General features: G+C 29.4%; 59 protein-coding genes and 11 tRNA genes (1 of these 70 running past the window's edge). 64 read left to right on the forward strand and 6 right to left on the reverse strand.

The annotated features are described in order from the left end of the window. From K8M07_RS08465 to K8M07_RS08505, 9 genes are all read left to right on the forward strand, one after another. Positions 1-76 (forward strand) — tRNA-Lys (locus tag K8M07_RS08465). A 12-nt stretch (positions 77-88) separates the two neighbouring features. Continuing rightward, positions 89-178: transfer RNA gene (locus tag K8M07_RS08470), tRNA-Ser, on the forward strand. Between the two features lie 12 nt (positions 179-190). Beyond that, a tRNA-Ser gene (locus K8M07_RS08475) sits at positions 191-281 on the forward strand. A gap of 6 nt (positions 282-287) precedes the next feature. Beyond that, positions 288-364 (forward strand) — tRNA-Ile (locus tag K8M07_RS08480). A gap of 3 nt (positions 365-367) precedes the next feature. Beyond that, a tRNA-Phe gene (locus K8M07_RS08485) sits at positions 368-443 on the forward strand. Between the two features lie 30 nt (positions 444-473). Further along, positions 474-549 (forward strand) — tRNA-Trp (locus tag K8M07_RS08490). Between the two features lie 23 nt (positions 550-572). Beyond that, a tRNA-Val gene (locus tag K8M07_RS08495) sits at positions 573-648 on the forward strand. 41 nt (positions 649-689) lie between these two features. Continuing rightward, positions 690-766, forward strand: a tRNA-Ile gene (locus K8M07_RS08500). A 49-nt stretch (positions 767-815) separates the two neighbouring features. After that, a tRNA-Ile gene (locus K8M07_RS08505) sits at positions 816-892 on the forward strand. 40 nt (positions 893-932) lie between these two features. On the opposite strand, the gene K8M07_RS08510 is transcribed toward K8M07_RS08505, so the two are convergent. After that, positions 933-1,916 carry a ribonuclease H-like domain-containing protein gene (locus K8M07_RS08510; RefSeq protein WP_223377754.1) on the reverse strand — a complete coding sequence of 328 codons (984 nt, stop codon included), beginning with the start codon at positions 1,914-1,916 and terminating at the stop codon, positions 933-935. Positions 1,917-2,024: 108 nt separating this feature from the next. Here K8M07_RS08510 and K8M07_RS08515 point away from each other — a divergent pair, with 108 nt between their 5' ends. The 4 genes from K8M07_RS08515 to K8M07_RS08530 all read left to right on the forward strand — a co-directional run bounded on the left by K8M07_RS08515 (position 2,025) and on the right by K8M07_RS08530 (position 6,605). After that, positions 2,025-3,488: a hypothetical protein gene (locus tag K8M07_RS08515; RefSeq protein WP_223377757.1), complete on the forward strand. Its 1,464-nt coding sequence runs from the start codon at positions 2,025-2,027 to the stop codon at positions 3,486-3,488. Between the two features lie 79 nt (positions 3,489-3,567). Further along, entirely contained in the window at positions 3,568-4,569 is a 1,002-nt protein-coding gene (locus tag K8M07_RS08520) for an acyl-CoA dehydratase activase-related protein (RefSeq protein ID WP_223377766.1), read from the forward strand. Further along, positions 4,541-5,632, forward strand: a complete 1,092-nt coding sequence (locus K8M07_RS08525) for an acyl-CoA dehydratase activase-related protein (protein WP_223377768.1) — start codon at positions 4,541-4,543, stop codon at positions 5,630-5,632. Before K8M07_RS08520 ends, K8M07_RS08525 begins: the two co-directional genes overlap by 29 nt. Next, a complete protein-coding gene (locus K8M07_RS08530; protein WP_223377770.1) occupies positions 5,625-6,605 on the forward strand; it encodes an acyl-CoA dehydratase activase in 981 nt (326 codons plus the stop codon). The genes K8M07_RS08525 and K8M07_RS08530 overlap by 8 nt, the downstream gene beginning before the upstream one ends. A 76-nt stretch (positions 6,606-6,681) precedes the next feature. Here the strand turns inward: K8M07_RS08530 and K8M07_RS08535 are convergent, their stop codons facing one another. Then, the gene (locus tag K8M07_RS08535; protein ID WP_223377772.1) at positions 6,682-7,749 is read right to left on the reverse strand and encodes a hypothetical protein; all 1,068 of its coding nucleotides are present in this window, start codon (positions 7,747-7,749) and stop codon (positions 6,682-6,684) included. 147 nt (positions 7,750-7,896) lie between these two features. Between K8M07_RS08535 and K8M07_RS08540 the strand changes: the two genes are divergently transcribed. Continuing rightward, on the forward strand, positions 7,897-8,973 hold the full coding sequence (locus tag K8M07_RS08540) for a hypothetical protein (RefSeq protein ID WP_223377774.1): 1,077 nt from the start codon (positions 7,897-7,899) through the stop codon (positions 8,971-8,973). A 2-nt stretch (positions 8,974-8,975) separates the two neighbouring features. After that, positions 8,976-9,164 (forward strand): hypothetical protein, encoded by a 189-nt coding sequence (locus tag K8M07_RS08545; RefSeq protein ID WP_223377776.1) that lies wholly within the window; start codon positions 8,976-8,978, stop codon positions 9,162-9,164. A gap of 26 nt (positions 9,165-9,190) precedes the next feature. Here the strand turns inward: K8M07_RS08545 and K8M07_RS08550 are convergent, their stop codons facing one another. Continuing rightward, complete coding sequence (locus K8M07_RS08550) at positions 9,191-10,171, reverse strand: asparaginase (protein ID WP_223377777.1); 981 nt, start codon at positions 10,169-10,171, stop codon at positions 9,191-9,193. Between the two features lie 325 nt (positions 10,172-10,496). Between K8M07_RS08550 and K8M07_RS08555 the strand changes: the two genes are divergently transcribed. From K8M07_RS08555 to K8M07_RS08630, 16 genes are all read left to right on the forward strand, one after another. Next, positions 10,497-11,102: a lactate utilization protein gene (locus K8M07_RS08555; protein ID WP_223377779.1), complete on the forward strand. Its 606-nt coding sequence runs from the start codon at positions 10,497-10,499 to the stop codon at positions 11,100-11,102. Positions 11,103-11,121: 19 nt separating this feature from the next. After that, positions 11,122-12,279, forward strand: coding sequence for a cysteine desulfurase family protein (locus K8M07_RS08560; protein ID WP_223377781.1), 1,158 nt, complete (start codon positions 11,122-11,124; stop codon positions 12,277-12,279). Between the two features lie 5 nt (positions 12,280-12,284). Further along, positions 12,285-13,451: a tRNA uracil 4-sulfurtransferase ThiI gene (gene thiI / locus K8M07_RS08565; protein WP_223377783.1), complete on the forward strand. Its 1,167-nt coding sequence runs from the start codon at positions 12,285-12,287 to the stop codon at positions 13,449-13,451. A 191-nt stretch (positions 13,452-13,642) separates the two neighbouring features. Then, a complete protein-coding gene (locus tag K8M07_RS12855; protein WP_411741964.1) occupies positions 13,643-13,891 on the forward strand; it encodes a TetR/AcrR family transcriptional regulator in 249 nt (82 codons plus the stop codon). Next, entirely contained in the window at positions 13,872-14,123 is a 252-nt protein-coding gene (locus tag K8M07_RS08575) for a hypothetical protein (RefSeq protein ID WP_223377785.1), read from the forward strand. The genes K8M07_RS12855 and K8M07_RS08575 overlap by 20 nt, the downstream gene beginning before the upstream one ends. 16 nt (positions 14,124-14,139) lie before the next feature. Next, positions 14,140-15,534 carry a radical SAM protein gene (locus K8M07_RS08580; protein WP_223377787.1) on the forward strand — a complete coding sequence of 465 codons (1,395 nt, stop codon included), beginning with the start codon at positions 14,140-14,142 and terminating at the stop codon, positions 15,532-15,534. A gap of 128 nt (positions 15,535-15,662) precedes the next feature. Next, a complete protein-coding gene (locus K8M07_RS08585) occupies positions 15,663-16,217 on the forward strand; it encodes a LemA family protein (RefSeq protein WP_223377789.1) in 555 nt (184 codons plus the stop codon). A 9-nt stretch (positions 16,218-16,226) separates the two neighbouring features. Then, positions 16,227-16,988 (forward strand): TPM domain-containing protein, encoded by a 762-nt coding sequence (locus K8M07_RS08590; protein ID WP_223377791.1) that lies wholly within the window; start codon positions 16,227-16,229, stop codon positions 16,986-16,988. Positions 16,989-17,003: 15 nt separating this feature from the next. Continuing rightward, a complete protein-coding gene (locus K8M07_RS08595) occupies positions 17,004-17,894 on the forward strand; it encodes a metal ABC transporter solute-binding protein, Zn/Mn family (RefSeq protein WP_223377793.1) in 891 nt (296 codons plus the stop codon). A 1-nt stretch (position 17,895) separates the two neighbouring features. Then, positions 17,896-18,645: a metal ABC transporter ATP-binding protein gene (locus K8M07_RS08600; protein ID WP_223377795.1), complete on the forward strand. Its 750-nt coding sequence runs from the start codon at positions 17,896-17,898 to the stop codon at positions 18,643-18,645. A 10-nt stretch (positions 18,646-18,655) separates the two neighbouring features. After that, the gene (locus K8M07_RS08605; protein WP_223377797.1) at positions 18,656-19,444 is read left to right on the forward strand and encodes a metal ABC transporter permease; all 789 of its coding nucleotides are present in this window, start codon (positions 18,656-18,658) and stop codon (positions 19,442-19,444) included. A gap of 245 nt (positions 19,445-19,689) precedes the next feature. After that, the gene (locus tag K8M07_RS08610; RefSeq protein ID WP_223377799.1) at positions 19,690-20,229 is read left to right on the forward strand and encodes a helix-turn-helix domain-containing protein; all 540 of its coding nucleotides are present in this window, start codon (positions 19,690-19,692) and stop codon (positions 20,227-20,229) included. A 21-nt stretch (positions 20,230-20,250) separates the two neighbouring features. Beyond that, complete coding sequence (gene potA, locus K8M07_RS08615) at positions 20,251-21,300, forward strand: spermidine/putrescine ABC transporter ATP-binding protein (protein WP_223377801.1); 1,050 nt, start codon at positions 20,251-20,253, stop codon at positions 21,298-21,300. Between the two features lie 2 nt (positions 21,301-21,302). Further along, complete coding sequence (locus tag K8M07_RS08620) at positions 21,303-22,130, forward strand: ABC transporter permease (RefSeq protein WP_411741965.1); 828 nt, start codon at positions 21,303-21,305, stop codon at positions 22,128-22,130. Further along, positions 22,124-22,921: an ABC transporter permease gene (locus tag K8M07_RS08625; RefSeq protein WP_223377804.1), complete on the forward strand. Its 798-nt coding sequence runs from the start codon at positions 22,124-22,126 to the stop codon at positions 22,919-22,921. The genes K8M07_RS08620 and K8M07_RS08625 overlap by 7 nt, the downstream gene beginning before the upstream one ends. Next, entirely contained in the window at positions 22,911-23,954 is a 1,044-nt protein-coding gene (locus K8M07_RS08630) for a PotD/PotF family extracellular solute-binding protein (RefSeq protein WP_223377806.1), read from the forward strand. The genes K8M07_RS08625 and K8M07_RS08630 overlap by 11 nt, the downstream gene beginning before the upstream one ends. Before the next feature lie 99 nt (positions 23,955-24,053). Here the strand turns inward: K8M07_RS08630 and K8M07_RS08635 are convergent, their stop codons facing one another. Both K8M07_RS08635 and K8M07_RS08640 read right to left on the reverse strand, forming a co-directional pair. Continuing rightward, complete coding sequence (locus K8M07_RS08635; RefSeq protein ID WP_223377808.1) at positions 24,054-24,194, reverse strand: hypothetical protein; 141 nt, start codon at positions 24,192-24,194, stop codon at positions 24,054-24,056. Beyond that, positions 24,184-25,506 carry a hypothetical protein gene (locus tag K8M07_RS08640; RefSeq protein WP_223377810.1) on the reverse strand — a complete coding sequence of 441 codons (1,323 nt, stop codon included), beginning with the start codon at positions 25,504-25,506 and terminating at the stop codon, positions 24,184-24,186. The genes K8M07_RS08635 and K8M07_RS08640 overlap by 11 nt, the downstream gene beginning before the upstream one ends. A gap of 249 nt (positions 25,507-25,755) precedes the next feature. Here K8M07_RS08640 and K8M07_RS08645 point away from each other — a divergent pair, with 249 nt between their 5' ends. The 6 genes from K8M07_RS08645 to K8M07_RS08670 all read left to right on the forward strand — a co-directional run bounded on the left by K8M07_RS08645 (position 25,756) and on the right by K8M07_RS08670 (position 30,525). Continuing rightward, positions 25,756-27,012, forward strand: coding sequence for a DUF1576 domain-containing protein (locus K8M07_RS08645; RefSeq protein ID WP_223377812.1), 1,257 nt, complete (start codon positions 25,756-25,758; stop codon positions 27,010-27,012). 1 nt (position 27,013) lies between these two features. After that, positions 27,014-27,355, forward strand: a complete 342-nt coding sequence (locus tag K8M07_RS08650) for a hypothetical protein (protein WP_223377814.1) — start codon at positions 27,014-27,016, stop codon at positions 27,353-27,355. A gap of 74 nt (positions 27,356-27,429) precedes the next feature. Then, positions 27,430-28,011, forward strand: coding sequence for a hydrolase (locus K8M07_RS08655; RefSeq protein WP_223377816.1), 582 nt, complete (start codon positions 27,430-27,432; stop codon positions 28,009-28,011). A 191-nt stretch (positions 28,012-28,202) separates the two neighbouring features. Further along, positions 28,203-29,213 carry an ATP-grasp domain-containing protein gene (locus K8M07_RS08660; RefSeq protein WP_223377818.1) on the forward strand — a complete coding sequence of 337 codons (1,011 nt, stop codon included), beginning with the start codon at positions 28,203-28,205 and terminating at the stop codon, positions 29,211-29,213. A gap of 85 nt (positions 29,214-29,298) precedes the next feature. After that, positions 29,299-29,718 (forward strand): putative ABC transporter permease, encoded by a 420-nt coding sequence (locus tag K8M07_RS08665; RefSeq protein WP_223377820.1) that lies wholly within the window; start codon positions 29,299-29,301, stop codon positions 29,716-29,718. Positions 29,719-30,360: 642 nt separating this feature from the next. Continuing rightward, on the forward strand, positions 30,361-30,525 hold the full coding sequence (locus K8M07_RS08670) for a hypothetical protein (RefSeq protein WP_223377822.1): 165 nt from the start codon (positions 30,361-30,363) through the stop codon (positions 30,523-30,525). A gap of 258 nt (positions 30,526-30,783) precedes the next feature. On the opposite strand, the gene K8M07_RS08675 is transcribed toward K8M07_RS08670, so the two are convergent. Continuing rightward, a tRNA-Leu gene (locus K8M07_RS08675) sits at positions 30,784-30,870 on the reverse strand. Positions 30,871-31,034: 164 nt separating this feature from the next. Here K8M07_RS08675 and polA point away from each other — a divergent pair. The 27 genes from polA to K8M07_RS08810 form a co-directional block, all read left to right on the forward strand. After that, complete coding sequence (gene polA / locus K8M07_RS08680; RefSeq protein ID WP_223377824.1) at positions 31,035-33,719, forward strand: DNA polymerase I; 2,685 nt, start codon at positions 31,035-31,037, stop codon at positions 33,717-33,719. Further along, complete coding sequence (gene coaE, locus K8M07_RS08685) at positions 33,694-34,305, forward strand: dephospho-CoA kinase (RefSeq protein ID WP_223377960.1); 612 nt, start codon at positions 33,694-33,696, stop codon at positions 34,303-34,305. The genes polA and coaE overlap by 26 nt, the downstream gene beginning before the upstream one ends. A 21-nt stretch (positions 34,306-34,326) precedes the next feature. Further along, positions 34,327-34,980 carry a lytic transglycosylase domain-containing protein gene (locus K8M07_RS08690; protein WP_223377962.1) on the forward strand — a complete coding sequence of 218 codons (654 nt, stop codon included), beginning with the start codon at positions 34,327-34,329 and terminating at the stop codon, positions 34,978-34,980. 15 nt (positions 34,981-34,995) lie between these two features. Next, positions 34,996-36,726 carry a peptide ABC transporter substrate-binding protein gene (locus K8M07_RS08695; protein ID WP_223377826.1) on the forward strand — a complete coding sequence of 577 codons (1,731 nt, stop codon included), beginning with the start codon at positions 34,996-34,998 and terminating at the stop codon, positions 36,724-36,726. 60 nt (positions 36,727-36,786) lie between these two features. Then, a tRNA-Leu gene (locus K8M07_RS08700) sits at positions 36,787-36,871 on the forward strand. A gap of 50 nt (positions 36,872-36,921) precedes the next feature. Then, complete coding sequence (locus K8M07_RS08705) at positions 36,922-37,968, forward strand: DNA polymerase IV (RefSeq protein WP_223377828.1); 1,047 nt, start codon at positions 36,922-36,924, stop codon at positions 37,966-37,968. Positions 37,969-38,237: 269 nt separating this feature from the next. After that, positions 38,238-39,572: an electron transport complex subunit RsxC gene (gene rsxC, locus K8M07_RS08710; protein ID WP_223377830.1), complete on the forward strand. Its 1,335-nt coding sequence runs from the start codon at positions 38,238-38,240 to the stop codon at positions 39,570-39,572. Positions 39,573-39,587: 15 nt separating this feature from the next. Further along, positions 39,588-40,625: an RnfABCDGE type electron transport complex subunit D gene (locus K8M07_RS08715; protein WP_223377832.1), complete on the forward strand. Its 1,038-nt coding sequence runs from the start codon at positions 39,588-39,590 to the stop codon at positions 40,623-40,625. Further along, positions 40,626-41,207: an RnfABCDGE type electron transport complex subunit G gene (locus K8M07_RS08720; RefSeq protein ID WP_223377834.1), complete on the forward strand. Its 582-nt coding sequence runs from the start codon at positions 40,626-40,628 to the stop codon at positions 41,205-41,207. A 19-nt stretch (positions 41,208-41,226) separates the two neighbouring features. Next, a complete protein-coding gene (gene rsxE / locus K8M07_RS08725) occupies positions 41,227-41,877 on the forward strand; it encodes an electron transport complex subunit RsxE (protein ID WP_223377836.1) in 651 nt (216 codons plus the stop codon). Next, the gene (gene rsxA, locus K8M07_RS08730) at positions 41,852-42,424 is read left to right on the forward strand and encodes an electron transport complex subunit RsxA (RefSeq protein ID WP_223377838.1); all 573 of its coding nucleotides are present in this window, start codon (positions 41,852-41,854) and stop codon (positions 42,422-42,424) included. The genes rsxE and rsxA overlap by 26 nt, the downstream gene beginning before the upstream one ends. Positions 42,425-42,435: 11 nt before the next feature. Beyond that, a complete protein-coding gene (locus K8M07_RS08735; RefSeq protein ID WP_223377840.1) occupies positions 42,436-43,251 on the forward strand; it encodes an RnfABCDGE type electron transport complex subunit B in 816 nt (271 codons plus the stop codon). Positions 43,252-43,407: 156 nt separating this feature from the next. Then, complete coding sequence (locus tag K8M07_RS08740) at positions 43,408-43,794, forward strand: NusG domain II-containing protein (RefSeq protein WP_223377841.1); 387 nt, start codon at positions 43,408-43,410, stop codon at positions 43,792-43,794. 12 nt (positions 43,795-43,806) lie between these two features. Further along, on the forward strand, positions 43,807-44,331 hold the full coding sequence (locus K8M07_RS08745) for a Gx transporter family protein (RefSeq protein ID WP_223377843.1): 525 nt from the start codon (positions 43,807-43,809) through the stop codon (positions 44,329-44,331). Positions 44,332-44,340: 9 nt separating this feature from the next. Continuing rightward, positions 44,341-44,922, forward strand: coding sequence for a Maf family protein (locus K8M07_RS08750; RefSeq protein WP_223377845.1), 582 nt, complete (start codon positions 44,341-44,343; stop codon positions 44,920-44,922). 18 nt (positions 44,923-44,940) lie between these two features. Next, positions 44,941-45,648 carry a RadC family protein gene (gene radC / locus K8M07_RS08755; protein ID WP_223377847.1) on the forward strand — a complete coding sequence of 236 codons (708 nt, stop codon included), beginning with the start codon at positions 44,941-44,943 and terminating at the stop codon, positions 45,646-45,648. Between the two features lie 39 nt (positions 45,649-45,687). After that, entirely contained in the window at positions 45,688-46,719 is a 1,032-nt protein-coding gene (locus tag K8M07_RS08760; RefSeq protein ID WP_223377858.1) for a rod shape-determining protein, read from the forward strand. 11 nt (positions 46,720-46,730) lie between these two features. Continuing rightward, a complete protein-coding gene (gene mreC / locus K8M07_RS08765) occupies positions 46,731-47,567 on the forward strand; it encodes a rod shape-determining protein MreC (RefSeq protein ID WP_223377860.1) in 837 nt (278 codons plus the stop codon). A 16-nt stretch (positions 47,568-47,583) separates the two neighbouring features. Continuing rightward, entirely contained in the window at positions 47,584-48,084 is a 501-nt protein-coding gene (gene mreD / locus K8M07_RS08770) for a rod shape-determining protein MreD (protein WP_223377862.1), read from the forward strand. Between the two features lie 12 nt (positions 48,085-48,096). After that, positions 48,097-51,432: a penicillin-binding transpeptidase domain-containing protein gene (locus tag K8M07_RS08775; RefSeq protein ID WP_223377863.1), complete on the forward strand. Its 3,336-nt coding sequence runs from the start codon at positions 48,097-48,099 to the stop codon at positions 51,430-51,432. 88 nt (positions 51,433-51,520) lie between these two features. Next, on the forward strand, positions 51,521-52,147 hold the full coding sequence (locus K8M07_RS08780; protein ID WP_223377865.1) for a septum site-determining protein MinC: 627 nt from the start codon (positions 51,521-51,523) through the stop codon (positions 52,145-52,147). Between the two features lie 25 nt (positions 52,148-52,172). Continuing rightward, positions 52,173-52,967: a septum site-determining protein MinD gene (gene minD, locus K8M07_RS08785; RefSeq protein ID WP_317845490.1), complete on the forward strand. Its 795-nt coding sequence runs from the start codon at positions 52,173-52,175 to the stop codon at positions 52,965-52,967. Positions 52,968-52,980: 13 nt separating this feature from the next. Next, the gene (gene minE / locus K8M07_RS08790) at positions 52,981-53,268 is read left to right on the forward strand and encodes a cell division topological specificity factor MinE (protein WP_223377869.1); all 288 of its coding nucleotides are present in this window, start codon (positions 52,981-52,983) and stop codon (positions 53,266-53,268) included. A 128-nt stretch (positions 53,269-53,396) separates the two neighbouring features. After that, positions 53,397-54,260 carry an FMN-binding protein gene (locus K8M07_RS08795; RefSeq protein ID WP_223377871.1) on the forward strand — a complete coding sequence of 288 codons (864 nt, stop codon included), beginning with the start codon at positions 53,397-53,399 and terminating at the stop codon, positions 54,258-54,260. Between the two features lie 71 nt (positions 54,261-54,331). Continuing rightward, a complete protein-coding gene (locus K8M07_RS08800; protein WP_223377873.1) occupies positions 54,332-55,387 on the forward strand; it encodes an FAD:protein FMN transferase in 1,056 nt (351 codons plus the stop codon). 59 nt (positions 55,388-55,446) lie between these two features. Next, positions 55,447-56,127, forward strand: a complete 681-nt coding sequence (locus K8M07_RS08805; RefSeq protein ID WP_223377875.1) for a murein hydrolase activator EnvC family protein — start codon at positions 55,447-55,449, stop codon at positions 56,125-56,127. Between the two features lie 91 nt (positions 56,128-56,218). Further along, positions 56,219-57,671, forward strand: partial view of a TIGR03960 family B12-binding radical SAM protein gene (locus K8M07_RS08810; RefSeq protein WP_223377877.1) — the 5' portion only. Its footprint extends 389 nt past the window's final position; the window shows 1,453 of its 1,842 coding nt (coding positions 1-1,453); its start codon is at positions 56,219-56,221; its stop codon lies off the right edge, out of view.

The following is a 57,671-nucleotide window of genomic DNA, read 5'->3' on the forward strand; positions in this document are numbered from 1 at the left end:
GACCCATTAGCTCAGGCGGTAGAGCACCTGACTTTTAATCAGGGTGTCCGGCGTTCGAGTCGCCGATGGGTCACCATCTTTTTATTTTGGAGAGGTACCGAAGAGGTCATAACGGGGCGGTCTTGAAAACCGTTAGGGTCTTTGGCCCACGTGGGTTCGAATCCCACCCTCTCCGCCATTCTGTTTTTGTGGAGAAGTACTCAAGTGGCTGAAGAGGCTCCCCTGCTAAGGGAGTAGGTCCTTTACGGGGCGCGAGGGTTCAAATCCCTCCTTCTCCGCCATTATTGGGGCCTTTAGCTCAGTTGGTTAGAGCGCCCGGCTCATAACCGGTAGGTCCGGGGTTCGAGTCCCTGAAGGCCCACCATTTGCCCAGATAGCTCAGTCGGTAGAGCAGAGGACTGAAAATCCTCGTGTCGGTGGTTCGATTCCGCCTCTGGGCACCATCAACATTTGAAATTTTTTGTAAGCAATAAAGGGGTGTAGTTCAGTTGGTAGAACGTCGGTCTCCAAAACCGAATGTCGTGGGTTCGAGTCCTGCCACCCCTGCCATTGCAATAATATATTTTCAAGTTGGGCGCATAGCTCAGTTGGGAGAGCATCTGCCTTACAAGCAGGGGGTCATAGGTTCGAGCCCTATTGCGCCCACCACTAATTCAACCTGAAGGGTTAAAAATTTTGCGAAGTAATTTGGGCCTGTAGCTCAGGTGGTTAGAGCGCACGCCTGATAAGCGTGAGGTCGGTGGTTCGAGTCCACCCAGGCCCACCACTTATTCAACATTTACAATTAAGAATTTAAAATTGTGCGCATGTACTTGGGGCCTTTAGCTCAGTTGGTTAGAGCGCCCGGCTCATAACCGGTAGGTCCGGGGTTCGAGTCCCTGAAGGCCCACCATCTAATAAAAACAACAGACTTCAATATGAGTCTGTTGTTTTTATTTTCGGACAAAAAGAATTAATTCTTTTAATATATTCTTAATATTTTTCATTTCAAATTTATCTTCTACCTTGAGTAGTATTATATTATCAGGTGTCATATATTGAGAAAGATCATATATTTTTTTATTAAACTGCCAATAAGAAGTATCTATGAACAAACATTTCTTAGTAGGGGTGATTAGACCTTTTTTAACTTCCAGATTAATAATAAGGTTTTCATTTTCCCAGCGAATATTGAAATTATTTTGAAATGAAACCATATTTATATTTGTAATAGGCAAGACTTCGGATAAAACACTAAAAATATCACCATTGATTTTAATGTCTTTAATTTCTAATTTTATTTTTTTATTTTCATTGAAATCAATATATGTAGTTTTAATATCTTTTAAGACATTAAATATCTTAAATATATATATTAGATAATATAGATCGTCATAGTTATGCTTAAGGATATTATTTTTTAATGTATTATCATTATTCCTTGTATATTGATAATAAAAATTTATACAGTCTTTACCAGAATATTCATCTTTTCTATAAATATTTAAACTTTCTTCGATTGTTTTTAATTTTAAATTTTTAAGATTTAAATAAGAATTGTTGCTTTTAATTTCTCTATAGATATCAAAATCTTTAATATTATATATTTTACTACTAATATTAAACTCACTTAATCTACATTTGATAAAAGGCAAATCAAAACTTTTGCCATTGTAGGTTACTATAAGATCAAATCCATTAATAAACTCATTGAATGCTTCTAATAATTCCCTTTCTTCATCAATTTTATCGGCAAAAAATTGTTTTAAATACCAATAATTATTCTTAGAATTGAAATATAATATACCTATCAGATATATACTATTATATTTTCGACTCAGCCCTGTGGTTTCTATATCTAAGAAGCATATATTATCTTTTTTGAAATAATTATAAATATTATTTTTAGATTTTATTATATATTCATGTACAGTCATAATTAATTCTCCCTCTATTTAAATTATGATATAATGATTTATATTAAAAGTATATTACAATTTTAACATAATGCAATAGAAGAAGCTATTGAAAGGAGTATATGATATATGAAACGGAAGAACGAGGCAAATGATAAATTAGATATATCCAGTCTATCTGATGAAGAATTAGAAAATAAAATTGTAAATATAAATAGTAAACAGCTATCGATTATACAGGAGATCTCTTACTATTTTTTATTTAGCAGCGTTGGAGAAATATCAAAATTAATAAAGACGGATAATTTTTTAAATCAATTGAAAATTGAAGATGAAAAAGAGATTATTTTTGAGAGCTATGATATAATTATCAATTCTTTTAAAAAGATACATGAAAAATTATCTGATGAACAAATAGAACACAATATAGACTTATTGATTCATATTAGAAAAAAATTGTATCACCTATCAAATTCTATGACTGGATACTTAACTGAATTGTCATATATGAAAGAATTACTTGATTACCATGTTATGAAGATATTAAATAAAAAGCATTCTAAAAATCATAAGATAAGTAAGAAAGATGTCATTTTTTTTATTAATAAAGTAAGGAGAGTATTAGATATTAGTAAAAATGATTACAATTCTTTTGTAAATTTAGTATCTAATATATTAAGCATAATACCTTTTAGAATGAGCAAATATAAATACTTTGATATAATAAAAACAACTCTAGTTAGGAATTGTAATAATTACGAGACAAATTTAGCTAAGAATAAAATTGAAGAATACAAGATGATATTTGATAGTACGTTAATAGGGGATTATGGTATTATATTTGACGATTATTTTACTAAGGTACAAAGAATTAAAAACATTAATTTTAAAAATAAAAATTTAGATGAATTAAATTTAATTGATGAGGATATAGTTAATTTGAGCATTAAAATGCATGAGATTAATTTATTTATTAGTAATTTAGGAATAATAATTAATAGATTGTTAGTTTTATATTTGACTAAGAATAGGATTGATTTTACTATAGACATAAATGATTGTTTTATGAAATGGAAACAATATGAAGAAGATATGAAAGATGAATTGCTTGAGTCAATAACAAAAACGTTTGAAATTGAAATAAAAAACGGAGAAAAGAAATTACTAGAACAAATGGAGTTTTTTGATGCTATCTCTAAAGAGGGAGCTAACAGAAAAGGATTTTTTAGTAATGATTTAAATGATTTAATCATATATACTGGGAAGGTTTTGACTTATTATAATGATAAGAACTTTACTAAGGATGAATTATTATTTTCTGAAGAATGTGAGGTTGTAGAAGAAGTCTATTTATACCAATTAATAGACAGCTTAATTCAATATATTAATAGAAGTATTTCTTCTATGAATAATGTGGAAAGAAAGATTAGAATGAGAAGACTTTTATCTGTAATAGAATTACCATTTAAAAATATAGAAGAATTTTTATCATATATTGAATATTCGTTGGATGAAAAGGTAACAAATATTGAAGACATAGTATTTGCTATGAATAAAATAAATGATTGGTTAGATAAATACATGGAAAGGTGATTTTCACCTTTCTTTTTTTATAAGATTATAATTTGGATTCCTTTTGGTAATAATAGATTAGTGAGATTGGAGGGATATAATGAATGTGAAACTAGGCATACCGAGAGGTATGTTATATTTTGATTATCATATTTTATGGCAAGAATTTTTTAACAATTTAGGTGTAGAAGTATTGATTTCTCCGAAAACTAATAAAGATATACTTGATAGAGGAATTAAATCTTGTGTAGATGAAGCTTGTTTGCCTGTAAAAGTATTTCATGGTCATGTGGACTATCTAAAAGATAAAGTGGATTATATTTTTATTCCTAAATTCATTAGTATATATAAGAGAGAGTATTGTTGTCCTAAACATTTAGGATTACCTGACATGGTTAAACATAGTATAAAAACGTTACCTCAAATTATTGATACCAAGATAAACTTAAGAAAGTCAGATAAAAATGTAAAAAGAATTGTCCAAGATATTGGCAAAAATTTCGAAAAAAGACCAACAAAAATATATGCTGCGTTTAAAGATGCTTATGAGAAATATAATAGATATAATAGTATAATAACTTCTGGAGTAATACCATTAAATGTTGTAGGTCGGTACGATGATTTATCATTTATTAAAAACATTAAAACTAAAAATTATGGCAGAAAAATACTACTATTGGGTCATACCTATAATATTTATGATCAATACATTAATATGGACGTAGTAAGTAAACTGAAAAAAAGTAAGTTCGATGTCATTACAACTGAGATGATTGAAGAACAAACTTGTAGAAACTTTGCTTCTGATTTATCCAAAAGAATGTTTTGGACACATGGACAAATAATAATTGGTGCAGCTTTTTCATTAATAGAAGAAAGATCTATCTATGGAATTATTTATGTTTCAGCTTTTGGATGTGGGTTAGATTCTGTATTAATCGATCTTATAGAGAGAAAAGCAAAAGAAAAAAGAATTCCTTTTACGTTACTTACAATAGATGAACAAACTGGAGAAGCTGGGATTAATACTAGAATAGAAGCTTTCATAGATATGCTAGAATGGAGGAATAATAATGAAGATAACATTTCCACATATGGGTAATGTATATATTGCAGGTAAAGCTTTTTTTGAAGAATTAGGGCAAGAAGTAATTCCGCCTCCTATATCTAGTAGAAAGACTTTGGAGATGGGAACTAAGTATTCTCAAGAAACAATATGTTTACCTTTAAAAATTATGATAGGAAATTTTATCGAAAGCATAGAAAATGGTGCAGATACAATATTACTAACTGGTAGCTGTGGTCCTTGTAGATATGGATATTATTCTGTACTTGAAAAAAATATATTAATGGATTTAGGATATGATGTTGATTTTATTGTATTAGATCCAATTGGTGAAGGATTAAGGGATTTAAAAGGAAATATATATAAAATATTTAAGGCAACAAATATAAAAGATGTAATTACAGCTGGAAAAATAGGTTGGAAATTAATAAAGAAAGCTGATTATATTACTGATTTATCCAATAGAAAAAGAGCTTATGCTATTAATAGTTATGAAGTAGATTTAATTTTAGATAATTATTTAAAGGAAGTAGAGCAAACATTTGGCGAAAAAGAGATGATGGATTTAATGGATGAGACAATTGTATCCTTAAATAAAGTGAAACTTAAAGATAATTTCACCCCTATTAAAATAGGTATAATTGGTGAAATATACACAGTTATAGAGCCTTTTGTTAATTTAGAAATAGAAAAAAAATTAGGTCATATGGGAGTACTAGTAGAGAAATCATTAACCCCAACTATATGGGTAGAGCATCATATTAAGAGTTACCCATTTGGCTCAAAGTTAGAAAATATAAAGCATGAGCTTGCTAGACCTTACTTAAAAACATTAGTTGGAGGACATGGAAGAGAAACAGTGGGATCTGCTATATACTATGCAAATAGAGGATTTGATGGGGTAATTCAACTCTTACCATTAAATTGTATGCCAGAAATTGTTGCTAAAAGTATATTGAATAGTGTCAGTGATGATTTAAAATTCCCTATTATGACATTGATATTAGATGAAATGACAGGAGAAGCTGGATATATGACAAGACTTGAAGCTTTTGTAGACTTACTTGCGAGAAGGAGAGAGGAGAGTTTATATGGATAAATATTATATGGGAGTAGATGTTGGCTCTGTTAGTACCAATATAGTATTAATGGATAAAAACAATAATATTCATTATAAGAAATATTTAAGAACTCAAGGAAAGCCTATAGAGGTTTTGAAAAAAGGTATTGGAGAAATTGAAGAGGAATTTGGAGAAGTTGAAATATTAGGAGTTGGTTGTACTGGAAGTGGTAGATATCTAGCTAGTATAATAGTGGGAGCAGATATAGTAAAAAATGAGATTACTGCTCATGCTGTCGCTGGATTGAATTTTCTTCCGGATGTTAGAACTATAATTGAAATTGGAGGACAGGATTCAAAAATTATAATTCTTAGAGATGGAATAGTAGTGGATTTTGCTATGAATACTGTATGTGCAGCTGGAACTGGATCATTTTTAGATAGGCAGGCAATAAGATTAGGTATAGACATAAATGATTTTGGAGAATTAGCCCTTAAATCAAAGAATTCTGTAAGAATTGCTGGAAGATGTGCAGTGTTTGCTGAATCTGATATGATACATAAGCAACAGTTGGGACATAATCAATCTGATATTGCAAGAGGATTATGTGATGCACTTGTAAGAAATTATTTGAATAACGTTGGAAAAGGAAAAGAGATATTAGGACCTATTTTATTTCAAGGTGGAGTAGCAGCTAATGCAGGAATCAAGAGAGCCTTTATTGAAGTGCTAGGAGAAGATATATATGTGCCGGATAATTATGACGTTATGGGAGCCATTGGAGCAGCAATGCTTGCAGAGAAAGAAGTTAAAAAGAAAGGTTCCACTAACTTTAAAGGAATTTCTGTGCATAATGTAGATTATAAAGTAAATAGTTTTGAATGCAATGGCTGTCCTAATAGATGTGAAGTAATAGAAATAAGAGATGATAATAAGGTATTAGCACGATATGGAGATAAATGTGGTAAATGGGCAAATTCAATAAAAAACAAAGATATAAAACTAGCATAATCATAAAGATCATAAGTGTAGAATTAATTATAAAAAGATAGGTATTTGGAACACCTATCTTTTTACTAATTAATATTTAATCATCTTTAATATTGTCATCTGTGTCTAATTCATTTTCCATCTTTCTATTCCGTCTTGATTTTCTACGTCTTCGATCTTCTTCATCTATTTGTCTAGGAAATAGAGTTGGGAATTCGCTACAAATTGGAGACGCTACTGGAGATAACTCTGGGAATCCTGTAGACAATACACATAGTTGAACTGGTACTATGATTTTCTTTTCACATGCTATACATATTGCTATTATTAGATCAGCTCGCACTTCGCCTCTATCTCTGTCTCTATCTCTGTCTCTATCTCTATCTCTGTCTCTATCTTTGTCCTTATCTCTATCTTTTTCATATTCAATATTTACATTTTCTTTAATCTTATGATCATCATCAATTTTTATATCTCTTCTAATGTTATTTGTTGCTAGTCTTGCTTCACAAGTTACATTACAGAATTCAGCAAATCTTGGTAAGAAAGCAGAATCAAAAACGGAAGGTACACATAGTTCAAAGAAATTAGTTAATTCTACTGGTTTAATAGGAATATTTGCCTTCAATGTTACATTTCTTCTTCTACGACCTGAGTTTTCTACTACTGCATCTATCTCAACTATAACATTTCCTTCTACTTCTATTTTTTGAGTACCAAAAACTGGAGTACCTTTTCCTTCTTCATCGCATTCACTTGTATCTGTAAATATAAGTTTTTGTGACTTAAATCCATCAGGACCTACAACTTCTACTGGTTTTCCTTTTTCATCTTTTACAAAGTCACCGCCAGAAAGCATTGTTTTAGGATCTGCCTTTAAGTTACGACGATCATTTATATTTTTTGGATTGAAAAACTTTCTACATCTTATATCTTTGATTTTAACAATTGATGCATTTTCGCCTAAGTTTGGTTTAAATCTAACATTATCTACAGTGCTTAAAGCTTGTAAATTAACTAAAATAGCATCATATACTTTCTGGGTGAATATTGGTTCAGTCCTTACATCTCTTAAGGTTCCATCCCATTCACATCCAGTAGTACCTTTACAACATCTATCATCTAGTTCTAAATTTATAGTTTCAGATTCAAAGTTTGGATTCATCTTTTTTCCTCCTTTTTAATAGTATTTATTCCTTGTCTCACTCATATTATATTCACAAATTGATAATGGTGTTACAAATTAAAATTGGAATATTTTTAAGTAGTTATTAATATATTTTAAGAGAAGTATCTATAGGTGGTGATTATATTGACATATTATAAGGATAAGTTATCTTTAATTTCTGATTCAATTGACAATATAGATTTGTTTAGATTACTTGATTATAAAATAATAAGGTATCATTTTGATAATAGGATACAGATTTATGATGAAGAAGTTATAAGTACAGAAGTTAATTCAGAATTTGATGTATCAATTGATGAAGATGATGTAATATATTTAGTTTATCAAAATTCTGAATTAGATCTTATTTTAACACTAATAAACGATAGAGAAGTAGAACATATAAAATTAACTCGAAATCCTATACCAGAAGTATACTATTTAAATATATACATATATAATGGGGAACCCCATATTTTTTATTTTATCTTATTATCACAAAAGGAGAAAAAATATAGATTATATCATCACTATCCTTGTAAAGATGGTTGGATAACAAATATAATAGATGAAATTACTGTTAATCAGGTTTTAAATTCGATTAGCATATTTAATATTGGAAATGATTTGCTATTAGCTTATTATGATGTTATAGAACATGAACAAATTTATATTAGAATTTTTGATTTAGAAAAGAAGGAATGGGGAGAAAAGGTTAAGTTAACGAGTACTGAAGAAGACAAGTTATATCTAGATTTTATATATAAAGATAATAAGATCCATCTAACTTACTGTCAATATGAAGAAGGAAATTTAGTGGTAAGGTATGAAAGATTTGACTATAGCAATGGTTTTATGGTAAAAGAAGTGGAAGATACAATATCTAATCCAGAAAATCCACAATATCCTACTATTATATATTATGGAGAAAAGCTATGGATAGTATGGATGGAATATGATAATGTAATAAGTAGGTACAGTGATGACATAGGTAATATATGGAGTCCCATTTATCTATGGAATGAATCAAAGGGAAATGAGATTGTAAGGTATAAATATTATAAAGTACAAAATAAGAGTAATACAATATTAAATTATTCTTTTGGAAAGCTTAGTCAAGGCATAAGATTTGTCGGATTTGGAGAAATAGATGATGTTTCTGAAATACCTGTAAAAAAAAAGAATCAAATGAAGTTTCTCAAGAATCTACCCAAGATTTAAATTTGAATGAGGATATTAGAATTCAAATTGAAAGTATATTTAATTTGTTAGACAAATTAGAAGAAAGAATAAGAACCTTAGAAGAAATAGAGCATAAAGAAGAATTAGAACAATTAATACAAAGAGTTGATGTTATAGAAGAATTTTTGAATAGACGGGCACGGGGATTTTATAGGAGAAACAAAAATTAGATAGATGTTACATATGTAACATCTATCTAATTTTTGAAATAATTTTTAATAGTATTTATATTATTTGTTATGCTTAATATCAACATCAGTTTAATTCTGGCTTTTTGACCTGGAATATTATTAGCAAATATGACATTTAGATTCTTAAGATGTTTCCCTCCGCCTTCATATCCATAGGTATCCAATACTCTACCAGTTGGACATCTTGATACCATAACAACTGGGATATTTTCGTCTATAGCCTTTTTAATACCTTTTACCATAGTAGGAGGTACATTTCCCCTTCCGAGTGCTTCAATCACAATACCTTTATATCCATTATTAATATAAAAATCAAATATATCTGATCCAATACCAGGGCCACACTTTACTAAAGCTACTTTTGTTTCGATTGTTTCTGTATTTATATATTGTTTTTGTAAAATATCTCTATAAAAGATTACTTCATCATTATCGACTATTCCTAAAGGTCCAAGTTCCGGAGATTTAAAGGTATTTAAAGATAGGGTATTAGTTTTTGTTACTTCTGCAGCTGAGTTTACTTCATTATTCATTACCACGAGAACTCCCTTATTTTGGGCATTTTTAGAAATAGCAGTACAAATAGCTGCAGATAAATTACTGGAGCCATCATAACCAAGTTCAGAACTGTTTCTCATGGCTCCTACTACAACTATTGGTTTTTTCGAATCAATAGTTAAATCTAAAAGATAAGCTGTTTCCTCAAGAGTATCAGTACCATGAGTAATTACTACGCCTGTAATATCATGTCTGTCAACAGTTTTTTTTACAAGTGATGATAAATCCATCATTATTTCTGGAGTAATATGTGGGCTAGGAAGATTGGAGAAGTTTATAATTTCAATATTGGTAAACTTTTCAATATTTGTTACCATTGCCATTATCTCCTCAGATGAGAGAGCTGGTATAGCGGCATTGATTCTTGGGTCTATTTTCATTGAAATGGTTCCACCGGTAAATATAATAGCAACTTTATTATTAAGCATAAAAATCCTCCTTATATCTATAATAGTTATATTTTATCATAAATAAGTGAGGATATCATAAAAAAGAAAAAAGGCTCCAAAAGGAGCCTTTCCACCCATAACGGATGTAAATAAACCGTTCAAAAGGGGTATTGGGAATAGAGATCTTATTTGAGGTTACCAGGGGGATAACCACTTATAAAGTATAGCAAATTACGACAAATTATGCAACACTTTTTTACAAATTTTTTTAAATTAATTTTTTCACTATAAATTTTTTCTTTAATAAGAAATATAAATACTATATAATGAGTATGTAAATATAAGAAAAAATGGGGGGTTAAAGATGGATAATAAAATTTTATTATCAAATAATAGTTTAAAACAGAATGGATTTAAAGTGAAGACTTTTAAGAATGTATTAGAAACCAAAGAGGCATTAATGAAATCAATTAGTATTAATGAATCTGTAGCATTTGGTGGATCGATGACATTAGAGGAATTAGGTTTATATGAAGATTTAAAAAATAGAGGAAATAAAGTATATTGGCACTGGAAAGTGGAAGATAAAAAAGCTGAATTGCAAAAAGCTCTTAATGCTGATATATATCTAACAAGTACAAATGCCTTAACTCTAGATGGAAAATTGATTAATATGGATGGAACAGGAAATAGAGTTTCCTCTTTACTTTATGGGCATAAAAGAGTATATGTAGTTGTAGGAAGGAATAAAATATGTAAAGACTATGATCAAGCAAGAGAAAGAATTAAAAATGTAGCAGCACCGATGAATACTAAGAGATTAAACACAGATACACCATGCAGATTTACTGGTAAATGCAATGATTGTGATTCGCCTGAAAGGATATGCAATGTGGAAGTTATAATTCATAAAAATCCATCTGGAACAGAGATCAATGTTTTTATAATTGATGAAGATTTAGGATACTAAAATTAGATGAGGTGATACTTTGGAGATATACTTGGATAATTGTTCAACTACTAAGCCAAGAGAAGAAGTTATTAAAGAAATGATATATGCATTGAGAGAGGAATATGGAAATCCTTCATCTTTACATAGATTAGGAATGAATGCAGAAAAAAGCATAAATAAAGTTAGACAAGAAATAGCAAATTTTTTAAGAGTTAATAAAGATGAAATTTATTTTACATCAGGAGGAACTGAAAGTAATAATTTTGCTATGCAAAGTATAATAGAGAAATATAATAGATTTGGTAAACATATAATAACAACTAGAATTGAACATTCTTCTATATTAAATGTGATGAAAAGCTATGAAGCTAAAGGATATGATATTACTTATTTAAAGGTAGATAACAACGGTCTCATTTCATTAGATGAATTATATAATAGTATAAGGGATGATACTATTTTGGTGTCAATAATGCAAGTAAATAATGAAATAGGAAGTATACAACCAACTTGGAAGATTAAGGATATCCTAAGAGAAAAAAAATCAAATGCGTTGATACATGTAGATGGGGTTCAGGCATTTGGGAAAATCAATCTTGATATCAAAAAATGGGATATTGACACTTTCTCAATTAGTGGACACAAGATACATGGACCTAAGGGAATAGGTGTTTTATATTTAAATAAAGAATTAAAGCTTAATCCTATGATATTTGGAGGGAATCAAGAAATGGGATTGCGTTCTGGTACTGAAAATGTACCAGGAATAATGGGATTAGGAAAAGCTGTTGAAATTATGAAAAAAGATTTTGATAAAGAACAACAGAAAGTCAAAGAGATTAAATTATATTTTATAAATAAGTTGAAATGGGAAATAGATAATATTCGTATTAACAGTCCTTCAAATAATAACTTTTCACCGTATATATTAAATGTTTCCTTTGAATATGTTAAAGGAGAGGTTCTGCTTCATTATTTAGAAGATAAAGATATTTTTGTCTCTACTACATCTGCTTGTTCATCTAAAGGAAAAGGAAAAAGTCATGTGCTTGTAGAGTTAGGTTTATCTGATTCACAAATAGAAGGGGCTATTAGATTTTGTTTTTCTCATGAGAATACTATAGAAGATATTGATTATACTGTAGATATATTAAAAAATTCAGTTGAAGATATTAGACAAATAACTATGAGGTGATTAAAGTGGATAAGGTTCTTAGTATTAGTGTTGGTGAAATAGCACTAAAGAAGGGAAACAGAAAATATTTTGAAGATAAGTTAATATCAAAAATGAAGAGAGCATTACAAGATTTATACTATGAAAAAATATATAAGGAACAAGGAAAAATATATGTAGAAGCATCAGAAAATGGTTTTGAACAGATTATAAGTAGATTAAAAAAAGTGTTTGGAATTGTATATATCAGCCCTTGTATTAGAGTGACGAAAAATATAGATGAAATAAAAGACGCTGTTATAAATATAATGAAGTATAGCCAGTTAAGGAATCCAGTAAAGACTTTTAAGGTAAAAACGAATAGAGTAGATAAAAAATTTCCAATAAAATCGCCAGAAGTCTCAAGACAGATGGGGGCAGTAATATTAAAAAATATAAAAGACTTAAAAGTAGATGTAAATAATCCAGAAATGTATGTATTTATAGATATAAAACAAAATGTTTACGTATATACTGAAAGGATAAAGGGTTATGGTGGATTACCTATAGGTACTAATGGAAAAGGACTATTATTGTTATCAGGAGGAATTGATAGTCCTGTTGCGGGATTTTTGATGGCTAAGCGAGGAATCGAAATAAGTGCAATACATTTTCACAGCTATCCTTTTACCAGCGAGAGAGCGGAAGAAAAGGTTAAAAATTTAGCAAAAACTTTATCTTTATATACGGGGAAAATGAAATTATATAGTATAAATATTTTGGATATTCAAAAAGAACTAAATAAAAAATGTCCAGAAGATGAGATGACTATTTTATCTCGTAGATTTATGATGAAAATTGCAGAAAAAATAGCTCTAGATAATGATATAGATGCTCTTATAACTGGAGAAAGTTTAGGCCAAGTAGCAAGCCAGACTATGAAAGGTATAACTGTAACCAATGCATCAGTAAACATGCCTATATTGAGGCCATTAATAGGATTGGATAAAGTTCAAATAATAGATATTGCAAAGGATATTGAAACTTATGAACAATCCATCTTACCTTATGATGATTGCTGCACGTTGTTTTTACCAAAACATCCTGTAACTAAGCCTAAATTAAAAGATATAGAAAAATCGGAACAAAATGTAGACGTTGAAATACTTGTTGAAAAAGCCATTAATGGTTCTATTATATATGATATAGAATAATACAGAAGTTACTTACAGATACTAACAATTAGTATTGATACTAATGTCGATTATGATAAACTATATATAAGATAATTATTTAACAAGTGATAAAGGGGAGGTATACAATTGCCGAGAATAGTGGATTATGAATCTAAAAAGCGAGAGATGCATTTGCTAATATAGGATACTATAATACAAACTTATCCCATATTTTAAAGGAATGTGGAATAGGTAGAACAACTTTATATCAATATTTTAAAAATAAGGATGAAATATTTTATTGTTATTTATGTTCTACATTAGAAGTGATGGAAAGTCAATTGAAGTTTATTGCTATAAATGAGCAATTAACGTATGTAGAAAAATTGAAGAAAATAATTGCTTATTTGGTATTAGAACATAGTAATATTTTTATATTATTAATTAGAAGTTTGGGTTATGTTAAAAGGAAAGCATAATAAAGTATTTAAAAACTTAAAAAGATATATACAAGATGTAAAGGCAATTCTCGAAGATTTGATAGAAAAAACAATAAGCGAAGATGGAATAAAAGATATAAATAGTACTGGATTAGCAGAAAATATTTATACCTTTGTTGAAACTTCTACACTTGAAAGAACTTCTAATGATTTAGATATAAAGGTCAAAGTTGAATCTTTTAACCTTTTAATTGATGGATTGAAGATTTAATTAGGGGGGTATCATAATGGTAGCTGTAAAACAACTTATTAGTGCAAAAGTTATGAATGAAGGACTTAAGTATATTGAGAAAAGTCCTATGGAGAACATGCCAAAATTAATTAATTGGGCTGATAAAATTATTACTAAACCTAACCACAAAAGAATACTTCAGCTTATTAAAGATATAATAGATGAGCCTGAAGGAAATTGGTATAAATTAATAGAGAAATTCTTTACTGATTTATCTCCATCTACAAGAAGAAGTTTTTTGACAAACTTTTTAGTGAATTCTAGTATGGTAGGTATACAATTACAGGATAAGATGAGAGAAAAATATAATTGTAATGTACCTTGGGCAATATTGATTGATCCAACAAGTGCGTGTAATCTAAAATGTACTGGATGTTGGGCAGCAGAATACGACAAAACAGATTCATTAAGTTATGAAACATTAAATCGAGTTATAAGAGAGGGTAAGGATTTGGGGATATATATGTATATATTCTCAGGAGGAGAACCCTTAGTAAGAAAAAGGGAGCTAATAGAATTAGCTAAAGAACATAGCGATTGTATGTTTTTGGCTTTTACCAATGCTACTCTAGTAGATGAAGGATTTGCTAAAGAATTAGGGGAAATAGGGAACTTTGGATTGGCAATTAGCGTTGAAGGTTTTGAAGAAGATACTGATATGAGAAGAGGAAAAGGTACTTATGCAAAAGTAATGGAAGCTATGGACTTTTTAAAAGAAGAAGGAGTACTTTTTGGATTTTCAACTTGTTACCATAAATATAATACAGATGGTGTAGGCTCCGAAGAGTATATTGACTTTTTAATAGATAAGGGCTGTATGTTTGGGTGGTATTTTACCTATATTCCAATAGGAAAGGATGCTGTAACAGATTTATTGGTAACTTCAGATCAAAGAGAATATATGTTCCATCAAATTAGGAATTTTAGAAATAAAAAGCCAATATTTTTATTGGACTTTTGGAATGATGGAGATTATGTTAATGGATGTATTGCAGGAGGTAGAAAATATTTGCATATTAATGCAAATGGAGATGTAGAACCTTGTGCATTTATTCATTATTCTAATGTAAACATTAAAGATATTAGTCTGATTAAAGCATTACAATCACCACTATTTATGCAGTACAAAAACAGGCAACCTTTTAACAAAAATCATCTAAGACCATGTCCCTTGTTAGATAATCCTGAAGAGTTAAGAAGTATGGTAAATGGATCCAAGGCTTATTCTACTCAGCCAGTAGACAAAGAAGATGTGGAAGACTTAACAGCTAAAACAGAAGAGGTAGCAGAAAAATGGGCTGAAACAGCAGATGGATTATGGATTGAGCTTTTGGAGGGAAAAGAGAAAAATCAAAAAGAAATAGAAGTTATAGAATCTAAAAATAATTAATATATTAAAATAAAGAAAGTTGGGGATTTCTTTTCCCAGCTTCTTTATTTTTTATGTAATGCAGAACTTTTATTATTATAATATAATAAGATAAGGTATATATTATATGTAGATGAAGGAGGTCAATTATGAATAAAAAATATTTGGTGATAATTGTTTTAATAGTTATAGTGGCAGTTTCACTTATAGGTAGTTATAATAGTTTAGTAACAAAAGAAGAGAAAGTTAACAGTGCATGGGCACAGGTAGAAAATGTTCTTAAACGTAGGGCAGATCTAATCCCAAGTTTGGTTAACACGGTACAAGGGTATGCTAGTCATGAAAGTGATGTATTGACTGGAATCACTGAAGCAAGGAGTAGTTTCAACGATGCGAACACGCCAGATGAATATGCTGAAGCAAATACAGAATTAAATAGAGCTTTAACTAACTTATATGTAGTAGTTGAAAATTATCCGGAATTAAAGGCAAATAAAAATTTTTCTGATTTACAATACGAATTAGCTGGTACAGAAAATAGAATCTCAACAGAACGAATGAGATATAATGAAACGGTGCAAGAGTTTAACACTTCTATTAAAAGGATTCCCACAAATATTATAGCTAATGTATTTGGATTTGAAGAAAAGCAATATTTCGAAATAAATGAAGAAGATGCAGAAGTTCCAGAAGTAAATTTTTAGGTGATATATATGAGAAGAAAAACCTTATTTTTATGTTTGATGTGTATATTAATTATATTGCAAACTAATTTTGGATTAGCAACAGATATTAACCTGCCTAGACCTAGTAATTCATTTTATGTTTATGATGAACCGGATATATTAGAAAAGCAAGCAGAGGAATATGTTATTAGAACTGATGAAGAATTATATAAAAAGTCGGGAGTTCAAATAGTAGTTGCAAGTATAAATTCATTGGAAGGCATGGATATAAGAGAATATGCAGTAAGGTTGTTTGAAAAATGGGGTATAGGAAGTGATGAGTATGATAATGGTTTATTGATATTAATAGTACCAGAAAATAGGGAAATTTGGATTGAAGTAGGATACGGATTAGAAGGGATATTGCCTGATAGCAAGGTAGGAAATATAATTGAGAATTCGATGCTTCCTCATTTTAGAGAAAATAATTATTCTGATGGTATAATATCTGGTTTTAATGAAATACTCAATGAAGTAGAAAAAGGATATAATATTAATTTAGGAAGAGAAAGAATAAATGAAGATTTATATAATATTAATGGATCCTATTCTAATGCAGGGATATTTGATGGTACAAGAAGTATATTAATGATCGTAGGGGTAATAGTATTTCTTTTTATAGATTTCAAGTTCTTTAATGGACTGTTGACATATTTCATATTATTTAGAGGTCATAGAAATGGCGGCGGTAGTAGGAATAGAGGTGGAGGTGGAAGATCTGGCGGCGGTGGTGCTGGCGGCAGATGGTAAGAAAGGATGAACCAAATGAAGAAATTTATTGTAATAATTATTTCAATAATATTAATAATTACTGGCTGTTCAAAAAGTGAACAGATAAACATTAATAATGGTGAAAGGCCTTTAGTTTATGTATCTTTTTATCCAATGTACTTTTTAGCAGATGAAATAGGAGGGGATAACATTGAACTGAGAAATGTAACACCAAATGGAGTAGATTCACATCACTATGAACCTTCTATGAGTCAGTTAAAAGATATTGAAAAAGCGCAGGTTTTTATATATAATGGTTCTGGTTTTGAAAGTTGGGTGAACAAATTACTAGGAAACATGATTAATGAAGATATAACTATCAATGCTAGTGATTCAGTAGATTTGATTATGCAAGATGGAAGACCAGATTCCCATATATGGTTAAATCCTAGTAATATGATTAAAATTGGAGAGAAGATAAAAGAAAAGTTTATATCCTTAGATAGAGAAAATAAAGAAGAATATGAGGAGAATTTTGAAGAATTATCTAATAAATTAAAAGAGTTAGATGACAGATTTATTACTGAATTAGAAGAAAGAAAACATAATTCAATAATTGTTTCTCATGCAGCTTTTGCATATATGGCACAAAGATATGAAATTGAACAAATTCCAGTTACAGGTATTAGTCATGAACAAGAGCCTACCCCTGGAACAATTGCAGATATTATTGAGCTTGTAGAAGATGAAAATCATAAATATATTTTTTTAGAGACCTTAGCTAGTCCTAAAACAGTGGAAGTTATAGCTAAAGAAGCAAATTTAAAAACTCTTACATTAAATCCTATAGAGGGACTAACCAAAAAAGAACAGGAAAATAATGAAGATTATATATCAATAATGGAAAAGAATCTAGAGAATTTAAAGAAGGCTTTGGTGGAATGATATGGAGGAACAAATAGTAAGTGTAGAAAATGCAAGTTTTAGTTACGGAACAAATACCGTATTAGATAATGTTAGTTTAAAGATTAATAAAGGAGATTTTGTAGGAATTATAGGACATAATGGTTCGGCAAAGAGCACTCTCTTAAAGCTTATGGTTGGATTACTTAAGCCAGATAAGGGTACTATAAAATTATTTGGTACATCAGTTGAAAAATTTAAAGATTATAAAAAAATAGGTTATATATCTCAAAATGTAAGAGATTTCAATCAGATGTTTCCAGCAACAGTAGAAGAAGTTGTTTCAATTAACCTTTATCATAAAAGAAACTTATTTACTAGATTTAGAAATAAGGACAATGAAAAAATTGAAAAAATTTTAGAAATAGTTGAGATGGATAAGTTTAAAACTAGTAAGATTGGGAATCTATCTGGAGGACAAAAACAGAGAGTTTTTATTGCTAGATCTTTAGTTAATAATCCAAAAATACTTTTTATGGATGAACCACTTGTAGGGATTGATTTAGAATCTCAGAATAAGTTTTATGATTTATTAAGTAAATTAAACAATGAATATAATATTACCTTGGTCATGATTTCCCATGATGTAGGAGTTATATCAAAAAAAGTAGACAAGATATTCTGTTTGACGGATGGAAAGGTTTATGTACATGATAAAAATAATGATGTATATATTAATAGACTTAAGGACATCTATGGTGAAGATGTGAACATGTTATTTCACAAGCATTAGGAGGAGGACTATGTTATCTTATGAATTTATGCGAAAATCCTTTATCATGGGAGTTATGATTGCATTAATAGCTCCCACTATAGGATATTTCTTAGTACTTAGAAGGCAGTCGGTAATAGGTGATACATTATCTCATGTGGCTCTTTCTGGGGCAGCTTTTGGAATGATTACTCAGATATACCCTGTATATACTGCAATAATATTTTCGATAACAGCAGCTTTAGGAATAGAAGGACTGAGAAAAAAATATGAGAATTATGCTGAAATATCCCTTTCTATAGTATTATCTACAGGAGTTGGTTTAGCTTCTGTTTTAATTAGTTTAGGCAATACGCAAGGGATATTATCATATTTATTTGGAAGTTTAGCTTTTGTAACTAATCAAGATATTATTATGGTAGTTGGTTTAGGAGTTATTATTTTAGCTACTATAGTATTCTTATATGATGATATGTTTTATATAACATTTGATGAAGAAAGTGCATATTTAGCTGGTATTTCGAATAAATTGATTAATATATATTTTTCTATATTAGTAGCTTTGACAGTAGCTATATCGATGAGGATAGTTGGAGTTCTTCTCATTTCGTCTTTGATGGTGTTGCCTGTAGCAGCAAGTTTATTAATTGCAAAAAGTTTTAAGTCAGGTCTTATGTATTCTATTATGTTTGGAATAATGTCTGTAATAATTGGGTTGATATTATCTTTTTACTTAGATTTAGCGCCAGGGGGTACTATAGTATTATCAGCATTATTAATTTTAATAATTATAATTATAGTAGAAAGTATTAAAAAGTAGCAATATTTATGCAAGCCAGTGTTAAAACACTGGTTTTTTTTATTAAGTATGAAGATTTATATATTAAACATAAAATATCATTGTATTCTACATAGGTGTGTATAATACACATTTTGAAAGGTAATATATTTAAGAAAATTTATTGATTTTTGGTATGTTTTTGCTATAATGTAATAGTGATAATAGTAGTTTAGTAAATATAAACATAAAGTTTAATATATTCTATAAAATTAAGGAGGATAATTGTGGAAATAGGTAAAAAGATTAAACGCCTCAGAATGCAAAATTCCTTAACACAGGAAGAACTTGCAGCAAGATGTGAATTAACAAAGGGGTTTATTTCACAAGTAGAGAGAGATCTAACATCTCCATCTATAGCAACTCTTACTGATATCTTAGAGGGATTAGGAACTAATTTAAGGGACTTTTTTAGTGAAATAGAAGATGAAAAACTGGTTTTCAGTAAGGATGATGTATTTATAACTGAGAATGAGGACTATAAATACACATTAAAATGGATAATACCTAATGCTCAAAAAAACCTTATGGAACCTATTCTTGTAGAATTAGAATCAGAGGGAAGAACTAAGGAAGATTTCCCCCATGAGGGAGAAGAGTTTGGATATGTGTTAAAGGGAAATATTTTTATATATTTAGGAAATGAAAAATATAAAGTAAGAAAAGGCGAAAGTTTTTATTATAGGGCTAATTTTAATCATTATATTTCGAATGCTGGTAAATCAAAAGCTAAAGTTATTTGGATAAGTACACCACCAAGTTTCTAAAATAGTAGAGGGGGTTTGTAAATGAATAAAACTTATATAATAGAATTAGAAAATATTTCTAAAGAATATGATGGAATTAGAGTACTTGATAATATAAACTTATATATTAAAAGAAATGAATTTCTAACACTATTAGGCCCCAGTGGATGTGGAAAGACGACAACACTTAGAATTATTGGAGGATTTGAACAGCCAACAGAAGGTAAAATAATATTTGAAGGCAAAGATATAACAGAAGTCCCCCCTTATAAAAGACAGATAAATACTGTTTTTCAAAGATATGCATTATTTCCTCATATGAATGTATTTGAGAATATTGCTTTTGGATTAAATATCAAAAAAGTGTCTCAGAAAGAAATAAACAGTAAAGTTAAAGAAATATTAAGGTTAGTTAATCTTCAGAGTTTTGAAAATCGTTCTATTGAATCGTTGAGCGGAGGACAGCAGCAAAGAGTCGCTATAGCAAGAGCTTTAGTCAATGAACCTGAAGTTTTACTTCTTGACGAACCCTTAGGTGCATTAGATTTGAAACTTAGAAAGGAAATGCAAATTGAGTTAAAGAATATGCAGAAAAGAGTTGGAATTACCTTCATATACGTAACTCATGATCAAGAAGAAGCGCTTACTATGTCTGATAGCATAGTAGTAATGGATAAAGGAGTGGTTCAACAAATTGGTACTCCTGTTGATATATATAATGAACCAAAAAATAGATTTGTAGCTCAATTTATAGGTGATAGTAATATCATTAATGGAATAATGCTTGAAGATTTTAAGGTTGAATTTGCTGGGAAAGTATTTGATTGTGTAGATAAGGGATTTGATAAAAATGAAAGCGTAGAAGTAGTTATTAGACCAGAGGATTTAGAAATTACCATTCAAGAAAAAGGACAGTTAAAAGGTATTGTAACTTCGATTACTTTTAAAGGAGTTCATTATGAAATGATAGTTAATGATGGGACTATTGATTGGAAAATTCATTCTACTATCATGAAATCAGTAGGAACAAAAATTGGTATGATAGTAGCACCTGAAAATATTCATGTAATGAAGAAGGTGACAAGAGAATGAAAATGAAATGGACTTCCTATCCATATTTGCTTTGGATAATAATTTTTATATTAGTCCCATTAGTTCTAGTTTTATTGTATGCAATTACTGCAACAGAAGAACATATAAGTAATCTTGAATTTACTTTAGATAATTTTAATAGATTTTTAGATCCTAAGTATTTTGATGTATTATGGGTATCTGTGAAATTAGCCTTACAATCCACTGTAATGACTTTAATACTAGGATATCCGATTGCTATATTAATTGCTAAAGAAAAACCTTCAAAAAGAAATATTTTGATTTCCCTATTTATAATACCTATGTGGATGAATTTTTTATTAAGGACTTATGCTTGGTTAACTTTATTAGGTAAAAATGGAATTATTAATTTCATAATTTCACAATTAGGTTTTGGACCACTCGATTTATTATATAATGATGGAGCGGTATTATTAGGAATGGTATATAACTTTTTGCCCTTTATGATATTACCAATATATTCAGTATTAGTTAAGATAGATAATAGTTTAATGGAATCTGCAGAAGATTTAGGGGCCAATAAGTTCCAGGTATTTACTAAAATAACTTTGCCATTAAGTATACCTGGAATAATAACTGGGATTACCATGGTGTTTATGCCTGCTGTAAGTACATTTGTAATCTCAAGACTTCTAGGTGGAGGACAATATATGCTTATTGGAAATCTAGTTGAACAGCAATTTTTATGGGTTGGAGATTGGCATTTTGGATCAGCAATCTCAATAATAATGATGATCTTTATACTATTGACTATGGCTATTACTGCTAAATTTGATACACAAAAGAAGGGGAGTAGAGGATTATGGTAGGCAAAATTTTAAAGAGATTATATATTATTTTAATGTTTTTATTCCTCTATGCTCCTATTATAGTGCTTATTATATTCTCCTTCAATGAATCAAAGTCTAGAGGGACGTGGAGTGGATTCACATTAAAGTGGTATATTGAGCTTTTTAGAGATGCGGAAGTTTTAAAGGCTTTATATTATACTGTGATAATTGCCCTATCAGCATCTATAATATCAACAATCATAGGTACTTTTGCAGCTATAGGAATATATGATATGTGTGGTATAAATAAAAAGATAGTATTGAATTTGAATTATCTACCAGTGATAAATCCAGATATTGTTACTGCAGTATCATTAATGACATTGTTTAGATTTTTAAGGTTAGAATTTGGATTTGTTACAATGCTTTTATCCCACATAACATTTTGTATTCCATATGTGATACTTTCTGTATTACCAAAATTACAACAGATGAACAAACATTTAGCGGAAGCAGCTATGGATTTAGGTGCTACCCCTATGTATGCAATGAAAAAGGTAGTAATTCCAGAAATAATTCCAGGAATAATTACAGGGGCATTAATGGCATTCACTCTTTCTATTGATGATTTTGTTATCAGCTTTTTCAACAAAGGAGCAGGGATTACAAATTTAAGTATTACAATTTTCTCCATGGCAAGGAGGGGAATTAATCCAGTAATAAATGCTCTATCTACATTAATGTTTACTGGTTTATTAATTCTATTATTAGTAATAAATAAAAGATCAACAAAAAATTTAAACAAAGAGGTGAAATTATATGAAAAGTAATATGAAAACTTTATTGCTTATGAGTTTAGTCTTTATAATTGGTTTTTCTATAACTGGTTGCAATGATAAACCTACTCTTAATGTATACAACTGGGGTGATTATATAGATACAGATTTGATTACAGAATTTGAAGATGAGTTTGGTGTAAGTGTAAATTATGATAAATTTGCTACTAATGAAGATATGTATGTAAGTATAGCAAAAGGAGGAACCAGTTATGATGTGGCTTTTCCTTCGGATTATATGATAGAACGAATGATAGAAGAAGATTTATTAGTAAAAATTAATAAAGATAATATACCAAACATGAAATATATAGATAATAAATTTTTGAATTTGAGTTTTGATCCAAATAATGATTATTCGGTACCATATATGTGGGGAACATTTGGGATTATATACAATAAAGCCATGGTAGATGATGCGGTTGATAGCTGGGATATTCTTTGGGATCAAAAATATAAGGGACAAATTCTAATGTTAGATAGTCAGAGAGATTCTATTGGAGTTGCTTTAAAAAAATTGGGGTACTCTATGAATACAGAAAACATTGACGAATTACAGGAAGCAAAAGAAGAACTGGTAAAACAAAAACCATTAGTATATGCATATGTAGGAGATGAAGTAAAAGAATTAATGGTAGGAGAAGAGGCAGCTTTAGCAGTTGTATGGTCTGGAGATGCAGTTACTATGATAAATGAGAATAAAAATTTAGAATATGTAATACCAAAAGAAGGAACAAATATCTGGTTTGATAATATGGTTATTCCTAAGAATGCTAAAAACAAAGAATTAGCTGAAGAATTCATTAATTTTTTAAATAGACCCGAGATAGCTGCTAGAAACACTGAATATATAGGTTATTCTACTCCAAATACTGCTGCTAAAGAATTATTACCTAAGGAAGTAATAAATGATAAAGTTGCATATCCGTCTGATGAAGAATTAGAAAATACAGAAGTATTTCTAGATCTTAAAGATATGTTAAAAGTTTATGATGAATTATGGTTGGAAATTAAATCCCATAGATAGATTAAATAAAAAAGTAAAAGTGTGATAAAATTATCACACTTTTACTTTAATACTTTGTTAGGTAACTTACTAGATTTTACAATTAGAATTTCTGAACTATTAGATTTCTAGAGTTTGAACTATAGAATCTCTTATTGGTAGTGGTGGTGCACAATTACTACCTGCAATTGCCACAGTGCTTAAGCTTGTAATAATAGTTATGATTGTTAATAGGATAATTAATTTTTTCTTAATCTTCATCTTTACTACCCTCCTTTATCAATATGTTTTTAATCAAATGATTAGCTTGTGATTGATTCCCTAGTTTGATAAAACTGTATATAATTTTTAAAATTACTTTAAAATCTTCATTTATTTCAAAATTATAAATTTGATTTTCATACTCAGTTATCAAAGAATCGGTCTTTTTAAGTTGATTTGTTTCTATATATAAATCTAGTATTTTTAAAAAGTTCTTTGTAAAGAATACAGTATTATTATGATTTTTTGCTAAAGCCAAAGCTTCCTTAAGAGAGTTTTCACAAGATTCATAGTCATTCAAATAGTAATAGACATTAGATAGACTAAATAAAATTTCAAACAAATAATATGAGCTTTCATCTATATATGGTAGATATTTTAAGATTTTATTATGATACTCATTTACTTTTTGTTTGTCATTTTTATCGATATATATCTGTACTATGTTTATATAAGTTAAGCATATATCTTCAGCATTGTCGTTTGTTATTTTTAGAAGTTTATTATAAGTTCTTAATGCACCATCATAATTTTTAATTTCAAAATTACAGATACCTTCCAACATCAATATTCTTTTCATTTCCCTATAATTGTTATAGGCCACATAAAATTTTGCATATATTATCTGATCTAAAGCTTTACTATAATTTTCTAAATAATAATATGCTAAAGCGCTATTATAATAGAATATTCCTTTATATTTTTCAGATATAGCTTCTTGCGTGGATAACGCAAAATCACATAAACGAATAGCTTCCGAATATTTTTTAGTTATAATACAATTATAAACTAATTTCAATACTATCTTAAAACGATTCCTTATATTTGGATATTCATAAGAAACTTCTAGAGCTTTTAAATAATAATAATATTCTTTGTTAGGGTCTTTAGCATTATAATAGATGTCTCCTAACAGATCATAAATTTTAACCTTTTTATCGATGAAATTCCATTTATTTAAAAAGTTTTCGATTTCATTAAGTTCTTCTAATTTTATTTCATAATTCTTTTTACTCAAACGCTTTTCAAGTCTTTTTATGTATGTATCAGCTATTTTTCTTGAATTATATCTATCTGGTTTAAGGATATCTTCAGGTTGAATGTAAATATCTTGTCCTCTTTCATAGAGAATTTTATTTATATTTTTTGAAATTATATTAGCTACATTATGATATATAGGAGTTTTATCGTTTTCTATAAGACTTATAAGATTTCTAGTTACCTCATTGCCAGCAATTTGATATTGCCTTAAATCTAAATCCTTTCTTATTCTCTTTAAATTTTGTCCGATAGAAATTTTTTCGTTCTTCATAAACTTCAACCTTTATTAATTATTTTATTATTTAATAATATATCATAAAAGCTAGTACAAGTAAATATGTTTACGTAAATTTATTTTCAAAATATTTTAAAAGATTATAAAAAATAAGATAAAACATACAATAATTCAAAACTAATATAGATTTTTTTTATAAGTAAATGGTATAATAACTTAAGCTTTGTTTTTTATTATCAAACAAATAGTTAAAACTATCCTTTCAAGACCTTCGGAGGTGTTATTTTGAAGAATAGAATAAAGATGTTCAACGGAATGCAGAGTAGTCTATGGATTATAATATTCTTATCTTTAAGCTTTATAATATTAGCTTTCATTTTAGAATCTCCTCGAGTCATAATTAACGGATTATATAAAATAATTATAGTACCGGATATTCTTTTAACAGATTATATTGCTGTAGGAGGTATTGGAGCTGCTTTTTTTAATGTTGGATTAATGGGGCTAATAAATTCATTTCTATTATATAAATTTAAAATTCATATGGATGGTCTTGCTATTGCCGCCGCCTATACTGTTATGGGATTTTCATTTATTGGGAAAAACATATTTAATTTTTGGCCAATTTATTTTGGTGGGTACATATATTCTAGATTTGAAAAAATAGAATACAGAAAGATATTCTTGATAATGATGTTTGCTACTACATTATCTCCAGTAGTAAGTGAAATAGCTTTTGGCACTCATCTATCTAGATACATTGGCATATTTACAGGGATTCTTATAGGTATTATAATAGGGTTAATAATAGTACCTTTATCAGCTCAGATGATGAGATTCCACGATGGTTTTAATTTATATAATATTGGATTTACAGGAGGGGTTTTAGGTACTTTAATTACATCTATATTGAGATCTTTTGGATTGATAATAGAAACTCAAAATGTTTTATCTAATGAATACAGTATGTTTTTATGTATCATACTTGTTATAGTATTTATATTATTAATCATCCTGGGATATCGATTTGATCCAAAAAAGTTAAAAGGATATAAGAAGATTTTTCAATATTCTGGTAGGACAGTTACAGACTTTGTACATTTAGTAGGTTATGGAGCAACTCTTGTTAACATGGGAATAATGGGTTTGATCTGTATTATTTTTGTGATAATTTCTGGAGGAACATTTAATGGACCTATATTAGCAGGAATCTTAACCGTAGTTGGGTTTTCTGCTTTTGGGAAGCATCCTAAAAACGTAATACCTATATTTATTGGTATAATGTTAGCATCTGGCATAACTATTTGGGATAGATCTTCAACATTAGTAATTATTGCAGGGCTATTTGGCACAACGTTGGCTCCAGTAGCAGGAAAATATGGTTTGATAGCAGGCATAATTACAGGAGGATTACATTTTGCTACAGTAATGAATGTGGGAATGGTACATGGAGGCATTAATCTGTACAATAATGGTTTTGCTGGAGGGATAGTAGCTGGGATAATCGTTCCAGTTTTAAATATATTTAAAGAAGGGGAGTAATATGAACAAGGAGACTAAAAAAATATCTAGTATAGCAAATGAACTTATCAACTACTTTTTTCAAAATTCAGCTAAGAATATTTCTCTTATGATAAATGATAAAGGTGATAGAAGTGAAATTAATATTTCTAGTGATGATTTGAATTTAACAGATGAAGAAGTAGAAAAAATAATAGAATATTTAAATGACGAAAGAGAAGTCGAAACAGAAGAATACTACTGGCAGATAATGGGGATAGATAGTGAAATAAATGAAATGGCAGCAATTGGTACAATGGTTGATGAAGCAATAGTAAATTGGAATAAACCATCTATAGAAATAATTTTGATTAGGTACAAATAATCTGAATTTTTTGATACAATGTATTTAAGTTAAATAAGTCTAAATAATTTTACTAATGTAAAGGAGATGTTTAAATGGGAGATTATGTACCTACTAGGGAGGAAGCTTTTGAATTATTAAAGAAATATAACAAGAGTGAAAGTTTAATCAAACATGCTCTTGCTGTAGAAGGGGTTATGTCACATTTTGCAGAATTATTAGATGAAGATGATAAAGAAAAGTGGGCAGTGATTGGATTAATTCATGATCTTGATTTCGAGATGTATCCAGAACAACATTGTGCAAAGACCAAAGAAATATTAACTGAAGCGAACTGGCCTGAAGAATACATAAGAACTGTGATAAGTCATGGATGGGGAATTTGTACTGATGTTGAACCTATAGAGACTATAGATAAGGTACTATATACTGTTGATGAGCTAACAGGTTTAATATCAGCTACAGCATTAGTACGTCCAAGCAAAAGTGTTCTAGATATAAAACCTAAATCAGTGAAGAAAAAATGGAAACAAAGTAGCTTTGCAGCGGGAGTTAACAGGTCTGTCATTGAGAAAGGAGCAGAAATGTTAGATATGGATTTAAATACTGTAATAGCTGAAACCATAAAAGGAATGCAAAAAGTGGCAGAAGAAATTGGATTAAAAGGTAATTTATAAAGATCAGAGAGATATTTTCTAATCTTTCTTATTTTAAATTTAAGTATAATAGTATATGCAAATGAGATATTTTGCTATATTAAGTATAATGATATATAATGGAGAAGAAGAGACGTCTTTTGAAGAGGTGTCTTTTTTATGAAAAAATTAATCTAAAATAATATTAAAATTTTATAAAGGAGATGTATGCTATGAAAATAGCTATTGTCACTGACCAATCTAGGACAAAGTTCTTACCTAAGGAAGAAGGATTAATGGAAGACAAACAAAAGAGAAGAACTGTGAAACATATAAAAGAGGTGCTTTCAGAGAAATTTACTTGTGTTGATTTAGTATTTGATGACAATATAATTAATAAGTTAAGGAAAGAAAAGGTAGATTTGGTATTCAATCTTTGCAATGGCATTAATGGGAATTCAAGAATTTCTCAACTTCCAGCAATCTTAGAATATGTAGGCATTCCTTACACAGGTTCATTACCATTAGGTCATGCTTTAGCTTATAATAAAATATACTCCTGTAAATTATTTAGCCAGGACAATATCTGTACACCTAAATTTATTTGTGTTAACGATATAGAGGAAGCTAAATATATAGATATTAATTTTCCAGTTATAATAAAACCTAAAGATGAAGGATCTAGTAGAGGAATCCATCAAAATAGTTTAGTTTATAATAAAAAAGATTTAATCCAAAAGGTCAAAGAAAGTCTAAATACATATGATCCTCCAATAATGATTACTGAATATATAGAAGGTAGAGAATTTACAGTAGGAATTTTAGGAAATGAGCAAAACATATCAGTGATTCCAATATTAGAAGTGGATTTTTCAAATCTTCCAAGACATTTAAATAAATTTTACAGTTTTGAGGTAAAATTTCATTATTCGGATAAGACTAATTACCACGTTCCAGCAAAGATAAATAAAGAAATTCAATCTAAAATTCAGAAAACAGCAATCAAGGCATATAATGTTTTAGGAATGAAAGACTATGCACGAGTTGATATTAGATTAAAAAATGATAAGATCCCTTATGTGTTAGAAGTGAATTCATTACCTGGTCTTATGAAAGGACATAGCGATTTAACTAAAATGGCAGATGCATGTAATTTAAAGTATAAAGGACTCATTTTTGAAATTGTAAAAAATGCTATAAAAAGACATAACCTAGATAAAAAATCAGAATTTGGGATAGCATAATATTACATGAATATTTAAATAAAAACCCTTTAAACTATAAAGGCAAAAGTATTATTTTATTATTATAGTTTAAAGGAAGATAAAAATGAAACATTTAATTAAGTATCCAATCTTATTCATAATTGGCGGAGTATCATATCTTTTTATTGAAATTTTATGGAGAGGATATTCACATATAACAATGTTTATTTTAGGTGGATTATGTTTTATATTAATAGGGTTAATAAATGAACATTATTTTACATCTAAGATATCCTTGTTAATACAACAAACTATATCTTGTTTAATTATCACGATATTAGAATTAATATTTGGATTAATTTTGAATGTATGGCTAGGATTAGATATTTGGAATTATAGTAATTTAGAATTTAACTTCATGGGACAAATATGTTTAACATATAGCATATTATGGTTTTTTCTTTCTCTACCAGCTATAATTTTTGATGATTATTTAAGATATTGGTTGTTTGGAGAGGAAAAATCACATTATAAATTTATTTGACCAAATTATCTCTGGTCTTTTTTGTTTTTAAAGGATGTAAGCTTATATTTCATATTATTTACAAAAATCCTTTATATGTTATATTCATAATTTTTGTTATAATAACTTATTCATAGGAGTAATATGGTTATACTCTTATTTTTACAAAAGATTAATAATCACAATTAATGGTATTTAATATAAAGATATATTTAATAATACGCTATATTTTATAAATTGGAATGATATAGAATTTATATATGTAGAAAAAATGGCCGTAAAAATTGCTATCGCTAAAAAACACGGCCAAAGCATGATATATTTCTTATGACGCAATATTTATATTCAATGTAATAGCGGAATTAGCATAATTCATAAATGTTTTTACAGAAGAAACAGTAATTAAAGGAGTTGCTAGCTTTATTGGACTCATATTAGTAATATTAATTATAGGACTTTATATCTATATTATAAAATTGTAGGAATGGTTTAAATGGAATGAATAGAGGGGCTAAAGCGATTACCCAATACAAAGCAACTAAATAAATTATATAAAAGGCAAATATTATTGGAATATTAATGATAATTTGTTATATTAATAATAATATGGTAAGTATTGGGATATTAATCCTAACTTGTTATAATAATAAAAGGAGGGTTAGTATGAAAAAGATATTAGGATTAACATTGATATTAATTTTAATATTTACAGTAGGTTGTGGTGTTGATGAAGGGGAAGAAGTAACTCCAGAAGAGACAACAATAGAAGAAATAACTCCAGAGGAAACAACTCCAGAAGAAACAACTCCAGAAGAAATAACTCCATAAGAAACAATATAAAGTTTATACATGATGATTTTATATAAAGTTAGAATTATAGGCATCCGAAAGGGTGCCTTTTTTATATGGTAAATGACATAATAAAGTAAGTAGGTTAATATATGCAAAACAAATCCCATGCGAGTAATTATGTGATGCAAAATTAGAAATGGTGAATCTCGTAAAAATTATGTAATGGCTAATGGTAGGTGTAGGATGTATGGATGAAAGTCGATAGGACCTAAGGATAAAACACTTATAATTTATTGGTGCCGAAGGCGGGAGTCGAACCCGCACGGTATTGCTACCACAGGATTTTGAGTCCAGCGCGTCTGCCAATTCCACCACTTCGGCATTTCAGTTACAAAAAATATATTAACATAAAATTAAAAAACAATCAAGAGTTTTATTTTTATTTTGTTTACTGATATCTATATTTAATGTATACTTAATATTATATATGGATATTTTAATTATTCAATATAGGTATCCTCTTATTGTAAAAGGGAGTGAGTTTAATGAATGGAAACAAACGAGATACTTTAATGGTTATTGACGGAAATAGTTTGATATACAGAGCTTTTTATGCTTTACCATTATTATCCACTAAGGATAATATATATACAAATGGTGTTTATGGATTTTTAACTATGTTATATAGAATTAGAGAAGAATATGATATAGATTACATATGTGTAGCTTTTGATAAGAAAGGCCCTACATTTAGGCATAAAGCTTTTGATTTGTATAAGGGAAATAGACAATCTACTCCTAATGAATTATCTCAGCAATTTCCAATATTAAAGGAAATTTTATCTGCGATGAATGTTACTCAATTGGAGTTAAATGGATATGAAGCAGATGATATTGCAGGAACCCTTTCCCAAATTGGCGAAGAAGAGGGGTTAGAAGTTATATTAGTAACAGGAGATAAAGATTATTTACAATTAACATCTAATAAAACAAAAATATTAATGACAAAAAAAGGGATTACTGAATTAAAAGAATATGATGAAGAAAAATTCATTCAAGAATATGAAATAGCTCCTAAACAGTTTGTTGATTTAAAAGGGCTTATGGGAGATAAATCGGATAATATTCCAGGAGTACCTGGAATAGGTAAGAAAACGGGAATAAAATTATTAAAACAATTTGGTACTATGGAAAACCTATATGATAATATAGATAAGGTAGGAGGCAAAAAGACTAGAGAATCTCTATTGAAACATAAAAATTCTGCATTTCTTAGTAAAAAGTTGGCAGAAATAATTAAAAATGTTTCCTTAAATATCTCCTTACAAGACTTAAAAGTTAGAGAGCCAAATTGGGATGAATTAGCTGAATTATTTAATAAACTGGAATTTAAGAGTTTGTTATCAAAGATTCCTTCTGGTAAAATAAATCTAGAAAAAGATTCTGATTATGAAACTAAATTTAATATTATTGAAGATAATAATTACCAATTGATTATAAATGATATTGAAAGAGCAAAAGGATTTTATTTTAAATTTTTGTTTTCAAATGATCATTATATAAATGATCAAATTATTGGAATAGGAATAAAAGTGAAAGATAATACATCTTATTATATAGATTTTTCTAAAAATAATATAGAAAAGTTTATAGAAAGTTTTAAAGAATTGTTTGAATCTACTAGCATAGAGAAATATGGACACATGATGAAGATGGATATATTTGCTTTGTTTAAGCTAAACATAGATATTAATAATATTGCTTTTGATAGCATGATAGGTCAATATCTATTGAATCCTGCGCAACCCGATTATAGTATTAATGAACTAGGTAAAGAATATCTAGATGTATGTGCTATAGATAAGGAGGAACTATTAGGAAAAGGGAAAAACAAGAAATTATATAAGGATCTTGATATTGAAGCTAGAGCAGAATACGTTGCTACGAATTTAGATTTAATGCATGGGGTTAAAGAACAGATAAATAATTTGATTGAAGAGCAAGGAATGAAAAAGCTATATTATGAAATAGAATTACCATTAACTAAAGTGCTTGCTCATATGGAATTTCATGGTTTTAAGATTGACTTAAAAATGATAAATAAATTAGGAGAAGATTTTCAGAAGCAGATTACTAAAATGACGAATGAAATATATGCTTTAGCAGGAGAGAAATTCAATATCAATTCTCCAAAACAGTTAGGAAAAATATTATTTGATAAATTAAAATTACCAATAATAAAGAAGACTAAAACAGGATATTCAACAAATGCAGAAGTTTTAGATAAATTAAAAGGACAACATGAAATAATAGAAAAAATTCTTAAGTATAGACAGATAGTAAAATTAAAGTCAACGTATATAGAGGGATTAATAAAAGTAGTAGATAAAGAAACTAGTAACATCTATTCAACTTTCAATCAAACAGTAACAAATACTGGAAGAATTAGCAGTACAGAACCCAATCTTCAAAATATACCTGTAAAAACAGAGGAAGGAAGAGAAATACGTAAGGCATTTATCGCACAAAATAAAGATTATGTATTAATAGATGGAGACTATTCTCAAATAGAGTTAAGGGTTTTAGCTCATGTATCCAAAGATCCTAAATTGAAGGAAGCTTTTTATGGTGATGAAGATATTCATACTAAAACTGCTTCAGAGGTATTTAATATACCAATACACGAAGTAACTCCTTTAATGAGAAGTCGAGCTAAAGCTGTAAATTTTGGGATTGTGTATGGAATAAGTGATTATGGTCTTTCTAGAGATCTAAATATATCAAGAAAAGAAGCAAAAAAATATATAGATAATTATTTTAATAATTATGAAATGGTAAAAGAATATATGGATCAAATAATAATCGAAGGAAAAGAAAAAGGATATGTGGAAACTATCTTAAATAGAAGAAGATACGTGCCAGAACTTAAATCAAGAAATTATAATGTAAGATCCTTTGGAGAGAGAATTGCTATGAATACACCTATACAAGGCAGTGCGGCCGATATTATAAAGATTGCAATGGTAAAAGTGTTTCAAGAATTAAATAAAAGAAATTTAAAATCAAAACTGATATTACAAGTTCATGATGAGCTTATTATTGAAACTCATAAGGAAGAAGTGGAGAAAGTGAAAGAATTAATGAAAGATATTATGGAAAATTCAATAAGCCTCGATGTTCCTTTAAAGGTGGACTTAAAAGTTGGTGATAGTTGGTATGACGCAAAATAATAAGGTAATAGGCTTAACAGGCGGCATAGCTACAGGCAAATCTACAGCGTCAAATATTATTAAGAAGCTTGGTTATAAAATTATCGATGCAGATAAACTATCTAGACAAGTAGTTGAGAAAGGCAAATCTGCCTACAATGATATAGTAAATTATTTTGGTAAGGAAGTAATAGATGAAAATGGGAATATCAACAGAAAAGCATTAGGAAAAATGATATTTGATAATCATAAGTTAAGAGAAAAACTAAATAATATAATACATCCCTATGTATTTAAAGCCATTAAGGAGTTATTATATAAAAATAGAAATGAAAAGATTATTTTTATTGATGCACCTTTACTAATTGAAAAACTTGATAAGTTTAACGGATATGGTATAAAATTTGATGAAATATGGTTAATTTATGTAAATGAAAAAACTCAGTTAGAAAGATTGATGAAAAGGGATGCTATAAAAAAAGAAGATGGAATAAAGAGAATTAGAGCTCAAATACCTATAGAAATCAAGAAAAAATATGCTACTAGAATAATAGATAATAGTGGAAGTATAAGAACATTAGAAGAACAAATTCAGGAGATAATATAATTTTTTGGAGGGTTTAGTTTGATGTTTAAAATTGGTAATAGGCTAAAAAAAGTTATACTGAGTGTTATAGTATTTACATTAATATTATTTTCCACTTTTATGTATTTAATAATTAGTTATCCGTTAAGCTATCAGAATTTAATAAAAAAGTATTCTAACGAATTTGATATAGACCCTTATTTAGTAGCAGCAATTATAAATGTTGAAAGTAGATTTGACAAAGAAGCTAGATCTAATAAAAATGCAATAGGGCTTATGCAAATAACGCCTGTTACAGGAGAATGGGCTGCTGAAGTTTTGCCGATTAATGATTTTACTTTAGATAGATTAACAGACCCAGAAGTTAATATAATGATAGGGACATGGTATTTAGCTTCTTTATTTAAAGAATTTGACAATGATATTAAGCTGGTTATGGCAGCTTATAATGCAGGAAATGGGAATGTAAACAAATGGCTTGAAGATGAACGGTATTCTGAAGATGGGGTTACTCTAAAAGAGATTCCCTTTAAGGAAACAGAAGAGTATATTGAAAAAGTTCAGAAAAACATAAAGCTATATAAGATTTTATACAGAGAAAAATTTGATGAGCCATCTGCTTATGAAGAAAATCATTTTGTTGTATTAATGCATAATTTTAAAAAGGTGATTAAGGACTTAGCAATGTACAAATAGTAGGAGGGAAAGATTTTGAAGCATGAAAAACTAATATATATAATATTAACTTTACTCATTGTATTTATATTGGCAGGTTGCGAAAAAGACATTATAAATGATGTTCAGGAAACTTTAAATTCTGATAATAATCCAGCTAAGTATGAGCCAGAATATGGAGGGAATTTAGTGCTACCTGTAACTACTTTAAATACCTTAAACCCTCTGATTGCTAATAACTTAACCTATTATCATTTCAATAAGCTTATATTTGAAAGTTTATTTGAATTAGATGAGAACTTTAATATTACAAATCAGCTGGCAAAAGATTATACTATTAAAGATAATGGAACAATAAGCATAAAATTAAAAGACAATGTATTTTGGCATGATGGAAAAAAATTTACAGCAGAAGATGTAGCTTTTACTATCAATACAATTAAATATGCAAGCAATGAATCTACCTTTAAAGAGATGTGGAATTTTTTTATAGGTAAATTTAACTCTGCGGATATAAATGATATCATAGATACGAAAGTAGTGGATTCTTCAGCTATAGATATTGTATTTGATAAAAGTTCCAGTCATAAACTTGAGGTATTAACTTTCCCTATCATACCTAAACATAGATTTGTTAAAGAAGTAGAGGATACAGATTCATATAAAAGGGCTTTGGTTCAAGATGATTATATTCCTATCGGTACTGGGCCTTATAGATTTGTAAAATATGAAAAATATAAAACAATAGATTTAGAGTATTATGATGATTATAGAGAAGGTAGACCCTATATAGATAATATAACAGGAAAGATATTAGAGGATGATGAATTAGCATTAGTAGCTTTTGAAACAGGACAAATTGATTTAGCTATGGCAGTAGGAGTTGATTGGGAAAAATATGATCAGAATAATAGAATAAAGATAATAGAATTTATTTCACAGAACTATGAGTTTTTAGGATTTAATTTTTCAAATGAAATATTTAATAGCGATAGTGGTCAGGGATTAAGAAAAGCTATTGCTTATGGAATTGATAGACAAGCTATAATTGAGAATGTATATTTGGGGCATGCTACTCAAACTGATTTACCAATACATCCTGATTCATGGTTGTTGTCAGATAGGGCAAATATTTATGGTTGTAATTTAGATAGAGCTAGGGAAGAACTACAAAAGATTGGGTGGAAAGATTATGATGGAGATGGATTTTATGAGGATGAAAATGGTAACGATATTTCCTTAAGAATCATTACAAATTCATATAATCCATTAAGATTGAAAACTGCAGATATGATTGTTGAAGATTTAAACGAATTAGGAATTCAAGTAATAAAAAATTATCCTCAAGATATCCCAAAAGATATAGATGAAGAAATGGAAGAACAGCATTGGGAAGAATTCAACGATAGTATTAAAAAAGGAGATTATGATATGGTGTTGTTAGGATGGCAATTATCACCTATGGCAGAATTATCATTTGCTTTCTATTCTGGATATATTCAAAATGGAAGCAATCTGATTAAATACAACAATGAAACTATGGATCAGGTTCTTTTAGATGCATATAAGGCAACAGATAAAGAAAAAATATTAGAAACTAGTGAAAAACTTCAATCTGTTATTATCAATGATTTGCCTTATTTTAGTTTATTTTTTAGGAATCAAGCTTTATTAATTGATGATAAGATTATGGGAGCGATTGATCCTACATTTTATGATTTATATAGGAATATTGAAAAATGGTATATACCTAAAGAATACCAATAAGAAACAGTTGATAAAAATTAAAATTTTATTTATAATATAATAATGTGGATAATTTAAATTGCAGGAGTGGTGGAATGGCAGACACGCTATCTTGAGGGGGTAGTGAGCAATGCTCGTGAGGGTTCGAATCCCTTCTCCTGCACCATATCATATACTGTTATGTATATGATTTTTTTATAATAAGGTGGGGTAACTATGAATAAATCAATAATCCATGTAGATATGGATGCCTTTTATGCATCGATTGAACAAAGGAATAATCCAAATTTAATGGGGAAACCAGTAATAATAGGTGGAATTAGTGATAGAGGGGTAGTGTGTACTGCATCATATGAGGCAAGAGAATATGGAGTCCACTCAGCTATGTCTATAAAAGCTGCTAAAAGGCTTTGCCCAAATGGAATTTATTTACCAGTAAGGATGGAAGAATATAAGAAAGAGTCGAGAAAAATACTTAAAATTTTTAATAAATATTCAGATATTGTGGAGCCTTTGTCTATAGATGAGGCTTTTCTTGATGTAACAGGCAAAAAAGCGGTAAATATTGCTAAGCATATTAAAAAGGATATTGGAGACGAATTAAAACTTACTGCATCTATTGGCATATCTATAAATAAGTTTTTAGCAAAAATTGCTTCTGATATAAATAAACCTAATGGATTGACAATTATAAAAAAGGAAGAAGTAATAGAATTTTTAAAACCTTTATCGGTTACCAAATTATGGGGAGTTGGCCCTAAAACGAAAAGAGAATTAAATAAGTTGGGCATATATTATATCGGAGATATACAGGCCTATGACTTAGACCTACTCATATCGATGTTTGGTAAAAGAGGGAAAGAGCTTTATGATTTTTCTTATGGATTAGACTCTAGACCAGTAGAAAATCGTGTATTGAATCGATCGATAGGTGAAGAGGGAACTTTTCAGCGTGATGTTAAAGATATCAATAAATTAATAGAGAGATTAGAACACTATTCCATTAATACATCAAGAAAACTAGTTTCAAAAGGATATTTAATAAAAACAATAACAGTGAAAATTAAATATAGCGATTTTTCAATGGAGACTAGAAGTATGACTTTAAGCATTCCAACAAATGATCATAATGTTATTTTTGAAACAAGCAAACGTGTTTTAATGACAAAATTTAATCTTCATAAAAGTGTAAGACTTATTGGATTAATACTCATAAATCTGATTTATCCAAAGGATCCTAAACAATTGAGCATGAAGATATAATAAAATAAATACGATTAAGTATGTTAAAAAAATCTCAATACCGATATAGGGTATACATCTTACCTAATTAATGTTATAATAAGTAGTGCTATAATCATATTTATACACTTTGTAGCACTCAAATTATCAATTCTTTGAAGTTAAATATTTCCTAGAATTAATAAATAACATCAAAAATTTATTAATTATTATAATTGTTTTTCTACTTGTTCAATGTATTTATTATATGTTGAACGAATAAAGAATACTAAAAAAAGAGGTGTAAAAGAATGAAGTTAGAAAATCTCACTTTCAAGGGTGGGGTAAATGTGCCACATCATAAGGATTTAACTGAAAGTCTTCCTATAGAGAAAGCAAAGGAACCTGATGTAGTTTATATTCCACTGCATCAACATGTTGGAGCACCTTGTGATTCTCTTGTGAAGATGGGAGATAATGTAAAAGTAGGACAAAAAATTGGACAATCTGATGCTTTTGTATCTGCACCGGTGCATTCATCTGTATCAGGTACAGTAAAAAGTATTACTTCTATGTCTACGCCTACTGGACAAACTGTTAAATGTGTAGTTATAGAATCAGATGGGAGAAACGAACTGGACGAATCTATAAAACCAAAAGGGAGTCTAAATGAATTATCTCCTAAAGAAATTATTGGAATAATTAAAGAAGCTGGTATAACAGGTATGGGAGGAGCAGGATTTCCAACTCATGTTAAATTATCACCACCTCCTGACAAAAAAATTGATGCTGTTCTTATCAATGGAGCAGAGTGTGAACCCTATTTAACAGCAGACCATAGATTAATGGTTGAACATCCAGAAAAGATAATATTCGGGTTGAAAGCTATTATGAAAGCAGTAGAAGTAAATAAAGGAGTTATCGGTATAGAGAAAAATAAACCTGATGCGATAATGGCATTAAGAGATGCAAGCAAAGGTGAAGAAAATATTGAAGTAGTATCTTTGAAAGCTAAATATCCTCAGGGAGATGAAAAAAGATTAATTAATGCTGTATTAGGACGAGTTGTGCCATCTGGTGGATTACCTATGGATGTAGGGGCCATTGTATGTAATGTTGCTTCAACAAGAGCGATAGCAGAGGCAATATTAGAAGGGAAACCTTTATATGAAAGGGTAACTACTGTTACCGGTCATGGTATTAAAGAACCTAAAAATCTTGTTACTAAAGTGGGAACACCCTTTAAGGATTTAATAGAACAATGTGGAGGATTTGCTGAAGGATCTCCTGGCAAAATTATTAGTGGTGGACCAATGATGGGTATTGTTCAATATTCTATAGATGTTCCAATTATAAAAGGAAGCGGTGGAATATTAATATTAACTGAAGAAGAAGCAAGACCAGAACCAATGCAACCATGTATTAAATGTGGAAAATGTATTGACGTTTGCTCTGTAAATCTTCAGCCATTATATTTAAGTAGTTATGCTCTCAAGAAAGATTTCGACAAGGCGGAAGATCTTAATGCTTTAGATTGTGTAGAGTGTGGTTCATGTTCATATATATGCCCAGCGAAGAGACCTTTAGTGGAATCTATCAGATTTGCAAAAAGAGAAATAATTGCTAAGAAGAAATCAAAAAAATAGATAGGAGGATATGAAATGGATAGTAAAGTAGTTAATACTTCTAAAGCAAAAGAAGTTGCTTTAGAAAATAAGTTATTAGTTTCTTCATCTCCTCATATGAGATCAAATGAATCTGTACAGAGGATAATGTTAGATGTTGTAATAGCTCTCACACCTGCTATGATAGGAAGCGTATACTTTTTTGGTTTAAATGCTTTAAAGTTAATATTAATTTCTATAGCATCAGCTATATTGTTTGAAGCACTTATCCAGAAGCTATTTAAGAAACCTATAACTATAGATGATTTTTCGGCTGTAATAACAGGTATATTAATTGCATTTAACTTACCAGCTAGTGCACCGTGGTGGCTACCGGTAATGGGTTCAGCTTTTGCAATTATTGTGGTAAAACAACTTTTTGGTGGTTTGGGTTCGAATTTCATGAATCCTGCACTAGCGGCAAGAGCAATGCTTTTAACTTCATGGCCTGCTCATATGTCTACTTTTACTGGAACTAGGCCAGATGTAGTTGCCTCAGCTACTCCATTGGCAATAATGAAATATGGAGTGGGTACAGATGGTGGTGCATCTGCAACTGTTGAAGCTGTTACATCTGCCTCAGGAGCAGCGGGACCAGAACTTCCAACTTTATGGAATATGTTTGTTGGGAACATTCCTGGAGCAATCGGAGAAACTTCTGCACTTCTATTATTAATAGGTGCAGCTTATCTGATAATTAGACAAATCATAGATTGGAAAATACCAGTATTCTATATAGGCACTACTTTTATTATGTTAGTAGTATTAGGAATTGAAACTGAATTTTTATTATATCATATGCTAGGTGGTGGATTAATACTTGGCGCTTTTTATATGGCTACAGATTATTCTTCTACACCAGTAACTCCTTTGGGTAAAATTATATTTGCAATTGGAGCTGGTATCTTAACTGCAATAATTAGAGTTAATGGAGGCTATCCAGAAGGAGTATCTTATTCAATACTATTGATGAATGTTGCAACTCCATTAATTGAGAAATTTACTAAACCTAAAGTATTTGGGGAGGTGAAGTAGATGAATGAAACAGTAAAGTTGGGGTTAATTTTATTTCTAATAACTGCTGTCGCTGCAGCAGTGCTAGGAGTTTCAAATTCAGTTACATCGGAGAAAATAGCAGAAGTGGATAGAATAGCTAATGAAGTAGCCAAACAAGAAATATTGGAAGATGCAGAAAGTTTTACTAAATTAGATGAAAACCAGTTGAAAGAAATTGTTGGTTCTAACAATGATGTTTTAGAGATAAATGAAGGATATGATGAGAATTCATCTCTTGTTGGATATACTTTTAAAGTTATATCAAAAGGGTATGGTGGAGATATTGAATTTATGACAGGCATATCTACAGAAGGACATATAACGGGTATTAAAGTTTTAAACCATGGAGAGACTCCAGGGCTTGGTGCAAATTCGACTGAGAGCTACTTCACAGATTCTTTTAAAGGGAAAACTGTGGATAGTAATATAACTGCAGTTAAAGATCCTCAAGCTGATAATGAAGTACAGGCTCTTACTAGTGCGACTATAACGACTAATGCCATAGTTGATGGTGTAAATATGGTACGTGAAATATTTAATTCAAAATTGGCAAATCAGTAAGTAGTGGAGGTGTGAAAAAGTGAAATTATCCAAAATTTTTTATAACGGATTGATTAAAGAAAATACTATATTTGTTCAAGCAATAGGTATGTGTTCGGTTTTGGCTGTAACTACCTCTGCAATTAATGGTTTAGCTATGGGGCTAGCTGTAATTGCTGTATTAGTTGGATCGAATATAGTAGTTTCACTATTAAGAAAGGTTATACCAGATAAAATTCGTATACCAGCTTTTATTGTGGTTATTGCAACTTTTGTTACTGTAGTTGAAATGTTTATGAAAGCATATACTCCTGACTTATATAATGCATTAGGAATATTTATTCCCTTGATTGTTGTTAATTGCATGATCTTAGGTAGAGCAGAATCATTTGCTTCAAAAAATAGCTTATTACCATCTATAGTAGATGGCTTGGGGATGGGTGCAGGATATACTTTAGCAGTAGTAGTATTAGGTAGTATAAGAGAAATATTAGGTGCAGGAACTTTGTTTGGTATGCAATTATTCGGAGCTAGCTTTGAACCAGCACTAATTTTCATAATGCCACCAGGAGCGTTTATAATACTTGGAATATTGATGGGGATTTTTAATTATGTTGGAAAGAGAAAAGAATCTCCTAAAACTGGTGTAAAGGAGGAAAACATAGATGAGTATATTTACAATATTGATTAGTACGATATTTGTCAATAATTATGTTTTTGCTCGTTTCTTAGGTATATGCCCATTTTTAGGGGTATCAAACAAGACAGAAACAGCAACAGGTATGGGTGTAGCTGTAACTTTTGTAATTACACTATCATCAGTTATAACTTGGGGAATACATTATGCTATATTAGACAGATTTGGATTAGAGTATTTACAAACTATAGTATTTATTCTTGTAATAGCTGCCCTAGTACAATTTGTTGAAATGTTTCTTAAAAAGACCAGTCCTAATCTATATAGTGCATTAGGAGTATATCTTCCATTAATCACAACTAACTGTATAGTATTAGGGGTAGCTATATTGAACATACAAGAGGGATATAGTTTAATCGAAACTATTTTTAATGCATTGGGAGCATCTGTTGGTTTCGCTATTGCATTACTACTTATGGCTGGAGTAAGAGAAAAGCTTGAGATAATAGATGTTCCAAAGGTTTTAGAAGGTTTTCCAATAGCGTTAATAACTGCAGGTCTTATGTCCATAGCATTTTTAGGATTTAATGGACTTGTTTAGGAGGTAATAAGATGAGTGGAATATTATATCCAATAGTAGTATTAGGTGGTTTAGGGCTTTTATTTGGCTTAAGTCTTTCTTTGGCATCTAAGGCTTTTGCTGTTGAAACAAACCCAAAAGTAGAAAGTATTAGGAAAGTTTTACCGGGGGCAAACTGTGGAGCATGTGGATATCCTGGTTGTGATGGCTGTGCTAATGCGATTGCAGAAGGTGAAGCTCAGACCAATGCTTGTAGCGTTGGAGGCAGTTCAGTAGCAGAAAAAATTGCAGACATAATGGGAGTTAATGCTACTAAAACAGAAAGAAAAGTGGCTACTGTATTATGTCAAGGCGATTGTGATAAAGCTAAAAACAAGTATGTTTATAATGGTATAAGAGATTGTAGAGCTCAAAATATATTAGCAGGAGGAAGTAAATCTTGCTCATATGGTTGCTTAGGTTGTGGTACATGTGCAGATGTCTGTAATTACGATGCAATTAAGATAGTTAATGGAGTTGCTGTTGTAGATAAAGAAAAATGTGTAGCTTGTAAGGCTTGTATAGCTGCTTGTCCTAAGAATATAATTGAACTTGTTCCATATGATAATCAAGTAGTAGTAAAATGCAAGAGCAATGATTCAGGAAAAGTAGTAAGAAGTAATTGTAGTACTGGATGTATTGGTTGTCAAATTTGTGTTAAAAATTGTCCTGAAGACGCATTTAGTTTCGAAAACTATTTAGCAAGGATTAACTATGAAAAATGTACTAATTGTGGAATTTGTGCTGAAAAATGTCCTTCAGGAGCAATATTTTCAAATTTAGAAGAGCTTAATGAGAAAGCACAATAGTTTAGAGCCTTTAATTAGGCTCTTTTATTTTTAGAAAAATTCATTTATAATATATAGGTGATATATAGAATAAATGTAAATTTTCTAGCTTGTAAATAGAAAATATAAATGGTAAACTTATTATGATGTTAAGATGGATGAATTTGTTTCAAAAGGGTGAAAAAATTGACGAAAGGTGATAAGATTTTAATAGTCATTATTGTAATTATTAGTATTGTATCACTAATATTTGTAAATATATCAGTTTTTAGTTATCAAGAGAAATTTATAAGTGTACAAGTGAATGGAAAAGAGATAAAGAAAATAATATTTGATAGTAGTTTAATAGGAGAAACTGTCCCCATCGAGACAGAATATGGATATAATTTGATAGAGATAGGAGATGAAAAAGTTAGAGTAATAGAAGCAGATTGTCCAGATCAACTAGATGTAAAGCAAGGATATATTTCTAATGTTGGAGAGGTTATAGTATGTTTACCAAATAGATTAGTTATTGAGATAAAAGGAATGGATGAAGTGGAAATAGATCGTATTAGCCGATAGAAAGGAATAGATATGAAAGGTATTAAAAGATTAATATTTTTGTCATTATTGGTTTCAATTGGATTAGGGCTAAGTATTATCGAATCAATGATGCCTTTACCCTTTATCGCACCAGGAGCAAAACTGGGACTTTCAAATATGGTTATATTGATAACTCTAGTTGTTTTTGATATAAAAGATGCTTTGACTGTAGGTATTCTCAAATCACTTATTTTCACCTTAATTACAGGAAGTGTTACGAGTCTTTTTTACAGTCTATCTGGTTCCATTTTAAGTTGCTTATTAATGTATTTAATCTACAAAAAGTTTTCAAGTATATTCAGTTTAATAGGAGTTAGTATATTTGGAGCAATGGCTCATAATTTTGCTCAAGTTCTGGTAGCAAGTATAATGATGAATAACTTTAGGATATTTTCTTATATTCCTATATTACAGTTAACTGGACTCTTTACTGGATATTTTGTAGGATTAACTTCTAAATTTGTAATTAAGAGTTTGAAAAAATCAATTGATAAGATATTTTATTCTAATGATTAAGGTGATGCTATGGACACAATTGTTTTAGCTTCAGGTTCTCCAAGACGAAGGGATTTGTTGCTAAAATACAAATTAAGACCTATTATCGAAGAACCTCAAATAGAAGAGAAAATTTATTTAGATGAAGCACCTGAACAAGTTGCTATGGCTTTATCTTTTGAAAAAGTGGCCCAAGTTGCAAACAAATTCAATAATGGAGAAATTATAATAGGCGCTGATACAATAGTAGCATGCGATGGACTTATACTTGGAAAGCCTAAGAATGAATATGAAGGCAAAGAAATGATTAAATTTTTGAGTAATAGAGAACATCAGGTAATAACAGGTATTAGTATTATGAGATCTAATTGTAATATTAAAATAATAGATTATGAAAGTACAATTGTGAAGTTTAGAAAACTTTCTGATAAGAAAATCCAAAAATATATAGAGTCCAACGAATATATTGATAAAGCTGGGGGATATGGTATACAAGGATTAGGATCTATATTAGTCGAATATATTAATGGATGTTATTTTAACGTAGTAGGATTGCCTATATATAAGCTAGATACTTTATTAGAAAGATATTTTAATATCAATTTATTATAAAAATGTAGGTGATTATATATGGGATCAAGTACCAACTCTTACAAAAATTATACTATAAAAGACCTTCCAATGAATGAAAGACCTAGAGAAAAATTATCCAAGTATGGGGTGGGTTCCTTATCCAATTCTGAACTGATAGCAATAATTATTAGAACTGGGCATTTAGAAAACACTGCTATTGATTTAGCTAGTAAGCTTATCAGTATGGATAGTACTGGAATTAAATATTTATCTCAAGTGACCGTAGAAGAATTAACAGCAATAAAAGGTATTGGTAATTGTAAAGCAGCCCAAATAATAGCAGCCATAGAGTTAGGGAAAAGAATATCTAGTCGTAGTGGTGAAGCTAAACTTAAAGTAAATTCGCCTGTTGTAGTTGCAGAATTACTTATGGAAGAGATGAGATATTTAAACAAAGAACATTTTAAAATAATGCTGCTTAATACTAAAAATCAAATAATCAGCATTGAGGAAATATCTATAGGAAATCTAAACTCTTCCATTGTACATCCTAGAGAAGTATTTAATATAGCAATTAGGAGAAGTGCTAATTCAATAATATTAATACACAATCACCCAAGTGGTGATCCAACACCAAGCACAGAAGATATCAATATTACACATAGACTTATAAATGCAGGTGATATAATAGGGATTAAAGTTCTAGATCATATAATAATTGGTGACAATAATTATCTAAGCTTAAAACAAAAAAATATCATATAATTTAGTAATTTATGCTATAGAGAGAAAGGAGTAATCAATATGGGAGTATTTAGTACATTTTCAAAAAATATGGGTATAGATTTAGGAACAGCAAATACGTTGGTGTATATTAAAGGAAAAGATATTGTAATAAGAGAGCCATCAGTAGTGGCTATTCAAACTGATACAAAACAGGTATTAGCAGTTGGCGAAGAAGCAAAAAAAATGATTGGGAGAACTCCTGGCAATATTGTGGCAATTAGACCTTTAAAAGATGGAGTTATCGCTGATTTTGATATAACACAAAATATGTTAAAATATTTTATTAAACGCGCTATTCAAAGGCGTTCATTATTACAGCCTACAGTTGTAGTATGTGTACCTAGTGGAGTCACCGAAGTTGAAAAAAGAGCAGTAGAAGAGGCAACTATTCATGCAGGAGCTAGAGAAGCATATTTAATTGAAGAACCAATGGCTGCAGCAATTGGTGCAGGATTACCAGTTCAAGATCCAACTGGTAGTCTGGTAGTAGATATTGGTGGAGGAACAACAGAAGTAGCAGTTATTTCTCTAGGTGGCATTGTAACAAGCAAATCTATTAGAATTGGTGGGGACGAGCTAGATGAATCTATTGTAAATTATATTAAAAAGGAATATAATTTAATGATTGGAGAGAGAACTGCCGAAGAAATTAAGATTAGTATCGGGTCTGCCAATGTTAGCAATAAGGAAAAAAAATTAAAAATAACAGGTAGAGATTTAATTAGTGGATTGCCTAAGGCTATAGAAATAACATCCAGAGAGATTTATGAAGCTATGAAGGATGAAATTTATAATATATTAGATGCGATTAAATCAACTTTAGAAAAAACTCCACCAGAGTTGGCAGCTGACATAATGCAATTTGGTATAATGTTAACAGGTGGAGGGGCTTTACTTGATGGATTAGATAAATTAATAATAAATGAAACAGGCATGCCCGTGCATATAGCAGAGAATCCATTAGATTGTGTAGCAATAGGTACTGGAAAAGCTTTAAATAGTATTGAAGTATTGAAAAGAACCTCATCAAGTAGTAAAAGAATAGGTTAAGTGGTGATAGTATGTTCTTTATCAAAAAATATAAAAATAGAATGATAGTAGTATCGATTGCTATCATTCTAATTATTATTATAGGGAATACCAGTAGTGAGAGAGTTAGCTTAACAAGCATAGAAAAGATTATAGGGAATATTTTTTCACCAACACAAAAATTTTTTTTTAATGTGAGTAATGGTATATCTAATTTTTTCACTTCTATAAAGGATATCGGTAATTTAAGAGAAGAAAATAAAGAATTAAAATCAAAGGTTTTAAAACTAGAAGAAGAAAATAGGAACTATGAAGATTTAATTGGAAAATCTGAATACCTAATCAATGAAAAAAAATTAATTGAAAATACAACTTATAATTTGATATCTGCTGAAATTACTGGTAAAGAACCAGGAAATTGGTTTGATAGGTTTACTATAGATAAGGGTTCTAAAGATGGAATAGCAAAAGGAGATACAGTTATTCAAGCAATTGAGATTGAAGAAGATGTAGTTCAAGAAGGAATAATTGGAAGAGTTATAGATGTTGGGAATAACTGGGCAAAGGTAAATTCTATTATAGACGAAAATAATAATATTTCTTTTAGAGTAATTAGAACACAAGATGGAGGAATATTATCAGGTAGTATAAATGGTGAAGTTAGTGGATATTTATTTGATTCTAAAGCTGATGTAATGAAGGGAGACAAGCTTATCAGTTCTGGATTAGGTGGAATATATACGAAGGATATGTATATAGGTGAAATTACAGATGTAATAAAAGAAGAAGAAGATTTAATGAAAAAGATTAAAGTTGAACCAGCAGTAGATTTTAAGAAAATTTTTAAGGTCTTTGTTATAACAGATTAACGATTGAGGGATTAAATTGACTGTATTTATTATATCTTTAATTATAATTATTAACTTTATATTGCAATCTACAGTAATATCCTATTTTAGTATATTTGGAGTTGTACCAAATACAAGTCTAATTATTATAGTAGCAATTGCATTATTAAAAGGGAAAAAAGTGGGTAGCACTACAGGTTTATTAATTGGCTTATTACAAGATATTGTATTTAGCTCTGTTATTGGAGTTAATGCGTTTATATACTTTTTTATAGGTTATTTAATGGGAATGGCTGAAGATAAATTATCTAAAGAAAATATTCTATTACCAGTTATTATGTCTATAATAACTACTATAGGATATCACTTTTTTTATTTCCTATTTATGTTTTTCTTAAACTATGATATTTCATTTTCTATCTTTTTCAAACAAATAGTAATTATTGAAATGATTTATAATAGTTTATTATCTATATTTTTATTTAAATTATTTTCAAAGATATTTGTCATGCCTTCGATAACATTTGGAAAGAAATAGGAGTGTGCTAATTTGAAATTATTGGAGAAATTAAAGAATAGATTTAATATTTTAATAATCATATTAAGTATTATAATGATAATTCTTATTTTTGGATTAGCTATCTTAACTATAATAGAAGGAGATTATTATAGGGATATTTCTGATAATAAGAGATTGAAAGAAATATATATTACTGCACCAAGAGGTGAAATTAGAGATAGATATGGTAGATTGTTAGCAGGTAATAAGCCTAGCTTTACTGTACAAATTTTAAAAGATGAGTTAAATACTTTGAGTACAGAAAAAAAGAACGAGATTCTATTATGGCTTACTAGATTATTAGAAGAAGATGGAGTTAATTATGTTGATGATTTTCCAATAGAATTTAATGTTTTTCAATATAAAAATGACAAAACATATAATCTAGAAAGTGATTCTCCAATGGATACGGTAATAGATATAATAATATCTAATAATTTACTTTCACAGATATTAGATACTTATTACATAAATCCCGACTATGAAGAACACTATAGTTTTGCAACTATTAGAAAAGCAATAAATGCTCTTGAAGAAAAGGATATTGAAATTCCTATTATAGTAGACATAAAGGAAGGAGAATTGATTGTCAAATACGATGAAGAAAAAGACATTGAACAATGGAAGGAAAACCATCAAATACATCAAAATGCTTCGCCTAAAGAAGCTATAATTTCAATGATTAATGACAATGAAAATATAATAAGGAAGATATTAGAACATCCTATTTCAAGACAATTAGTGTATAATATATTGAATGAAAAAAAACTAGATAATAATTTAGAAATAAAGAAATATTCCCTTACTTATGATGAAGAATATTTAGAAACAAAAAGATCTCTTATGAAATCATTCAATAATATAACTTATGAAACAAAAGCCATAGATGATTTTGTGGAAATTGTTAAGGAAACTTCACTAGTTGATTTATTAGTTAAGATAGCTGAAGTTGAAGATGAAGAAGGAAATATTGATAAGCTAATACCTGGACAAGTTTTGTTAAATAAAATAGAGGAAAAAGGATTAGAATGTCCTGTAAAGATTGATATTGATGAAGAACAAAATACTATTTTATATACACATAAGGATAGTAAGAAAACAGATAATAGAGCACCCATAGATACTTTGATTAGTTTCGCAGTAGAAAATAATTTATTAAAGGATTTTATTACGGATGAAAAGATTAAAGGAATAGCTCAAGAGATAGTGTTGCAAAAAGGATTTAATCCACAAATATCCATTACAAAATGGCAGTATACATCGTTAGTAGAAAAGGATACATGGTTTAAAAAACTTAATATTGATAATAAGAATAGTAGTGCTAAAGAGGTATTTGACTATTTAATTAAATATTATGATATAAATAAAAATTTAGGTAGATATGAAACAAGGATAATGATGTCTTTACATGATCAATTAGAAAAGCAAGGTCATAGAGCTTATCAACCTATTAATATTGCTTATGGAATAAAAGATGCTACCGTGGCTAAAATTGAAGAAGGATTTATGAGAATGTCAGGGGTGCAAGTATCAATAGAACCAGTAAGATATTATCCTGAAAATGAAACTGCAGCTCATGTACTTGGATATCTAGGGAAAATTTCGCAAACTAGTGAAATTGAGAAGTATGTTAAGAGAAACAAATATTCTCCAAATGATATAATTGGTAAGACTGGTATTGAAGAAAAATTTGAGTCAGAACTTAGAGGCAAAAATGGAGTAAGAAAAGTGGAAGTAGATGTTTTAGGAAATAGAACCAGTGTATTAGATGAGGAAAAAGCTATACCGGGAAATAATATCTATTTAACAATAGATTCAAATCTCCAAAAAACAGCACAAGATTCATTAAAACATGCTTTAGAGGAAATTCAACAAGGAGGAACTTTTAAAAGTAAATGGGGAGATTATAAATTTGGCATTAGCAGTTCAAAAGGAAGGCCATATATAAATGCAACTTCAGGTGCTGTAGTAGTTACATCAGTAAAAACTGGAGAAGTATTAGCTCTAACAAACTATCCAGCTTATGATCCTAATCTTTTTTCAACAGGAATATCCAATTCAGATTGGGAAAGTTTATTCCCTGAAGATGATGCAGACTTATTAGCACCTAGACCATTGTATAATATTGCTATACAAACAGCAATTCAACCAGGTTCCACTTTCAAGATGGTTACTGCTCTTGCAGCTTTAGAAAAAGGATTAGATCCTAATCAAGCTATAAGGGATATGGGTTATATTAACATAGGAAGCGCTAGATTTGGTTGTTGGATATGGAACTCTAATAGAACGACACACGGTTATACCAATTTATATGATGCTTTAAGAGATTCTTGTAATTATTATTTTTATTCTCTTGCATTAGGTAAAAATCAGAAAACAGGAAAACCAGTAGGAACAAGGGTTGACATTGAAGATATAGCAAATATGGCTAAGGAGTTAGGATTAAATGATAAAACAGGTATAGAGATAGACATTCCTAACGAAGCATCTGGAGGAGTGCCAAATCCACAGAGTAAAGTTATGATTACAAAGAGTATGTTGAGAAATTATTTAAATAGTAATATTCAGTCTTATATTAAAAAAGGAGAAGAATTTTCCGATAAAGAGATTAAAGATAAAGTAGAAACAATAGTTGGTTGGATAGAAGAAGAACCACTCTCTAGAAATGAAGTAATACAACGATTAGATGAAATGGGTATAGAACCAGAAAAGCGTCTTGAAGGTGAAAAAGAAGGATTAGCAGATAAGATTAAATACACCTATTTAAACTTTGCTGGTTGGAATATTACTGACACTTTGAATGCTACTATTGGACAAGGACAAAATGCATATACTCCAGTTCAGATGGCTAATTATATAGCTACTATTGCAAATGGAGGGTATAGGAATAAGCTTACTCTTGTAGATAATATAAAAAATTATGATAATACTAAGAATTTGTATAAAAGAGAAGCTAATCCTGAAAAAATGAAATTAAGTAACTATGAAAGTTTAGAACATTTAAAATTAGGTATGAGAGAGGTGGTCACTGAAGGTAGTGCTAAGGGGCTATTTAAGGATTTTCCTATATCTGTAGCAGCTAAGACTGGGACTGCTGAAAAATCCGGTATCAATCCAGTAACAGGGGACACATATGATTCCTATGCTTGGTTTGTGGCTTTTGCACCATATGAAGATCCCGAAATAGCAATTTCTATAGTATTATTTCAAGGTGGAAGTGGTGGATATGCTGGACCTATAGCTAGAGAGATTATTGCTGAATATTTTGGATTGAATAATGATAATGATAAGGAAATATTACCCTTTGAAAATGAATTGACAAGATAATTTTTAGGTCTTTTAATTTATTTCCTAAGATTGAAAAGGGTTTTAAAGATGTTTGCAGAATATATATTCATATGTAATTACGGAGGTAATGCCAGTGAAAGAAGCACTAGTCAACTTTAAAGGTATCAATGAAGGAATTTATATATTTATCAAAAAAGGCGATTTTGAACTCGTAAAGATTGAGCTTGAAAAAAAGTTAAGGGAATCAATAAATTTTTTTCGAGGAGCAAATATATTAGGTATAAAAGGAGAAAGCATATCTGAAGAAGAAACTAATGAATTATTCAGGATTATGAAACGCAAGTATAATCTTAATATATCAGAAGAAGAATTGCCTTCATATTTGAACAAATCAAATACCTTTACAGGTATATATGAAGGAATGACAAAATTTATAAATTCGACAATAAGATCTGGACAAACAATTGAATATAATGGAAATGTCATTATAATAGGAGATGTAAATCCTGGTGCTCTTATTAAAGCAAATGAAAATATAATAATACTAGGAAGTATAAAAGGAGTTGCTCATGCTGGTATAAGTGGAAATTATAGAGCAATAGTGGCTGCTTATGATTTACAGCCAACACAGCTTAGAATTGCAGATATTATTAGCAGGAAACCAGATGGCAATATTGCAACCTCTGGGTTACCAGAGGTTGCAAGGATCCATGAAGGTGAAGTAATTATAGAACCATATTTACCGAGAAAATAATGGATAGGAGGAAAAATATATGGGAATTGGAAAAGCAATTGTAATAACATCAGGAAAAGGTGGAGTCGGTAAAACTACTACAACTGCAAATATAGGAACAGGGCTAGCTATGCTAGGAAATAAAGTTGCAGTGGTTGATACAGATATAGGATTAAGAAATCTTGATGTAGTTTTAGGATTAGAAAATAGAATAGTATATGATATTGTAGATGTTGTAGAGGGAAATTGCAGATTAAAACAAGGGCTCATAAGAGACAAGCGATTTGAGGGATTATATTTATTGCCAGCAGCACAGACTAGAGATAAAACAGCTGTATCACCCGAGCAGATGATAGAACTTGTTAATAAGCTAAAGGAAGAATTTGATTATATTGTAATAGATTCGCCTGCAGGAATTGAACAAGGATTTAAAAATTCTATAGCAGGAGTAGAAGAAGCTTATATTGTTACGACTCCTGAAATTTCTGCCGTAAGAGATGCTGATAGAGTAATTGGATTATTGGAATCACAAGGAATTAAAAATCCAAAACTAATCATTAACAGGATTAGATATGATATGGTAAAAAAAGGAGATATGATGAATGTAGATGATATAGTTGGTATATTAGCAGTTGATTTAATAGGAATTATTCCAGATGATGAATCTATAGTAATTTCAACTAATAAAGGAGAACCAGTAGTATTTCAAGATAAACCTTTGGCTGCGAAAGCCTATAAAAATATTTGTAGTCGGATTACTGGAGAGGAAGTAGAACTACTTAATTTAGAAACAAACGAAGGTAAATTGAGTAAGATTATTAAATTATTATTTAGCAAGTAAGGGGGGAATAACCTTGGATTTATTCAAAATTTTTGGGAAAAATAAAAATAAAAGTAAGAATGTAGCTAAGGAAAGATTGAAATTAGTTTTAGTTCATGATAGATCTGATTTATCACCAAAATTTTTAGAAATGATAAAAGGAGATATAATAAGGATTGTTAATGAATATGCAGAAATAGATCAGGAAGGATTAGATATTAAATTAACAAGAATGAAGAGAGATTCAGACGACAGTCCAATGTCTGCGCTAGTGGCTAATATACCTATAGTTAAGATAAAAGATGACGAGAAATATACTTAAAATATATTTAAAATATATTTCTAAAGACCTAGTAGGTAATCATTGTATTGGATATCCAAATTTGTTATAATCTAAATTAGAGTTTGATTAGTAATTAACAAAAAATAAAATTGATTGGAGGGATACCAATGAGAAAAAGATTAATTTATATGGTCTTAGCTGTAGTATTAGTTGTTTCATTACTTGCTGGCTGTGGGAATCAAGATTCTGAAACTACAAATGATAGTTCTGGCGAAGTAACTACAGACGAATTACAAGATGGTACTTATTTAGTAAAAGACCCTGTAAGTGATCATGGCAATTATGGAATGGCTAAAATGGAAGTTGTAGGTGGTGAAGTTTCTACATTTGAATATGTGGAAATATTAGCAGATTCTGGTGACGAAAAAGATGAAAATAATTATAACTACCCAGAAGGTTTAGAAGTAATAAAAAATCTAAATGAACAATTTAATGAAACAAAGGATCTAAATGAAGTAGACTTTGATGCTATATCAGGAGCTACTTCTACTAAGGAAAACTTTCAGAGGATAGTTAATAAATTATATGCTAAGGCTTCAGAAGGTGATATTTATGAACCTGTATACGAAGATGGAGTATATACAGCAGAGGCTGAAGAAGATAGTCATGGTTGGCTTGGAGAAGTGAAAGTAGTTGTAAAAGATGGCCAAATTGTAGGATTAGATTATTGTGAGACTGCTATTGAAGATATGGAGAGTAGTAGAGTAGTATTTGATGAAGATGGTAAAGAAGTTATGGATGACGAAGGAAAACCTGTAACGGAAACAGTTCAAGTTAGTGCTGGAGAAGAGAAGTCGCCTGAAAATTATGCATACATGGATTCATTTGAGGTTATAAATCAAATGCAAAAATCATTAATTGATAATAATGGTACTGAGAATCTTGATGTTGATAGTATTACAGGCGCAACAAATACAAGATCTACAATAGTTGAATTAGTAGATAAAGCATTGGAAGATGCAAAATTATAGATTATAGTCAAAAAATAGACCCTAACATAATGTTAGGGTCTTTCTAAACATCTACAGAAAGGGAATTAATTATGAAATTAAAGAAATTTATAACTTGTGGAATGCTTTGCGTTTTGATTATAGTTACTATTGTTGGTTGTAAACATAACAATAATCAACAAATAATAACTAGAACAGAATTTTTGATGGATACAGTTATAACATTAAAAATATATGATAAGCAGGATGAAGAAATATTAGATAAAGCCATCAATAGATTAAAAGAAATTGAAAGTAGAATGAGTAGAACAATAAAGGATAGTGATATTAGTTTAATAAATAAAAATGCCGGGATTAGACCTGTACAGATTCATGATGATGTATATTATGTAATTGAGCAAGCGAAAGACTTTGCCGTTAAGACAGATGGTGCATATGAACCAACCATAGGACCATTAGTTGATCTTTGGAATGTAACTGGTACTACTCAGAAGGAAAGAGATTCTATACCAACTGAAGAGCAAATTAATGAAAACTTAGCATTAGTAAATTATAATGATTTGGAATTGATGGATGATAATTATGTATTTTTAAAAAGAAAAGGTATGAAATTAGACCTTGGTGGGATAGTTAAAGGATACGCAGCAGATGAGATCAAAAGAATATTTAAAGAAAATGAAGTAACATCTGCTATTATCGATCTGGGAGGTAATATCTATGTATTAGGAGAAAAAGAGAACGGAGATTCCTGGAATATAGGAATTCAAGAACCGGTTGAAGCGATATCAGATTATTTAGGAGTATTAAAGGTTAAAAATAAATCTGTAGTTACTTCAGGAGATTATGAAAGATACTTTATGTACCAGGGGAAGAAATATCATCACATTATAGATTCTAAAACTGGATACCCAGCAGATAGCAAAGTTGCAGGTGTAAGTATAATATCTGAAAACTCAATAGATGGAGATGCTCTATCAACTGCATTATTCGTATTAGGTATTGAAGAAGGAACAAAACTCATAAATCAATTACAGGAAATAGATGCAATATTTATAACAAAAAACCATAAGGTTTTTATTTCAGAAGAGCTTATGAATATATTTGATTTAACCAATAAAGAATATAAATTAATAAATAATACAAATTAATAGGTAATAAAACCCACCTTTATTAAATATGATAATAGTAGGTTAAGGTGGGTGAATTTATGAATAGGAGAATAAATAACAAATTTAATGGAATAACAGTTTTTTTGAAAAGAAGATTTAATCTGAGAAGGCAATTGAAAAGTGTAATATGTGTTTTGATTATATTAGTTTTGCTTCTTTTTTTGAAGATATTAAATAATAATATTTCAGATAATATAATACAAATAATTGATAATAGTATCAACTATAAATTTAGTTTAAAAGAAGATGGAAAAGTTGTATTGGATTATGGGAAAAGAATGCTTACATTGCCGGAAAAGGCTTTAACAGTATTTAATGTGACTAATATGTCTAAATATCCACCACCAACTGAAGGAACTGTTTATAAACCATTTGGAGAAGTAAAATACTTAGATGGAAGAACTGATTTTAATAATGGAGTAGATATAATTTTAAATACAGATAAGGAGCCAGTATCTATAGCAAAAGGTGTTGTCAAAAAAATCGAGGATAGAGGCTCTAAAGGTTATTTCGTTACAATAGAACATGAAGATTTTGTAACCGTTTATGGATACTTGATAACGGTTTATGTAGATGAAGGAAAACAGATAGAAAAGGATATTAAAGTAGGAAATCTTGGAACTAATAAGGATGGAAATAAATATTTACATTTTGAGGTTTGGATAAATAATTCTCCAGTAAATCCATTAGAATATATAGATTTAGCGGTAAAAGATTAAAACTGTCTTAGACAGTTTTAATCTTTTACTATTAAAAGCAGTAAAAAGATGTTAATATAATACTTGTAGTACAAATGACGAGGTGATATAAATGATAGATATTGATAAATTTGATAGGGCACTAAAAAGAGTAGAAAAACCAGCTAGATATATTGGAATGGAAAAAAATTCAATAAAAAAGGATTTAGATAAGGTAAAAATAAAATTTGCTTTTGCTTTTCCAGATATTTATGAAGTAGGTATGTCTCATTTAGGACTTCATATATTATATAATCTTTTGAATAACGAAGAAGATATTGCTTGTGAAAGAGTATTTGCTCCTTGGATTGATATGGAAGAACAAATGATAGAAGAAGAATTACCTCTATTTACCTTAGAAAACAAGGAACCAATAAAATATTTTGATTTCATTGGCTTTACGTTACAATATGAGATGAGTTATACCAATATAATAAATATGCTATACTTGGGAGATGTGCAGATCTTATCAAAAAATAGAAAGGAAACGGACCCTTTTGTAATAGCAGGTGGTCCTTGCGCATATAATCCTGAGCCTATTGCAGATATAATTGATTTTTTTGTAATTGGTGATGGGGAAGAAGTTATATTAGAGATAATGAATAAATATAGGAAGTTTACAGAAAGTAATTCAAGTAGGCTAAACTTTTTAAAAGAAGTAAGTAAAATAGAAGGAGTTTATGTACCCCAATTCTATAGGATAGATTACAAAGAAGATGATACTATTGATAAGATGAATCCTATTGTAGAAGAAGCATCTAAAGTTATAAAGAAAAGGATGGTAATAAATTTAGATAAATCTTATTACCCAGATAGACTAGTAGTACCATATATTGAAACAGTACATGATAGAATTCCATTAGAAATATTTAGAGGTTGTACTAGAGGTTGTAGGTTTTGCCAAGCAGGAATGATCTACAGGCCAGTTAGAGAAAAAAGTGTAAATACATTATTAAATATGGCAGATGAACTTATTAAAAATACAGGATATGACGATATATCTTTAACTTCATTAAGTTCTTGTGACTATTCAGAGCTTCAATCACTTGTTTTGCAATTAATAAGTAAATATGAAAAAGAACAGGTAGGCGTATCTTTACCTTCACTTAGATTGGATTCTTTTAGCTTAGATGTTCTTAAAGAGATTGAAAAAGTAAGAAAAACAGGATTAACCTTTGCTCCAGAGGCTGGAACCCAAAGACTAAGAGATATAATAAATAAAGGAGTGACTGAAGAAGATTTAACTACTGCAGTATCCTATGCTTTTAGTGAAGGGTGGTCAACTATAAAATTATATTTCATGATTGGACTTCCAACAGAAACTGAAGAAGACATATTAGGAATTAGAGATTTAGGATATAAGGTAAAGGATATATTTTTCAGTATGCCTAAAGAAAAGAGAAAAGGAAATCTAAAGGTTACACTTAGTGCTTCTTGCTTTATTCCCAAACCTTTTACTCCTTTTCAATGGATAGGACAAAACTCCATGAATGAATTTAATGAAAAGATTTATTTGCTTAAAAATA

Source organism: Schnuerera sp. xch1, from assembly GCF_019931165.1.
Lineage (GTDB): Bacteria > Bacillota > Clostridia > Tissierellales > Tepidimicrobiaceae > JAIOUP01.

Bases quoted from the DNA above. Each gene is read 5' to 3' on its own strand.
- K8M07_RS08510 (WP_223377754.1), bottom strand. From the start codon at position 1,916: ATGACTGTACATGAATATATAATAAAATCTAAAAATAATATTTATAAT.
- K8M07_RS08515 (WP_223377757.1), top strand. From the start codon at position 2,025: ATGAAACGGAAGAACGAGGCAAATGATAAATTAGATATATCCAGTCTA.
- K8M07_RS08520 (WP_223377766.1), top strand. From the start codon at position 3,568: ATGAATGTGAAACTAGGCATACCGAGAGGTATGTTATATTTTGATTAT.
- K8M07_RS08525 (WP_223377768.1), top strand. From the start codon at position 4,541: ATGAAGATAACATTTCCACATATGGGTAATGTATATATTGCAGGTAAA.
- K8M07_RS08530 (WP_223377770.1), top strand. From the start codon at position 5,625: ATGGATAAATATTATATGGGAGTAGATGTTGGCTCTGTTAGTACCAAT.
- K8M07_RS08535 (WP_223377772.1), bottom strand. From the start codon at position 7,749: ATGAATCCAAACTTTGAATCTGAAACTATAAATTTAGAACTAGATGAT.
- K8M07_RS08550 (WP_223377777.1), bottom strand. From the start codon at position 10,171: ATGCTTAATAATAAAGTTGCTATTATATTTACCGGTGGAACCATTTCA.
- K8M07_RS08555 (WP_223377779.1), top strand. From the start codon at position 10,497: ATGGATAATAAAATTTTATTATCAAATAATAGTTTAAAACAGAATGGA.
- K8M07_RS08575 (WP_223377785.1), top strand. From the start codon at position 13,872: ATGTTAAAAGGAAAGCATAATAAAGTATTTAAAAACTTAAAAAGATAT.
- K8M07_RS08580 (WP_223377787.1), top strand. From the start codon at position 14,140: ATGGTAGCTGTAAAACAACTTATTAGTGCAAAAGTTATGAATGAAGGA.
- K8M07_RS08585 (WP_223377789.1), top strand. From the start codon at position 15,663: ATGAATAAAAAATATTTGGTGATAATTGTTTTAATAGTTATAGTGGCA.
- K8M07_RS08590 (WP_223377791.1), top strand. From the start codon at position 16,227: ATGAGAAGAAAAACCTTATTTTTATGTTTGATGTGTATATTAATTATA.
- K8M07_RS08595 (WP_223377793.1), top strand. From the start codon at position 17,004: ATGAAGAAATTTATTGTAATAATTATTTCAATAATATTAATAATTACT.
- K8M07_RS08600 (WP_223377795.1), top strand. From the start codon at position 17,896: ATGGAGGAACAAATAGTAAGTGTAGAAAATGCAAGTTTTAGTTACGGA.
- K8M07_RS08605 (WP_223377797.1), top strand. From the start codon at position 18,656: ATGTTATCTTATGAATTTATGCGAAAATCCTTTATCATGGGAGTTATG.
- potA (WP_223377801.1), top strand. From the start codon at position 20,251: ATGAATAAAACTTATATAATAGAATTAGAAAATATTTCTAAAGAATAT.
- K8M07_RS08620 (WP_411741965.1), top strand. From the start codon at position 21,303: ATGAAATGGACTTCCTATCCATATTTGCTTTGGATAATAATTTTTATA.
- K8M07_RS08625 (WP_223377804.1), top strand. From the start codon at position 22,124: ATGGTAGGCAAAATTTTAAAGAGATTATATATTATTTTAATGTTTTTA.
- K8M07_RS08630 (WP_223377806.1), top strand. From the start codon at position 22,911: ATGAAAAGTAATATGAAAACTTTATTGCTTATGAGTTTAGTCTTTATA.
- K8M07_RS08635 (WP_223377808.1), bottom strand. From the start codon at position 24,194: ATGAAGATTAAGAAAAAATTAATTATCCTATTAACAATCATAACTATT.
- K8M07_RS08640 (WP_223377810.1), bottom strand. From the start codon at position 25,506: ATGAAGAACGAAAAAATTTCTATCGGACAAAATTTAAAGAGAATAAGA.
- K8M07_RS08650 (WP_223377814.1), top strand. From the start codon at position 27,014: ATGAACAAGGAGACTAAAAAAATATCTAGTATAGCAAATGAACTTATC.
- K8M07_RS08655 (WP_223377816.1), top strand. From the start codon at position 27,430: ATGGGAGATTATGTACCTACTAGGGAGGAAGCTTTTGAATTATTAAAG.
- K8M07_RS08660 (WP_223377818.1), top strand. From the start codon at position 28,203: ATGAAAATAGCTATTGTCACTGACCAATCTAGGACAAAGTTCTTACCT.
- K8M07_RS08665 (WP_223377820.1), top strand. From the start codon at position 29,299: ATGAAACATTTAATTAAGTATCCAATCTTATTCATAATTGGCGGAGTA.
- K8M07_RS08670 (WP_223377822.1), top strand. From the start codon at position 30,361: ATGAAAAAGATATTAGGATTAACATTGATATTAATTTTAATATTTACA.
- polA (WP_223377824.1), top strand. From the start codon at position 31,035: ATGAATGGAAACAAACGAGATACTTTAATGGTTATTGACGGAAATAGT.
- K8M07_RS08690 (WP_223377962.1), top strand. From the start codon at position 34,327: ATGTTTAAAATTGGTAATAGGCTAAAAAAAGTTATACTGAGTGTTATA.
- K8M07_RS08705 (WP_223377828.1), top strand. From the start codon at position 36,922: ATGAATAAATCAATAATCCATGTAGATATGGATGCCTTTTATGCATCG.
- rsxC (WP_223377830.1), top strand. From the start codon at position 38,238: ATGAAGTTAGAAAATCTCACTTTCAAGGGTGGGGTAAATGTGCCACAT.
- K8M07_RS08715 (WP_223377832.1), top strand. From the start codon at position 39,588: ATGGATAGTAAAGTAGTTAATACTTCTAAAGCAAAAGAAGTTGCTTTA.
- K8M07_RS08720 (WP_223377834.1), top strand. From the start codon at position 40,626: ATGAATGAAACAGTAAAGTTGGGGTTAATTTTATTTCTAATAACTGCT.
- rsxA (WP_223377838.1), top strand. From the start codon at position 41,852: ATGAGTATATTTACAATATTGATTAGTACGATATTTGTCAATAATTAT.
- K8M07_RS08735 (WP_223377840.1), top strand. From the start codon at position 42,436: ATGAGTGGAATATTATATCCAATAGTAGTATTAGGTGGTTTAGGGCTT.
- K8M07_RS08745 (WP_223377843.1), top strand. From the start codon at position 43,807: ATGAAAGGTATTAAAAGATTAATATTTTTGTCATTATTGGTTTCAATT.
- K8M07_RS08750 (WP_223377845.1), top strand. From the start codon at position 44,341: ATGGACACAATTGTTTTAGCTTCAGGTTCTCCAAGACGAAGGGATTTG.
- radC (WP_223377847.1), top strand. From the start codon at position 44,941: ATGGGATCAAGTACCAACTCTTACAAAAATTATACTATAAAAGACCTT.
- K8M07_RS08760 (WP_223377858.1), top strand. From the start codon at position 45,688: ATGGGAGTATTTAGTACATTTTCAAAAAATATGGGTATAGATTTAGGA.
- mreC (WP_223377860.1), top strand. From the start codon at position 46,731: ATGTTCTTTATCAAAAAATATAAAAATAGAATGATAGTAGTATCGATT.
- K8M07_RS08780 (WP_223377865.1), top strand. From the start codon at position 51,521: ATGCCAGTGAAAGAAGCACTAGTCAACTTTAAAGGTATCAATGAAGGA.
- K8M07_RS08795 (WP_223377871.1), top strand. From the start codon at position 53,397: ATGAGAAAAAGATTAATTTATATGGTCTTAGCTGTAGTATTAGTTGTT.
- K8M07_RS08800 (WP_223377873.1), top strand. From the start codon at position 54,332: ATGAAATTAAAGAAATTTATAACTTGTGGAATGCTTTGCGTTTTGATT.
- K8M07_RS08805 (WP_223377875.1), top strand. From the start codon at position 55,447: ATGAATAGGAGAATAAATAACAAATTTAATGGAATAACAGTTTTTTTG.